Annotated in this window: 61 protein-coding genes, 1 tRNA gene and 2 pseudogenes (2 of these 64 cut by a window edge); 19 read left to right on the plus strand and 45 right to left on the minus strand. The window is 40.4% G+C overall.

Annotation, left to right across the window (positions count from 1 at the left end):
• From traD to HSM_RS08845, 10 genes are all read right to left on the minus strand, one after another.
• A protein-coding gene (traD, locus tag HSM_RS08800; RefSeq protein ID WP_012340833.1) for a type IV conjugative transfer system coupling protein TraD crosses the window boundary here: on the minus strand, nt 1-1,818 show its 5' portion. The gene continues 384 nt to the left of window position 1, outside the view; 1,818 of the gene's 2,202 nt are visible here — the first part of the coding sequence; its start codon is at nt 1,816-1,818; its stop codon lies beyond the left edge, outside the window.
• Nucleotides 1,818-2,324 (minus strand): integrating conjugative element protein, encoded by a 507-nt coding sequence (locus HSM_RS08805; RefSeq protein WP_012340834.1) that lies wholly within the window; start codon nt 2,322-2,324, stop codon nt 1,818-1,820. Before HSM_RS08805 ends, traD begins: the two co-directional genes overlap by 1 nt.
• A 2-nt stretch (nt 2,325-2,326) precedes the next feature.
• Nucleotides 2,327-3,097, minus strand: a complete 771-nt coding sequence (locus HSM_RS08810) for a lysozyme family protein (RefSeq protein WP_012340835.1) — start codon at nt 3,095-3,097, stop codon at nt 2,327-2,329.
• Nucleotides 3,076-3,849 carry a TIGR03759 family integrating conjugative element protein gene (locus tag HSM_RS08815; protein ID WP_006248885.1) on the minus strand — a complete coding sequence of 258 codons (774 nt, stop codon included), beginning with the start codon at nt 3,847-3,849 and terminating at the stop codon, nt 3,076-3,078. The genes HSM_RS08810 and HSM_RS08815 overlap by 22 nt, the downstream gene beginning before the upstream one ends.
• Nucleotides 3,849-4,478, minus strand: coding sequence for a PFGI-1 class ICE element type IV pilus protein PilL2 (gene pilL2 / locus HSM_RS08820; protein WP_006248884.1), 630 nt, complete (start codon nt 4,476-4,478; stop codon nt 3,849-3,851). Before pilL2 ends, HSM_RS08815 begins: the two co-directional genes overlap by 1 nt.
• 158 nt (nt 4,479-4,636) lie before the next feature.
• Nucleotides 4,637-4,897 carry a hypothetical protein gene (locus HSM_RS08825; protein ID WP_006248882.1) on the minus strand — a complete coding sequence of 87 codons (261 nt, stop codon included), beginning with the start codon at nt 4,895-4,897 and terminating at the stop codon, nt 4,637-4,639.
• A gap of 112 nt (nt 4,898-5,009) precedes the next feature.
• The gene (locus HSM_RS08830) at nt 5,010-5,372 is read right to left on the minus strand and encodes a hypothetical protein (protein WP_006248881.1); all 363 of its coding nucleotides are present in this window, start codon (nt 5,370-5,372) and stop codon (nt 5,010-5,012) included.
• 79 nt (nt 5,373-5,451) lie between these two features.
• Nucleotides 5,452-5,859 (minus strand): hypothetical protein, encoded by a 408-nt coding sequence (locus HSM_RS08835; protein ID WP_006248880.1) that lies wholly within the window; start codon nt 5,857-5,859, stop codon nt 5,452-5,454.
• Between the two features lie 25 nt (nt 5,860-5,884).
• On the minus strand, nt 5,885-6,565 hold the full coding sequence (locus HSM_RS08840; protein WP_012340836.1) for a hypothetical protein: 681 nt from the start codon (nt 6,563-6,565) through the stop codon (nt 5,885-5,887).
• Nucleotides 6,566-6,670: 105 nt separating this feature from the next.
• Entirely contained in the window at nt 6,671-7,102 is a 432-nt protein-coding gene (locus HSM_RS08845) for an STY4534 family ICE replication protein (protein ID WP_006248878.1), read from the minus strand.
• A gap of 619 nt (nt 7,103-7,721) precedes the next feature.
• Here HSM_RS08845 and HSM_RS10915 point away from each other — a divergent pair.
• Nucleotides 7,722-7,859, plus strand: coding sequence for a hypothetical protein (locus HSM_RS10915; RefSeq protein ID WP_155242642.1), 138 nt, complete (start codon nt 7,722-7,724; stop codon nt 7,857-7,859).
• Nucleotides 7,860-7,919: 60 nt separating this feature from the next.
• On the opposite strand, the gene HSM_RS08850 is transcribed toward HSM_RS10915, so the two are convergent.
• Nucleotides 7,920-9,971, minus strand: coding sequence for a DNA topoisomerase III (locus tag HSM_RS08850; protein ID WP_012340838.1), 2,052 nt, complete (start codon nt 9,969-9,971; stop codon nt 7,920-7,922).
• A gap of 159 nt (nt 9,972-10,130) precedes the next feature.
• Nucleotides 10,131-10,649: a hypothetical protein gene (locus HSM_RS08855; protein WP_006248876.1), complete on the minus strand. Its 519-nt coding sequence runs from the start codon at nt 10,647-10,649 to the stop codon at nt 10,131-10,133.
• Between the two features lie 476 nt (nt 10,650-11,125).
• Here HSM_RS08855 and HSM_RS08865 point away from each other — a divergent pair, with 476 nt between their 5' ends.
• Nucleotides 11,126-11,836 carry a hypothetical protein gene (locus tag HSM_RS08865; protein ID WP_006248874.1) on the plus strand — a complete coding sequence of 237 codons (711 nt, stop codon included), beginning with the start codon at nt 11,126-11,128 and terminating at the stop codon, nt 11,834-11,836.
• Between the two features lie 538 nt (nt 11,837-12,374).
• On the opposite strand, the gene HSM_RS08870 is transcribed toward HSM_RS08865, so the two are convergent.
• Nucleotides 12,375-13,142 (minus strand): aldo/keto reductase, encoded by a 768-nt coding sequence (locus tag HSM_RS08870; RefSeq protein ID WP_012340839.1) that lies wholly within the window; start codon nt 13,140-13,142, stop codon nt 12,375-12,377.
• On the opposite strand from HSM_RS08870, the gene HSM_RS08875 reads away from it, so the two are divergent.
• From HSM_RS08875 to HSM_RS08885, 3 genes are all read left to right on the plus strand, one after another.
• The gene (locus tag HSM_RS08875; protein ID WP_308700758.1) at nt 13,093-13,461 is read left to right on the plus strand and encodes a DUF6803 family protein; all 369 of its coding nucleotides are present in this window, start codon (nt 13,093-13,095) and stop codon (nt 13,459-13,461) included. The genes HSM_RS08870 and HSM_RS08875 overlap by 50 nt on opposite strands.
• A gap of 181 nt (nt 13,462-13,642) precedes the next feature.
• Nucleotides 13,643-14,098 (plus strand): DUF411 domain-containing protein, encoded by a 456-nt coding sequence (locus tag HSM_RS08880; RefSeq protein WP_005612095.1) that lies wholly within the window; start codon nt 13,643-13,645, stop codon nt 14,096-14,098.
• A gap of 14 nt (nt 14,099-14,112) precedes the next feature.
• On the plus strand, nt 14,113-15,660 hold the full coding sequence (locus tag HSM_RS08885) for a multicopper oxidase family protein (RefSeq protein WP_012340840.1): 1,548 nt from the start codon (nt 14,113-14,115) through the stop codon (nt 15,658-15,660).
• An 89-nt stretch (nt 15,661-15,749) separates the two neighbouring features.
• On the opposite strand, the gene HSM_RS08890 is transcribed toward HSM_RS08885, so the two are convergent.
• Nucleotides 15,750-15,884 (minus strand): alcohol dehydrogenase catalytic domain-containing protein, encoded by a 135-nt coding sequence (locus HSM_RS08890; RefSeq protein ID WP_015587091.1) that lies wholly within the window; start codon nt 15,882-15,884, stop codon nt 15,750-15,752.
• 109 nt (nt 15,885-15,993) lie between these two features.
• Here HSM_RS08890 and HSM_RS08895 point away from each other — a divergent pair, with 109 nt between their 5' ends.
• Nucleotides 15,994-16,173 (plus strand): hypothetical protein, encoded by a 180-nt coding sequence (locus HSM_RS08895; RefSeq protein ID WP_006248870.1) that lies wholly within the window; start codon nt 15,994-15,996, stop codon nt 16,171-16,173.
• 154 nt (nt 16,174-16,327) lie between these two features.
• On the plus strand, nt 16,328-16,732 hold the full coding sequence (gene cueR, locus HSM_RS08900) for a Cu(I)-responsive transcriptional regulator (RefSeq protein ID WP_012340842.1): 405 nt from the start codon (nt 16,328-16,330) through the stop codon (nt 16,730-16,732).
• A gap of 214 nt (nt 16,733-16,946) precedes the next feature.
• Here the strand turns inward: cueR and HSM_RS08905 are convergent, their stop codons facing one another.
• The 5 genes from HSM_RS08905 to copM form a co-directional block, all read right to left on the minus strand.
• Complete coding sequence (locus HSM_RS08905) at nt 16,947-17,429, minus strand: DUF411 domain-containing protein (protein WP_025235803.1); 483 nt, start codon at nt 17,427-17,429, stop codon at nt 16,947-16,949.
• Between the two features lie 87 nt (nt 17,430-17,516).
• A complete protein-coding gene (locus HSM_RS08910) occupies nt 17,517-19,121 on the minus strand; it encodes a multicopper oxidase family protein (RefSeq protein WP_012340844.1) in 1,605 nt (534 codons plus the stop codon).
• Entirely contained in the window at nt 19,121-19,357 is a 237-nt protein-coding gene (locus HSM_RS08915) for a DUF2933 domain-containing protein (RefSeq protein ID WP_025235801.1), read from the minus strand. The genes HSM_RS08910 and HSM_RS08915 overlap by 1 nt, the downstream gene beginning before the upstream one ends.
• A gap of 132 nt (nt 19,358-19,489) precedes the next feature.
• Complete coding sequence (locus tag HSM_RS08920; protein WP_012340845.1) at nt 19,490-21,682, minus strand: copper-transporting P-type ATPase; 2,193 nt, start codon at nt 21,680-21,682, stop codon at nt 19,490-19,492.
• A 307-nt stretch (nt 21,683-21,989) separates the two neighbouring features.
• Complete coding sequence (gene copM, locus HSM_RS08925; RefSeq protein ID WP_012340846.1) at nt 21,990-22,736, minus strand: CopM family metallochaperone; 747 nt, start codon at nt 22,734-22,736, stop codon at nt 21,990-21,992.
• A 59-nt stretch (nt 22,737-22,795) separates the two neighbouring features.
• Between copM and HSM_RS08930 the strand changes: the two genes are divergently transcribed.
• Nucleotides 22,796-22,975 (plus strand): hypothetical protein, encoded by a 180-nt coding sequence (locus HSM_RS08930; RefSeq protein WP_010787307.1) that lies wholly within the window; start codon nt 22,796-22,798, stop codon nt 22,973-22,975.
• Between the two features lie 48 nt (nt 22,976-23,023).
• A complete protein-coding gene (locus HSM_RS08935) occupies nt 23,024-23,542 on the plus strand; it encodes a diacylglycerol kinase catalytic domain-containing protein (protein WP_006248869.1) in 519 nt (172 codons plus the stop codon).
• 2 nt (nt 23,543-23,544) lie between these two features.
• Here the strand turns inward: HSM_RS08935 and tetR(H) are convergent, their stop codons facing one another.
• Nucleotides 23,545-24,168 (minus strand): tetracycline resistance transcriptional repressor TetR(H), encoded by a 624-nt coding sequence (gene tetR(H) / locus HSM_RS08940; protein WP_006248868.1) that lies wholly within the window; start codon nt 24,166-24,168, stop codon nt 23,545-23,547.
• Nucleotides 24,169-24,259: 91 nt separating this feature from the next.
• Here tetR(H) and tet(H) point away from each other — a divergent pair, with 91 nt between their 5' ends.
• Nucleotides 24,260-25,462: a tetracycline efflux MFS transporter Tet(H) gene (tet(H), locus tag HSM_RS08945; RefSeq protein ID WP_006248867.1), complete on the plus strand. Its 1,203-nt coding sequence runs from the start codon at nt 24,260-24,262 to the stop codon at nt 25,460-25,462.
• Nucleotides 25,463-25,562: 100 nt separating this feature from the next.
• Here tet(H) and HSM_RS08950 read toward each other — a convergent pair whose 3' ends face one another.
• The 5 genes from HSM_RS08950 to HSM_RS08970 all read right to left on the minus strand — a co-directional run bounded on the left by HSM_RS08950 (nt 25,563) and on the right by HSM_RS08970 (nt 28,882).
• Nucleotides 25,563-25,895 carry a DMT family transporter gene (locus HSM_RS08950; RefSeq protein ID WP_006248866.1) on the minus strand — a complete coding sequence of 111 codons (333 nt, stop codon included), beginning with the start codon at nt 25,893-25,895 and terminating at the stop codon, nt 25,563-25,565.
• Between the two features lie 38 nt (nt 25,896-25,933).
• Complete coding sequence (locus tag HSM_RS08955; RefSeq protein WP_006248865.1) at nt 25,934-26,383, minus strand: MarR family winged helix-turn-helix transcriptional regulator; 450 nt, start codon at nt 26,381-26,383, stop codon at nt 25,934-25,936.
• Between the two features lie 22 nt (nt 26,384-26,405).
• Nucleotides 26,406-26,777, minus strand: coding sequence for a DUF1304 domain-containing protein (locus tag HSM_RS08960; protein ID WP_012340847.1), 372 nt, complete (start codon nt 26,775-26,777; stop codon nt 26,406-26,408).
• Nucleotides 26,778-26,995: 218 nt separating this feature from the next.
• The gene (locus HSM_RS08965) at nt 26,996-28,096 is read right to left on the minus strand and encodes an MBL fold metallo-hydrolase (protein ID WP_012340848.1); all 1,101 of its coding nucleotides are present in this window, start codon (nt 28,094-28,096) and stop codon (nt 26,996-26,998) included.
• A gap of 171 nt (nt 28,097-28,267) precedes the next feature.
• The gene (locus tag HSM_RS08970; protein WP_012340850.1) at nt 28,268-28,882 is read right to left on the minus strand and encodes a cation diffusion facilitator family transporter; all 615 of its coding nucleotides are present in this window, start codon (nt 28,880-28,882) and stop codon (nt 28,268-28,270) included.
• 71 nt (nt 28,883-28,953) lie between these two features.
• Here HSM_RS08970 and HSM_RS08975 point away from each other — a divergent pair, with 71 nt between their 5' ends.
• Entirely contained in the window at nt 28,954-29,352 is a 399-nt protein-coding gene (locus tag HSM_RS08975; protein WP_012340851.1) for a Cd(II)/Pb(II)-responsive transcriptional regulator, read from the plus strand.
• 14 nt (nt 29,353-29,366) lie between these two features.
• A pseudogene (locus tag HSM_RS11205) lies at nt 29,367-29,726 on the plus strand (arsenic resistance protein); the annotation flags it as partial.
• A 52-nt stretch (nt 29,727-29,778) separates the two neighbouring features.
• Here the strand turns inward: HSM_RS11205 and HSM_RS08985 are convergent.
• The 12 genes and pseudogenes from HSM_RS08985 to lptF form a co-directional block, all read right to left on the minus strand.
• Nucleotides 29,779-30,405 (minus strand): annotated as a pseudogene (locus tag HSM_RS08985) (zinc-dependent alcohol dehydrogenase family protein); the annotation flags it as partial.
• A 574-nt stretch (nt 30,406-30,979) separates the two neighbouring features.
• The gene (gene ssb / locus HSM_RS08995; RefSeq protein WP_012340854.1) at nt 30,980-31,432 is read right to left on the minus strand and encodes a single-stranded DNA-binding protein; all 453 of its coding nucleotides are present in this window, start codon (nt 31,430-31,432) and stop codon (nt 30,980-30,982) included.
• Nucleotides 31,433-31,765: 333 nt separating this feature from the next.
• Nucleotides 31,766-32,251, minus strand: a complete 486-nt coding sequence (locus tag HSM_RS09000; RefSeq protein WP_012340855.1) for a DUF3158 family protein — start codon at nt 32,249-32,251, stop codon at nt 31,766-31,768.
• 8 nt (nt 32,252-32,259) lie between these two features.
• A complete protein-coding gene (locus HSM_RS09005) occupies nt 32,260-33,018 on the minus strand; it encodes a PFL_4669 family integrating conjugative element protein (protein ID WP_012340856.1) in 759 nt (252 codons plus the stop codon).
• 178 nt (nt 33,019-33,196) lie between these two features.
• Nucleotides 33,197-34,387 (minus strand): STY4528 family pathogenicity island replication protein, encoded by a 1,191-nt coding sequence (locus HSM_RS09010; RefSeq protein WP_012340857.1) that lies wholly within the window; start codon nt 34,385-34,387, stop codon nt 33,197-33,199.
• Between the two features lie 158 nt (nt 34,388-34,545).
• Nucleotides 34,546-35,103 (minus strand): DUF2857 domain-containing protein, encoded by a 558-nt coding sequence (locus HSM_RS09015; RefSeq protein ID WP_012340858.1) that lies wholly within the window; start codon nt 35,101-35,103, stop codon nt 34,546-34,548.
• Entirely contained in the window at nt 35,096-36,742 is a 1,647-nt protein-coding gene (locus HSM_RS09020; protein ID WP_012340859.1) for a ParB family protein, read from the minus strand. The genes HSM_RS09015 and HSM_RS09020 overlap by 8 nt, the downstream gene beginning before the upstream one ends.
• Before the next feature lie 8 nt (nt 36,743-36,750).
• Nucleotides 36,751-38,112: a replicative DNA helicase gene (gene dnaB / locus HSM_RS09025; protein ID WP_012340860.1), complete on the minus strand. Its 1,362-nt coding sequence runs from the start codon at nt 38,110-38,112 to the stop codon at nt 36,751-36,753.
• A gap of 11 nt (nt 38,113-38,123) precedes the next feature.
• Nucleotides 38,124-38,948, minus strand: coding sequence for a ParA family protein (locus HSM_RS09030; protein WP_012340861.1), 825 nt, complete (start codon nt 38,946-38,948; stop codon nt 38,124-38,126).
• 97 nt (nt 38,949-39,045) lie between these two features.
• Nucleotides 39,046-39,131 (minus strand) — tRNA-Leu (locus tag HSM_RS09035).
• Nucleotides 39,132-39,370: 239 nt separating this feature from the next.
• On the minus strand, nt 39,371-40,441 hold the full coding sequence (lptG, locus tag HSM_RS09040; RefSeq protein WP_012340862.1) for an LPS export ABC transporter permease LptG: 1,071 nt from the start codon (nt 40,439-40,441) through the stop codon (nt 39,371-39,373).
• A 12-nt stretch (nt 40,442-40,453) separates the two neighbouring features.
• Nucleotides 40,454-41,557, minus strand: a complete 1,104-nt coding sequence (lptF, locus tag HSM_RS09045) for an LPS export ABC transporter permease LptF (RefSeq protein WP_012340863.1) — start codon at nt 41,555-41,557, stop codon at nt 40,454-40,456.
• Nucleotides 41,558-41,675: 118 nt separating this feature from the next.
• Between lptF and HSM_RS09050 the strand changes: the two genes are divergently transcribed.
• Together HSM_RS09050 and HSM_RS09055 are read left to right on the plus strand one after the other, a co-directional pair.
• Nucleotides 41,676-43,163, plus strand: coding sequence for a leucyl aminopeptidase (locus HSM_RS09050; RefSeq protein ID WP_012340864.1), 1,488 nt, complete (start codon nt 41,676-41,678; stop codon nt 43,161-43,163).
• 272 nt (nt 43,164-43,435) lie between these two features.
• Nucleotides 43,436-44,194, plus strand: coding sequence for a DeoR/GlpR family transcriptional regulator (locus tag HSM_RS09055; protein ID WP_012340865.1), 759 nt, complete (start codon nt 43,436-43,438; stop codon nt 44,192-44,194).
• Between the two features lie 49 nt (nt 44,195-44,243).
• Here the strand turns inward: HSM_RS09055 and glpC are convergent, their stop codons facing one another.
• Genes glpC through glpA form a run of 3 tightly spaced genes read right to left on the minus strand, consistent with a single transcriptional unit; the run spans nt 44,244 to nt 48,502 of the window.
• Nucleotides 44,244-45,515 carry an anaerobic glycerol-3-phosphate dehydrogenase subunit GlpC gene (gene glpC / locus HSM_RS09060; RefSeq protein ID WP_011608671.1) on the minus strand — a complete coding sequence of 424 codons (1,272 nt, stop codon included), beginning with the start codon at nt 45,513-45,515 and terminating at the stop codon, nt 44,244-44,246.
• A gap of 10 nt (nt 45,516-45,525) precedes the next feature.
• Nucleotides 45,526-46,824 (minus strand): glycerol-3-phosphate dehydrogenase subunit GlpB, encoded by a 1,299-nt coding sequence (gene glpB / locus HSM_RS09065; protein WP_041605154.1) that lies wholly within the window; start codon nt 46,822-46,824, stop codon nt 45,526-45,528.
• Nucleotides 46,814-48,502: an anaerobic glycerol-3-phosphate dehydrogenase subunit A gene (gene glpA / locus HSM_RS09070; protein WP_011608669.1), complete on the minus strand. Its 1,689-nt coding sequence runs from the start codon at nt 48,500-48,502 to the stop codon at nt 46,814-46,816. The genes glpB and glpA overlap by 11 nt, the downstream gene beginning before the upstream one ends.
• A 325-nt stretch (nt 48,503-48,827) precedes the next feature.
• Between glpA and glpT the strand changes: the two genes are divergently transcribed.
• Both glpT and glpQ read left to right on the plus strand, forming a co-directional pair.
• On the plus strand, nt 48,828-50,273 hold the full coding sequence (gene glpT / locus HSM_RS09075) for a glycerol-3-phosphate transporter (RefSeq protein WP_011608668.1): 1,446 nt from the start codon (nt 48,828-48,830) through the stop codon (nt 50,271-50,273).
• Nucleotides 50,274-50,386: 113 nt separating this feature from the next.
• Nucleotides 50,387-51,472, plus strand: a complete 1,086-nt coding sequence (glpQ, locus tag HSM_RS09080) for a glycerophosphodiester phosphodiesterase (RefSeq protein WP_012340868.1) — start codon at nt 50,387-50,389, stop codon at nt 51,470-51,472.
• 79 nt (nt 51,473-51,551) lie between these two features.
• Here the strand turns inward: glpQ and ruvC are convergent, their stop codons facing one another.
• From ruvC to HSM_RS09105, 5 genes are all read right to left on the minus strand, one after another.
• Nucleotides 51,552-52,121 carry a crossover junction endodeoxyribonuclease RuvC gene (ruvC, locus tag HSM_RS09085; protein WP_041605156.1) on the minus strand — a complete coding sequence of 190 codons (570 nt, stop codon included), beginning with the start codon at nt 52,119-52,121 and terminating at the stop codon, nt 51,552-51,554.
• Between the two features lie 158 nt (nt 52,122-52,279).
• Nucleotides 52,280-53,020, minus strand: a complete 741-nt coding sequence (locus tag HSM_RS09090; RefSeq protein ID WP_012340870.1) for a YebC/PmpR family DNA-binding transcriptional regulator — start codon at nt 53,018-53,020, stop codon at nt 52,280-52,282.
• A gap of 1 nt (nt 53,021) precedes the next feature.
• Nucleotides 53,022-53,474 carry a dihydroneopterin triphosphate diphosphatase gene (gene nudB, locus HSM_RS09095; protein WP_011608664.1) on the minus strand — a complete coding sequence of 151 codons (453 nt, stop codon included), beginning with the start codon at nt 53,472-53,474 and terminating at the stop codon, nt 53,022-53,024.
• Between the two features lie 153 nt (nt 53,475-53,627).
• On the minus strand, nt 53,628-53,960 hold the full coding sequence (locus tag HSM_RS09100) for an RnfH family protein (protein ID WP_012340871.1): 333 nt from the start codon (nt 53,958-53,960) through the stop codon (nt 53,628-53,630).
• The gene (locus tag HSM_RS09105; RefSeq protein WP_041605337.1) at nt 53,953-54,387 is read right to left on the minus strand and encodes a type II toxin-antitoxin system RatA family toxin; all 435 of its coding nucleotides are present in this window, start codon (nt 54,385-54,387) and stop codon (nt 53,953-53,955) included. The genes HSM_RS09100 and HSM_RS09105 overlap by 8 nt, the downstream gene beginning before the upstream one ends.
• Before the next feature lie 177 nt (nt 54,388-54,564).
• On the opposite strand from HSM_RS09105, the gene pth reads away from it, so the two are divergent.
• The 3 genes from pth to gloA all read left to right on the plus strand — a co-directional run.
• A complete protein-coding gene (pth, locus tag HSM_RS09110) occupies nt 54,565-55,149 on the plus strand; it encodes an aminoacyl-tRNA hydrolase (protein ID WP_012340873.1) in 585 nt (194 codons plus the stop codon).
• A 66-nt stretch (nt 55,150-55,215) separates the two neighbouring features.
• Nucleotides 55,216-56,307, plus strand: coding sequence for a redox-regulated ATPase YchF (ychF, locus tag HSM_RS09115; protein WP_011608660.1), 1,092 nt, complete (start codon nt 55,216-55,218; stop codon nt 56,305-56,307).
• Between the two features lie 249 nt (nt 56,308-56,556).
• A protein-coding gene (gene gloA, locus HSM_RS09120) for a lactoylglutathione lyase (RefSeq protein ID WP_011608659.1) crosses the window boundary here: on the plus strand, nt 56,557-56,774 show its 5' portion. It continues 193 nt past the right edge of the window; 218 of the gene's 411 nt are visible here — the first part of the coding sequence; the start codon lies at nt 56,557-56,559; the stop codon falls past the right edge of the window.

Genomic DNA, 56,774 nt, shown 5'->3' on the forward strand with positions numbered 1-56,774 from the left:
AAACGCCTTATCATCGTCAGGATTACTGGAGTCAGTTGTACTGGACGTGACCGTGCTACGTTTAATCGTCACTTCGTGTAACTGTTTTGTGAGTAATTCTGCCGTAGCCGGTTCTTTTACCCTCAGCATATAGAGTGTATTGAAGTTACCTAAGGTTTGTCCCGCTTTCGGTTTACTGCCGATACGAGCTTCAATGTCGGAGAGTGTTTGTGTATAAGCAGTTACTTGTATTCCAGCACCACCGCCTTTGTTGATGAGAGGGATAAATTCATCACCCATCAATTCATTAAATTCATCACAATGAAGATTAATTTTCACTGGTTTGGATTTTTCTTTGAATGCTCCCGGTAATCCGTCATTTGTCCCAAATTTATATAAATGACCTGCCATTGAGACTAAGTCAGCAAACATACTGTTTCCTACAGCGGCCGCAACTGTCGCATCAGAGAGAGCATCTAAACCAATATAAACGATTCCTCGTTTACGAATAATGGATTCCCAGTCAAAAATCGGACGTTCATCCAAAATATCAGCATAATCCGGGGATAACAGCTCAGAAATTTTCCCTGTCGTTAATTTTTCCAATAACGGCAACAATGAGGCAACAATTTTATCGAAATAGGTACGGTCATAGCGTACAGCACTGGCAAGTCCTTGTAGAATTGGGTCAAAGACTGCACTTTCAGCAATGTACTTGTTGATCACAAAAATCAGCGGACGGTCTTTCATTCCGAAAGGAAGTGCTTTTTCATCCAGTCCAGCGGCGATGGTTGCTAAATTTTCCCAAATTTTTGGATCGGTTTTACGAATGAATTTTTCCGCATAATCAAGGAATAATGAATCAATATTTTGTACAAACTGGGAAATTTGAACATAGTTTGGGCGATTTCCCAATTCAACTAATGCACGTGCGACGATATTGACAAATCGCCAAGCGAACTCTTTAAATGCCGCCGAGTTACCCGCTCCACTTAGCTGTCCTGAAATACGCCCAGCGACTTCCGAAATACGATTAAAGCGTCCTACTGGGTTATAACGGGCAGAAATTTCGGGATAACCTAGATGGAAAACATAAAACTCATCTTCTCGCCCCGCTCGTTTTGCCTCCGCATACATTCGTTTGAGCATATCGGCATCGCCTTTCGGATCAAAGAAGACTACCACTTCACGCTCATCAGCAGTTTTACCTCGGTGGATATCCTGGGTAACAAAGACCTCAGCTAAACGAGTTTTACCGACACGTGTTGTACCGAATACTACCGTATGCCCAACCCGAGAGCTAACGGATTGAACGACATCAACCTCATCCGGCTCAATTCCATGGATAGCAGGAATACCCTCAACAGGTGGCAGAGGTCTAACCAGATTCCACCGGCTATCCTTTGAGGTAAGATGTGTTAGCCAATTTTCGTGTCGTTTTTCATACTCACGAGCCATTTTAAATAGCTTAGAAGGCTCCAGATATTTTGAACCGTTATCCGAAAAACAATCGTGTAACCGTTGAGTGTGAATAGGTTTCCATTCAAATCCCTTACCGACAAACAGATACTTATTACTGACCGGAATTTGCTTGCTTGTCATTGAATAATTAGGCAAACGTTTCAGGTTGCGATGGTAACGCACAATTTGCCAACCTTGTTTTGCCCGATAAAAGCTCAATGCTCCAAAACCAGCTGCAATACTGTAACCGATACTTGGATGGAGTGCCAAAGACCAAGGAGCTGCAGCACTGACAAAGGCACAAGAAGCGTGAACCGCTGCCGGAAAAAATTCAACAGGAGGTCGTAACCACGCCTCTAAGGTATGTTTAGCAGACATTATTGTGAAACTCCGCTTTCAGTGATTAAGACAGGGTAATGTGCAATACCAATTCGCTCTGCAAGGTCATCTCCGGGAGTTGGTAATATTCTCAGTTCCGGTACAATGTCTCGTAATTGATTAAGTTCGGAGAGTGTTTGTACATTCACTACAAGCCCTGTTGCATTCAACGTGATCAACTTCTCTCGATTTTGTTGTAACCACTGAGCTGAGGTATTATCTGCTCCAATTAAGAAAATGGCTTGCATTCCGGTTAAATCAAATGGTTTTTCTTTAATAGTCCCGGGAGATAGTTTATGGGAAACAATGGGTAAAATATCAGCCTCACTCACTGAGGCTGAAATGGAATTCGGATAGTTTGGTGCATTTTCATCGTGTTCCGGTTGCAAAGATTCATAAAAACGTACCGCACTTTCACCACCGAAATCAGCAATCACGGTTAAATCAGCCCAAGAGAAATGGGACACATATAAACTAAACAATAATACTTTTACCTTGTTTTGCATTTTTACCTCTGAAGAGTATTTTGGGGTTCTACCCAAACCATTGCATTTTTAGGTTCAACCCAAATCATTTTATTATCCGGCTCAACCCATTTGACCGATTTTCCCATTTGGCTTGTGGGATAAACGAAAGCTGCAACTCCGGTATGAATATGCCCTTGCTTGGAGACAGTCATAAAATTGGCTTCTTGCTTATGTGCTAAAAAACGTCCTTTTTGGTAATTGAGAAAGTCTCTTACCGTCATCCAACTTTTCATTCCATTACGACGCATATTTAAAATGTCTTCTTTAGTAGCTTTCCCCATCATTGCTCGATGCAGCCCATCTAAGCCGATATTATGAGCCATATATAAATTCTCATCAGTAATAGGGATATTACGGAGTTGAAATTGCTCAATATGCCAACGTGCCAATAATGCCGTTGCTAAGGTATTCGTATATTTATCTCGACGGGGATCGGCGTAAGAACCCCGATTTTTGGCTGTAATCAACTTCATACCAAGTTGCTTTCCCCTCTCTGTTTCAGATAGCCAGTTCCAGGTTCCCATAGTAAACTGCCCAACACCGGTTGCTCCTGTTGGTGAAATGTTGCCATACCAGCCATCTTCCATTTTGACAAAACCTCGTAGCATTGCTTCACTCACCTGATAACGTTGAGCAGCCATACGAATATAGCTGTCAATTTCAGAACCAAATCCATTGAAGGGCTTTGCCTGAGAAATGCTAATGTTGGAAAGAAAGACTGCAACAATGACTAATACACGAGTGATGTCCATTCACCATCCTGTTTGATTTGGTAAGCAGCGGGCATTTTTCCTAACGAATATCTCAGCCAATAGCCTTTATCGTGGTTAAGGGTAATCAATCTTTTACTGACTTTTATTGGGTCAATATTATTGTCGGCAGCCCATTTACGAATATCATTATCGGAGATGTTTTGCCCAACAATATAAATATCGAGAGGTGTTTGATTATTTGCGTAAGAGAGGATTTTCCCAAGATCACTTTTACAAGAATCGCAGTTATCAAAACGGGTAAAATAAACCACACGACCTACCGATTGAGAAATATGTGGTTCAACCTCAAAAGGTAGCTCATTCGGATAAAGTTTCTCAAACTCCTGACGATAAACTTTGTCAAAATCAAGTTCTTTTGACACTCGTTCATAATATTTTTTCGCCAACATACGAGCATATTTTTCCCTTTCCTCAGCAGTTCGTGCTTCGATACCTAAAGCAGTTAACGGATCTAGATTTGGCGACCACATACCTCGCTCACCTTTCATTAATTCGGTATAACGACTCCATTCTTCAACGGTCAATCCCCATTCTTTAGCCTGTTTTAGGCTATCACTTAATTGTGATTGTTGATGTTGGCTTTGTTTCTGCAAAGTCGATTGTGAGCTACTTACGGTCTCTGTTTGCATATTTTGAGCCAGAGTAGGTAATGCAAAGGACAATAAAAGAGGTAGTACTGCCAACGGTATAGCTTTACGGCATAAATTAAACTTCATTGATATTTCCCTCATTATTCCTCAATGACCTCGGTTTTAATTGTTGTCGTTGTAACGGCAACAGCAGGTTTATGAGGGTTTTGGAATGAACTTTCCCGAGCTTTAAAGCAAATCGTACGGGATATATCATTAAGAGTTAGTTCATAAGCGGGACCTGCAATCATTTGTAGAGCTTCATATAATTTCATCGGACCGAATTGGTAATGAACTTTTGGAAGAGGTCGGGTAAAAAGTGTTTGAACCGCATTACCTTGTTCTCCGATAGGTGGATAACACAAATCTAAACCCGTATTAGTTAATGTAGAACGCAAACCTTGCTGGACATTCGCAGTAAAACGATTTTTAGGATTGGAGACTTTGACTGATACGACTTGTTCAAGCAGATATTTTTGACCTTCCTCCGGAGCAATACTGATTAAGGTGTAGCGTCCGTCACGTACCACTTCGGTATTCGAGGTAGTCTGTTCTTGGTAAATATCTTTGGACACGATACGGTCTTGTGGAGGTAATTGTTGCATTTGAGGTGTTAGCAATGAATCAGGCATAGGTGTGATTTCATCACTATTTTGAGCTGTATCCTGTTGATGAACACAACCACTTAAGCCAAGCATAAAAACAGTCATTAAGGATATTTTTGTTTTCATTTAATCTCTCCAAGTATGAAAGGAATCTAGACCAACTATGGCGAAGTCATTGCTGATTTTGAATGATTTATTCTGTTGTTGATTGAGAGAATAAAAAAACGCCATCATTAGACGGCGTTTGAAAACACAATAATGTGCTGTGTTAATCGGATTTCTCCTTAGTATTCATAAGAAAATAAGATTGTTGTACAGCTACGATCAGCTTCTGTGATGATATAAAGACTTTCATCATCTACATCGTAGCGAGCTACAATTCTCCCTCCGTATTTCATTGCTTCCTGATTCGCTAATTTATCTTCCTCACACAAATTGCCCCAATCACCATAACAGTAACGATTAAGCAATTCAACCAAGGCATTTTGATTGAAACATTCAGCAACAGCACGAGTTGTACATACTCGACCAAGTTCAAACGTCATACATTTCTCCTAAATAAAATACGGGGAAATGTCACCCATTAGGGGAGTATTTCCCCAAGTGGGTGGACTAAGACTGCGGCAAGAGTCGTTTTTAGTAAAAATTTGCAAAAAATTAGGCAGCTAATTTAGCCGGCGTCATTTCTTTACGAATCTTGTCTAACATTTCATTCCAATCATCTATATCACAGATTCTTTGGCGATTAATGTAAAAATGCGTGTCTATTGCATTGATATAGTAGTCAAATTCAACTAAATCTGAATCTTGCTCAATATCTAATTCAGTACAGAATCGTTGAATTAAGCGAGAGATGACAAGCTCCTGATACAGATTACCGAAATGTGGTACAGTTTCAAATTCTTTGGCAACAAGCCAAAAGTCTTCAATACTGACAATATCGCTATATTCTTCTAAGATGGCTTCCCATTGTCCTAAATAGCAAGAGATATCATCAAAGTCAAAAAAGGAATCTTCCATTATGTTTCTCCAAGTTTTAAATAAAAAGTGGGGAAACATACCTACCGAGAATGTTTCCCGATAGGGTGTATAGTCAATATTAGCGATAAATATCACCGCTCACTGTGTTAATTTTACCTAAAATAGATTTACAATGAATGTCACCACTCACAGTTTTCACATTCGAGGTTACATTACCATCCACTGTGACATCACCACTGACAGTTGAAACAGATTTGGCATCGCCTGTTACACGAACATTTTCTGAACCTGCATTGAGGTTGGTTACATTGCCAAATACTTCAATGTTGATAGTCGGAGAGGGTTCTAATGCAATTGTTTGTCCATCAACAATTAATACATTATTGCCGGCAGCCATTGAGATATAACCTTTATTTATCCCAACAACTGTTTGCACTGTACTATTAATGATTTGAACGCTGTTGATCTCTTTGCCTTTAGAGTCAAAGACTTGTTTACCGTTGATATAAATACCTTGTCGATTCATATAATAATCCTCTTTGTATTAGATGTTAAAATGCTCGATAGAATACGATATTACCATTGGAAATTTCGTTGCGAGCAGCCTGTACAAACGTAGTTAATTTTGCTAAAGCAGGTGTATTAGTTTGCTCTAATCCTACTCGCTCTAACATATCTAGATCTTCTATGTTCAATACCACCGTAGCATCTTTCCAGAATGTCTCAATAGGTTGATAGTATTCCGGTTCCGATGAGGCTTTAATTTCTTTTTTGAAGAAATGAAAAGCCATCTCGTTGTGAACTAAGAAAATCCCTCTATCATCGGCTTCAGTCCAACGGAAAAACTCCTTGGAATGTTCAATTAACTGAATATCTGTACCATAAATGGGGTTATCCCAATCAGACACAATGTTATATTCACGCTCTAAGCCTAACGAATTAAAACGTTCAAGAGAGATTGAATACGCTCTAGCAAGCCAAGAACATTGAGCCCAAGATTTTTCAGGGATTACCTGTGCCGGATTTTTTCCGAACCAATAGCAATCCCAATCTAGGTAAATCCAATCCTTTTCCTCTATGCTTTTGTCAAAACCAATAATAGTAAAGCCTTGATCAAGCCATTTACCATAGCCGTTCTGAACAAAGACAACATCGCCAACAATACCATCAAAATGGCGACCATTAAGGACTGTTGGTGATAATGTTTTGACAAATTGTTGAAGTGAGTTCATCGTGTTTCTCCTAAAATTGTAAAATAAAGGAAAACACACCGCAGGGAGTGTTTCCCTACGGGACATAAAGTAAAGCCCAACATAAATTGTCGGGCTTGGGTAAAATTACTCAGATTGCTCATCTGCTTTTGGTTTTTCTTGATAGACGATTTCCCCATCAATTTTAATCATTTTGATGCGGATTAAGCGACCTTTAAGAGACACTCCAGTATCGCCTTTTTTGTGATATTTACTGTCACTTGAATAAGTGAAAGTATCGAACCACAAATCAGCCATTACAAATGATACAAGCACTTTTTTCTCTTCAGAGACCGCTTTTTGGCATTTTTTGATGAGTGTTTCGGTTTCTTTACCGACTACATTCATATCAAAATATCTGTACTCTGGTGAGTCAGATTCGCCAACAAGAGCTGCAACACGACAAGCATAAAAAGGATTTCCTTTTTTATGCTCTACTAAACGAATATCGTTTAAATAGCCAATGCCGGTAGTATGTAGATTGAAGTAATTTTTTTGAGTAGAAGTTTGAGTTGTCATAGTTTGTTTCTCCAAATGTAAAAAAGCGGAGAAACATCCTTACCCAACACGGGAAAAATGTTCCCCGCAAGGTGGAAGTAAAATGGAATCTCAATGAATATTCACTGAAATGATAGGGATTGAGTTGGCATTCCTGCAAATTTACAGAGTTCCCTTTCAGAATGCTGGGAGACATTTTGGCAATAACTCAACTACCTCTAAGGATAGCCGTCGCTTCTCAGGAGTTATGCGACTTATTAAGTGCTGTTATATACAGCGTCTTAAATTGAGGATAATTTAGCCATATTGAATCATAAAGTTAATTGAGAATTGAATTTTGATTTTAGAGAATTGGAAATGACAACACCGTTGATAAATCACTTACCAACGGTGTTGTACTTTTGAAGAATAAATGAAATTTAAGTTAGACCAATATAAGTTACTATATTGAAAATAGCAGCACCTTCGTGACAATGTTGATATTTTCGTTCGTAATTTACCCGATTACCTTGTGGTCTTTAATCGGCATATCTGTGGCATCATCGAGGACACAAACGGCACCCTTTATTCACCTGTGGGCTCAGGCTCAGAATAGTTAGCAGTAATTGCAACGTCATAATCCCCCCAATCGGGTAATATTATGACGTTGCAATCACGATTTAGACAATTACAACAGACTAATGTGGCTGGCATTATCCATTTAATGTTTAGTTGGCATTCCCACAAAGTGGAGTTCCCTCTCAGAATGCTGGGAGACATTTTGGCTGGTGTAGATTGATAACCGACAATCTACAAAACGGGTTCTTTGTTCCTTGATAATACCATAATCTACTTGAATTTATAACTGGCTTCTTAATTTATTCAGTTGATCGAGTACATTTAAATTACTACTTTTCTTAGCAGATTTATTTGAAGCTGATTTTACCTTTTTATCAGCCTCTTTATGTTGGCAATCTGGATAACCAGTACATCCCCAGAATGTTCCCTTAGCGTGATTGATTTTTCTCATTGGCTTACCACATTCTGAACATTTTCGGATTTCAATATTCCCAAGTGACATTCCCTGTTGCATACAACTGCCGATAAGTTGTTTTACAAATGCTTCTTGCTTTTGCATAAATGCATCAAGTGTCATACTACCTTCGGCAATCTGATTGAGGGCTTGTTCCCATAATGCCGTTAAACCGGGATTTTTCAGTAAGTCCGGCAAACTATCAATTAAGGCAACGGCTTCTGCTGAGGCAACCAGTGATTTTTTCTTCTTAAGGAGAAATCCTTTGTCAATTAGGCCTTGAATTAATCCGGCACGGGTTGCTTCTGTGCCTAAACCTTCCGTTTCACGTAAGCGTTGTTTGAGTCTTGGGTCAGTCACAAAGCGAGCGGCATTTTTCATTGCATCGAGTAATGTCCCCTCTGTATAGTGTGCGGGAGGTTTAGTTTGCAATGTTCGGACTTCAGAATGAGTGACATTGCATTGCTGATTTTTAGTCAATACAGGTAATCCTTGTTTCTCATCATCATTACCAGTTTCCTCATCCACATTTTTGCCAAACAAGATACGCCAGCCTTGAGCAACGATGACATTTCCCCGAGCAACCAGAGTGTGCCCACTAGATTGCAGAGTGGCAACGGTTTTATCCATTTCCAAGTGCGGTAAGAATTGAGCAAGATATCGGCGGCGAATGAGATCATAGACCTTCATTTCCTCCTCACTCAATTTACTTAAATCAGCTTTTTTAATGGTTGGGATAATACCGTGGTGAGCGGTAATTTTTTTATCGTCCCACGCCCGACTTTTTTGTCGCAAATTTAATTTAGGCAAGAGAGTTTGTAGCCCTGAATCAGAGGCAACTAATGAGCGGATTACGTTAGGAACATCAGAAAATTGTGATTCTGGCAGATAACCACAGTCTGTACGGGGATAAGTCGTGATTTTATGCTCTTCGTAAAGGGATTGTGCGATATCCAACACCTGCTGAGCCCCAAAGCCAAACAAGCGGTTACATTCGCCTTGTAAATCACTTAATGCGTAGAGTAACGGTGGAGATTTTTTCTCTCGTTTAGTTTCAACCGTCACCACTTTGGCTAAGCCTGTTTGTTTAATTTGAGCTTCGGCTTGTTGTATGACACGACTATCAAGGCAAAGTCCGGACTCATCCAAATACTGTTCAGGTACTGCAAGCCCGGCAACGAAAGTTTCACCAGAGGTTGTTGTCAGCTGAACCGCTAACGCATAATGAGATTTAGGCACGAAATTAGCAATTTCTCTATCTCGATTAACCACAAGAGTTAATGTTGGACTTTGTACTCGACCAACGCTCAATGGCTTACCGGAATAGCCTTTTGCTTGAGCCATTAAGGTAAATAAACGGGAGAAGTTCATTCCAATCAACCAGTCCGAGCGGCTACGTCCCATACCGGCGTAGTAAAGAGCCTCGGTTTCTTTACCTGATTTGAGTGTTTGAAGAGCCTTTCGAATACTGGCATCATCCAGAGCTGATAGCCAGCAACGTTGGATTTGACCTCGGTATCCAGCTAAATCTAACAGCTCACGAGCAATCATCTCACCTTCTCGATCAGCATCGGTCGCAATGACCACGGAGGTTGCTTTTTTGATAAGCCCTATTACAACAGAATATTGCTTCTTAGACTCTTTTTTCGGTGTCATTTTCCACTGAGCAGGAATAATGGGTAATGTTTCAAATGCCCAGCGTTTCCACGCTTCATCATAATCTTCCGGCTGATATTGCTCAACGAGATGCCCGAACCCCCAAGTGACAATAATAGATTTATCCGCAGTCGCCAGCAAGCCTTCACCTTTTGAAGTAGCACCCAATACGCCGGCAAGATCTCGAGCTTGAGATGGCTTTTCACAAATAAATAATTTCATATTATTTCCTAAAATGAATACAGATAGGCAAATAGTAATGTGCTGATTAAATAGCATTCAACGACTTATTGTCTCGTAGGATGTAATAATTTGAGAAATAAGGACATAAAAAATCCCAGTGTTTCCACTGGGAAGAGGTTCTAGGAGCAATATGAGTTATTATTTTAATGTATTAAGTAAACGCTGTTTTGCACTATCGAGCCATCTAGCACTACCAGTTGCTTTCCATTCAACATTCACCTGATTTTTACTGCCTTTTTCAATGATAACTTCCAAGTAGTTTTCACCTAAGTGTACCCCATCAGTATCTACATCAGATTCAAAATAGCCGGAAACATGGTAAAAAGTACCTTGTACCGTATGATAAACTTTACGGGAGTCACTATCAGCATTCGTTGGGCGGAAGCCAAATTCCCGACGAACTTTCAGGAATACATCATCAATATTCCGCTTCAACTGCAATGTGCCGGAATCTTGATAAACGTACTTACCATTTCGGGTTTTAGTATAAACTTGTCGCCCATTATGCTGTTCAACAGAGCCGTCTTTAGAGCCATAGAGCGTCTGATTCATTTGCCCGGCCCAATCCCCAACCTTATCGTTAATTGCTGAGAGTTCAGCACAGCCTGAAATTAGCATTGTAGAAACAAGAAATAAACTATATTTGATGTAACGCATAGAATTCTCCTTACAAGCGGGTTATCTGCGTTCATTTTTTGCAAAAGTGCGGTTAAAATCTACTTAAAACTCTTTTACTTACAAAGAGAAAAAATATTATAGCTTTCTGTCACACAGTAGACCATTTAGATCGGGTCTGCTTAGTTGTGAGATTGTTAATATCGCAGAGATAAGTTCTAGGCAATGTTCACAGCTATGGAAAATATGAGTTTGAGATGACATATGGGATATACGCACATTTTCCCAGTCATCTGGGTATACACATCCGTGAATTTCAGTCAAGTATTGCTTGATATGCTCTTCTGTGGCTTGTTCAACCCAGAGCTCTAGCTCAGTTTGATACTGGTGTAATATTTTCCATCGAGTTGGAGGGAAATTCATATATTTATCCTCTATCAAAGTTATTTTTGCAATTATTTCATCAATGAAGAGAGTTAAGAAGTATTTTTATTACTCACTATATGGAGAGATATGTTATGTGGAAAAAAATTAGGATTGATTTTACTGATACAGTGAAATGTCAATTTTGCAGTAGAATGATTACATCAGGCAAAGCTATTGTTGTTCAAAATGAACTTGGCAATATCTCTTTTTCAGGACCGTCTTGTGCTCAAAATAAGAACGGTCAGAATGTAGTCAATCCTAAAGAGAAAATAGTTGATATCACAAAGGGATGTTTACTTCATGAGCCAACAACAAATGATAAAACGGATAAGCAAGTAGATGTTGAGCAAGATAATTTCACATCCATACACGATGACGAAGTACATAATTATTTGGACAATAATGCTGTTAATGCATACCTGACCTTAAGATTTGAAAAACTATCGCATTTAACCTCGATTATAAAATCTCAAAAGTTAAATGAAATCTATCATAACTATGAACTTACAGGGCAAATATCTCAAAAAGATGAAAGTTACATAAGAGTGATTATGTATGGTGAGGCATATCCTTTGTATACATACCAAAACTTACAAGCTGTTTATGCTGCTGAATATTGGCTTCAATCATTTATTCAGCATAATCCAGAGAATGACTTAAATTTTATACAAGACACATTAAATCAGCTCAGAAGAAAGCTAACATTAACTGAAAAACAGATTATGGGCATAAATAATTGGTTTAAGAATTCTGATGGAAAAATGGTGAAATTAAAGACAAATGCTTTTGTAAGAGGGAAATAGTTAACATAATTGTGGTGGCCACTTATTTTGTTACGTAGGCCCGACGTAAGACTGGTTTTAAAAGACTCTTTCCTATTATTTGCTTGCTTATTTTGACAAATTCAAGTTATATGTAATTCAAAACGGTTGTTTCTATATCACTTAGGAATGTAAATTATAAAATTCTTTTAAATCAATTAATTAAATATTAAGTTTCCCAGATTGAAGTATGAGTACGTAAAAATAAAGTATAAAAAGACTAAATTTCAGATTTTATTTTTACACAATGTACTTACTATAAAATACCAAACAGATAATATTTGTCCATAAATTCATTGAGTTGATTATGCCATTTTTACACTTATTGACTATAGCGTTTTGCCTAATCATCTGTCTGATTCCAGTTTTACCCTTTTCCCAATATCTTTCAATTTCGATAAATCTTCCACTAATCTTGCTACATATTCAAGAAAAAGTGCGATCGTTTTTCAAAGGATTTTATGAAAACGACCGCTGTAAGAAAGAATTTTTATTTACGACTTTTTCAGGTATCTGAAAACTATTTCGCTTCTGAAAAATTCAAAATTGCTTCAGGCAAACGCAAGCCGACAATTTCAATGGCTTCTAATTCTTGGCGGAATTGCGCCAATTCTTCTTCGGTAAATTTCACATCGTCTGCGCCTAAATTATCCAACAAATGACGGGCTTTGCTCGTCCCAGGAATTGGCGCGATAAACGCTTTCTGTGCCATTAGCCAGGCCAAAGAAAGCTGTGCAGGCGTACAAAGTTTGCGTTTTGCCCATTTTTGCACAAGCTGGATTAACTTCACATTTTGTTGCATCGCTTCGGGTGTAAAGCGTGGGATAATACCACGCAAATCTTTGCTTGGATCAGCCTCAAAACGGCTGTTCTCGTCCACATAACCAGCCAATGCTCCCATTGCCAGCGGCGACCAAGGCACAAACCCAATCCCTAATTCTTCACAAACGAGAATGACATCTTTTTCACGACCACGGAAAAACAACGAGTATTCGCTTTGTACGGCGGTTAAAGGCTGAATAGCGTGTGCCTTGCGAATGGTTTTCTCGCCTGCTTCCGACAAGCCCCAATTCAAAACTTTGCCTTGTTTCATTAAATCTTTAATAGCGCCAGCCACCTCTTCAATCGGCACATTGGGATCAACACGGTGTTGATAGAGTAAGTCAATACGGTCGGTTTGTAAGCGTTTTATCGTACCGACTATTACTGAATGGCGTGGTTGGGTAGATATCGCATCAATTGCATCACTATTATTAGCTACCTTTCCTATTTTTATTATTTTACTCATGGAATTAAAAGTTATTCATAAAAATCTCGTGGATAGTGCAAAAATTAAATTACATGCGGTTTATCTTGTGATTTTCTTATTTGTGAGTCACTTTGCTATGATCTTTGGCATGGCAGATCCTATTTCAGCAGGCTATCAACCCACTACACCAGCAATGACTCATTCAATGCAAATGGATGCTAAACAAATAACAGAAATGCACAACCAAATGATGACGGGCGAAATAACGCCTGAAGAAATGATGAAGATGCATCAAGAAATGAACCCTAATATGAATATGCCGAATACTCAAGGTGGTCATTCAGAACATCATAAATAATAATTCTGATCACATTTTAAAAAATAATAGTGGATGGTACGTTGGCATATCTCTACTACAAGCAGTAGGATTTTGAGAAAAATTTTCAAATGATAGAATTTTTTCAGATTACTTGACCTTAACCCTAGGTTAAGCTTTAAAATGATGTCCATTCAATCTCAATAAAAAATAAGGACATCTTATGAAATTACATAAATTCACCCGCTCATTGTTGCTTTTAAGTTTAGGCATAACCGCTTTTGCTCAAGCACAAACACTTTCTATGGAAGTGTGGAAAAGCCCGACTTGTGGCTGTTGTAATGAATGGATCAGCTATATGCAGAAAAACGGTTTTGAGGTTAAAGTCAACGAAACAGGCAATTATGATGCTCATAAGCGCTTTAACATTAAATATGAACATGCTTCTTGCCACACAGCCGTGATTGATGGCTATGTGATTGAAGGACATGTACCTGCTGAGGATATCAAACGTTTACTCGCAGAAAAACCCGATGCAATAGGCTTGTCTGCACCGGGAATGCCAATTGGTTCACCAGGTATGGACGGTGAAGCATACGGCGGACGCAAAGATCCTTATGATGTTGTTTTGATTAAGAAAAACGGTGAAAGTGAAGTGTTTAAATCCTATAACCAATAGGGGGGGGGGAAAGAATGAAACGTCGAGATTTTTTACGTTATGGAATTGGAATTAGCTTAGCCAGTAGCTCGCTTTATAGCCTCGCGAATATGATGAACCACGCACAACATGGCAATATGGCGATGATGCATTCAGTACCTACTGGCCTAATGCCAACTGAGGCAATGCCTTCAGGTTTATCGCTTAATGGGATATTACCAAAACTTGCTAATCAATCGACTCAAGCTGGACTGTTCAAAGCCACTTTAAAAGCAGAGCCAATTAAAATTCGCCTCGCAGACAATAAAGAAACGGAATTTTGGGCTTATAACGGACAACTACCAGGGCCACAAATTGAAGTATTTGAAGGAGATACCGTAGAAATTGAATTTATCAATCACCTACCACAACCCTCAACAGTACATTGGCACGGCTTAGATGTACCAAATGAGGCGGATGGTAACCCGATGGATATGGTTGAACCGCAAGGGAAAAAAGTCTATCGCTTTACGCTACCTCAAGGCAGTGCTGGGACATATTGGTACCACCCTCATCCACATGACCATGTTTCCGAACAAGTCTATAAAGGCTTAGCAGGCACTTTCGTTGTTAAAGCGAAAAATGATCCGCTTGCACACCTTCCTGAACAACATTGGGTGATTTCCGATCTGCGTTTAAATGCCGATGGCACCATTCCAGCAAACACGATGTTAGATTGGATGAACGGTCGTGAGGGTGAATTTGTGTTAATCAACGGTCAATATCAGCCCCAGATTCAAGTGAAAACGAATGAACGAATCCGTCTTTGGAATGCCACTAGCGCTCGTTATTTTCGTTTAAACATTCCAGGGGTGAAATGGATTGTGGTGGGTACCGAAGGTGGTTTACTTGAAAAACCTCGCTCGCCTGTTGATGAACTGCTACTTACACCAGCCGAACGCGTTGAAGTGATTATGGTGGGTGAAACGCAAGGAACAGCCAATTTACAAAGCGGTTATTATGATCGCCGTAAGATGATGGTTCAAGAACAGCCTAAAGATCTCACTTTAGCCACAATTCAGGTGAAATCAGAACCTGTTCAGTTACCTGAAAGCTTAAGGTCCTTGCCTAACTGGGATGAGCCAAAGCAGGTTCGCCAAATTCGCTTTAGTGAAAAAATGATGAACCATACGAATATGCCAATGATGAATCACGGTACACATCACGCTACTACAACACTAACGGACAACCCTATTCCACCAATGATGAATGGTATGTTCTTAATCAACGGTCAAACCTTTGATATGAACCGTATTGATTTTGTTACCAAATTGAATGAAGTGGAACAGTGGGAAATCTTCAATGAAAGCCATATGGATCATCCATTCCATTTACACGGCACTCAATTTGAAGTAATTCAACATACGTTAAACGGTAAAACCTTTAAGCCAGAAGGCAGAGCGTTAAAAGATGTGGTTAATTTACGCCCTTATGAAAAAGTGATTATTCGCTTTAAGCAAGGACATACTGGGTTGAAAATGTACCATTGCCATATTTTAGAACATGAAAATCTCGGTATGATGGGGATGTTTAAAGTGGAATAGTGGTATCTAACTATAAAAATAGAGGGATTTCGTCATAAAAAATCTGCACCTTAATCAGTTGGTTTTTAGTCCAACTTTTGGGGTGCAGATCAGACGCTCACTTTGTCGCCGATTTGAAATTCGCCAGCGTCATCGCCCACTGCCACGACCACGCCTGCCCCTGCATAACCCAAAGTCGCAGGGAACACAGGGTCAATCACATACGCCCCTTCCCGATACATCATCTCGGCACGGTTTAGTCCCAATGCACGGCACGGTTTTTAAACATTTTCATTATAGTTTTCCTTATCAAAATGGGATTTGGCAAACATTGGGCAAACCTAAGCCCGCCCAATGTTTTTAGTTAATCAATTACTTGCAATCACAATCGCCACAAGTGCAGTTTTGACAAATGCACAGCTCGCCATTTTGGCAGTTGCATTTTGGATTGCAATTTTGCCCTGTGCAAGATTGGCAACCGCAGTGGGCGTTTGGGTTTTTGATGATGTCGTTCATAACAATTCTCCAAATTAAAGGTTGATTATCAAAACAAAAACCGTTTTTAAGCCACTAAAAACATTGCTTTTTTGTTTTGATGAGCGTATCATAAAACCTAACCTTGCGTTAGGGTCAAGGATTATTTTTGCGGATTGACAATTTTTTACAAACGCCAAAACAAGGAGCAACAATGAACATCGGTCAAGCGTCCAAAGCCACAGGGCTGTCCATCAAGCAAATCCGTGATTATGAAAAAGTCGGTTTGTTATCAAACACTTCACGCAGTGCATCAGGCTATCGTATTTATGGCAATGATACGCTTGACCGCCTAAAATTCATCGCCAAAGCAAGGGGCGTGGGCTTTTCGCTTGCCCAAATTGGCGAGCTTTTGGCACTGCAAGACAATCCACACCGCAAAAGCTGTGAAGTCAAAGCGTTGGCAAATATGCACATTGAATTTTTGACCCAGAAAATCGAAGAACTGACACAGATGAAAGCCACCTTGCAGGCGTGGAGCGACGCCTGCACCGGCGACAACGCCCCCGACTGCCCGATTTTAAAAGGCTTGGCGGAGAGCGGTGAGGATAAGGGCTGACAAAGTTTTTTGGCGGTTTTTTCAGGCAGGGTTAATTCAGGCAGGTTTAATTTAAGAAGGCCGTCTTAAAAAACACAATTTGCCGTTTTACCGCTGTTTTTTACCGCAAGAAGCACTTATCGGTGGTAAAAAACAGCGGTTTTTGACGCTTTGATGAGAAAAATTCAGCCTGAAAACTGATGAGCGTTTTCAGGCTGGTTTTTTTGCCGAGCGTTCAAGGATAACTTTGGTACACGCTGTGCGTGCCGTTTTTGCCCAGCAGCAGCACATCGTAGGGGTCTTTTCGGCCGCCGTACGCTTCACCGTCCATTCCCGGCGAGCCAATGGGCATTGCGGGCACGGCGATGCCGACGGCGTCGGGGCGTTCGGCAAGCAGGCGTTTGACTTCTGATGCGGGCGTGTGCCCTTCGACGGCGTAGCCGTCAATCACGGCGGTGTGGCAGGAGCCGTATTTGGGCGATATGCCCATTTGTGTGCGGATTTGGCTGTTGCCGGTGTCGTGGATTTTCACGCTAAAACCGTTGTCCTGCATATGCTTGACCCATTCGCCGCAGCAGCCGCAACTTGGGCTTTTGTACACTTCCAGTACGGGTTTGGCCTCTGCGGGGGCGGGGTTGGCGAGCATCCAGCCTACGCCTGCCACGCTTGCCAAGACGGCTGATAGGGCCAAGGTTTTGCCAAAAAAGGATTTGTTCATTGTTTTGCCTCGTCGTGGGTTAAGTGGTTTGGGGATTTTTCAGGCAGGCTTAATCAAGCAAGGCCGTCTGAAAAAGCGGTTCGGGGTTTATTTCACTTGCAACATTGCCATCATTCCCAGATTTTCGTGTTCCAAGATATGGCAGTGGAACATTTTGAGACCCTTGTTTCCTTGGATAAAGCGGATGACGGCGGTTTCGCCCGGGCGCAGGTTGACCGTGTCTTTGCGGGCGCGGTAAGGCGCGGGGGCGGTGTTGCCGTTCAGGCTGGTTTGCAGCACTTCAAACTGCGTGCCGTGCAGGTGGAAGGGGTGATCCATATGGCTTTGGTTGGCCAGCGTCCATTCTTCGACATCGCCTTCGTTGCCGACAAAGTCCACGCGCTTCATATCGAAGGTTTTGCCGTTGACCAAAAACACGCCTACCATATCTTGGGGAATGGTGTTTTGCATCGCGCCCGCCATTTCACCCGCCATTGCGCCGTGATCCATTCCCTGCATACCGCCTTGGCTTTGCGTGTTTTGCATCGGCTTCATTTGTTCGCTGAACACCACTTCACGCTTGACCACAGGCGCAGGCAGCGCAGGCAGTGTGCGCAAGGCGGCAGGCAGGGCGGCATCGGCGGGGGTGAATTGCACTTCGCCCAGGTTCAGGTCGGCGGCTTTTTCCTGCACCATCATTTTGCGGCGGTCGTAGTACAGGCTGGTGAGTTCGGCCGTGGTCTGCGCCTGACCGACGGCGAACACTTCCACCCGCTCGGCGGGGGCTAAAAACAGCTCGTCGGCGGGGGCAAGCGGTTTTTCCAAGAGGCCGCCGTCGGTGCCGACCACAATCCACTGCACACCTTTGATTTTCAGGCGCAGGTAGCGGGCGCTGGTGGCGTTCCAGATACGCAGGCGCTCGTTGCCGGAGAGCTTGATTTTCGGGCGGTATTGCCCGTTAATCAGCACGAATTCGCCTTCACGCCCGTTCATCCAGTCGAGCATTGTGTTGGGCGGAATGCTGCCGTCTTCATTCAGGCGCAAGTTGGAAATCAGCCAGTACTGTTCGCTGTGGGCGAGCACATCGTTTTTGGCTTTGACGATGAGCGTACCGGCCAGCCCTTTGTAGACCTGCTCGGAAACATAATTGTGCGGGTGCGGGTGATACCAGTAAGTGCCGGCGCTGCCCTCGGGCAGGATGAAGCGGTAGGTTTTGCTCTGCCCCGGCTCTATCGGGTCTTGTGGGTTACCGTCGGCGTCGTTGGGCACATCCAGCCCGTGCCAGTGCACGGTGGTGGGCTGCGGCAGGCGGTTGGTTACGGTGATTTCCACCGTATCGCCCTCGTACACTTCAATCTGCGGCCCGGGCAGCTGCCCGTTATACGCCCAAAACTCGGTTTCTTTGCCGCCCGCCATTGTGATTTTCACCGGCGCGGCCGTAATGGCTGCCTGAAACACGCCCGCCTGCGATGAAGCGTTGGCAAGCCTAGGCAAATCTTTAAGCGGCTGGCCCGAAGGCATCATTTCAGACGGCATCAGTTTTCCCGTTCCCTGCATATTGCCCATACCGCCCATCGTGCCGGACGCCATTTGGTGCCCTTGGCCGCCCATATCCATAGGCTGCCCGTTCATTCCGAAGCGCGACAAGGCATACCAAGACGCGCCTGCCGCACCGATGCCGATGCCGTAGAGTAAAAATTTTCTGCGATCCATTATTTGTCTCCTGTGTCAAGATTGGGGCGGTGTGTTATCTTCACCGCTTCGGTTTTGGCATTGTGCGTGCCGTGGCTGCCGTGTCCGCCGTGCATAAACAGGTGCATCAGGGGGCAGAGCATCAACAGGGCGAAGGGCAAAAGTGCGGGCTTGGCAAAGGCGATGACGGCGAAGGCGGCAGCCGCCAATACCAACAGGGCTTTTTTGTTTTTTGCCAGTTTGCTTAGGGTGTTCATCGTCGGTCTCCTTAAAGGTTTGGGTGAAACGGTTTTTTGAAAACTTGGGCTCAGTGTAAGCCCTTACCCTACGTTAGGGTCAAGGGCTTTTTTGTGGGCGCCGGGTAAAGTTTTCTTGCCGTTTCTTTACGCTCATAGCCTGCTGTTGTTCAGCCGCAGAGCGTTGCCGACCACGGATGCCGAGCTTAGGCTCATCGCCAGTGCGGCAATCATCGGCGAGAGCAGCCAGCCGGTAAAGGGGTACAGCACGCCGGCGGCAACGGGAACCCCCAGGCCGTTGTATAAGAAGGCAAATAACAGGTTTTCCTTCATATTGCGCACGGTGGCCTCAGACAATTTGCGTGCGGTGGCAATACCCCGCAAATCGCCTTTGACCAGCGTGATTTGCGCACTGCTCATTGCCACATCGGTGCCGGTACCCATTGCGATGCCGACATCGGCTTTGGCCAGTGCGGGGGCATCGTTGATGCCGTCGCCTGCCATTGCGACCACCCGCCCTTCGTTCTGAAGCCGCTCGATCAGTGCCAGTTTGTCGGCGGGCTTGACTTCACCGTGCACTTCGTTGATGCCCAGTTTTGCGCCCACGGCGTTTGCCGTGGTCAATCCGTCGCCGGTTGCCATAATGATGCGCAGGCCGGCTGCTTTGAGCGAGGCCAATGCTTCGGGGGTGCTGTCTTTTACAGGATCGGAGACGGCAAGCAGTCCCGCAAGATGTCCGTCCGCAGCCAGATATATCACGCTGGCACCTTCACTGCGCAGGGATTCGGCCTGCTCGAACAGTGGTTCGACGCTAAGCCCGTTCTGCTGCATAAACGCCGTGTTGCCCAGTGCCAGCGCACGCCCTTCAACCACGCCGCTCACGCCGATGCCGCTGCCTGAATCAAACTGTTCGGGTTTGCTCAGCTTCAGCTGTTGTGCCCGTGCGGCCTGCACAATGGCGTCGGCCAGCGGGTGTTCGCTGCCCTGATCCAAGCTGGCGGCCAAACGCAGCACTTCCTCGGCGGAAAAGCCTGCTGCCGCAACGGCACGGTCAAAGGCGGGTCGGCCTTCGGTGAGTGTGCCGGTTTTATCAATCACCAAAGTGTCTACTCGCCGCAAGTTTTCGATAGCGGCGGCATCACGGAACAATATGCCCCTGCCTGCCCCGCGTCCTGTGGCGACCATCACCGACATCGGCGTGGCCAGTCCCAGTGCACAGGGGCAGGCGATAATCAAGACCGCAACGGCGTTGATCAACCCGAACACCCAAGACGGTTGCGGGCCGAACACGCCCCAGACAAAGAAAGTGGCAACGGCGACGGCGACAACCGCCAGTACGAAATAGCCTGCCACCCCGTCGGCCATACGCTGCATCGGTGCTTTGGAGCGCTGCGCCTGGGCCACCATCTGGACAATCTGCGAAAGCACGGTTTCCGAACCGATGCGCTCGGAGCGGATGACGAGCGCACCGCCGGTGTTGAGCGTGGCGCCGATGACTTTGTCGCCGGTGGCTTTGCGCACCGGCAGCGGCTCGCCGGTCAGCATCGATTCATCTACCGAGCTTGCGCCCTCAACCACCACGCCATCGACAGGCACTTTTTCGCCGGGGCGCACACGCAGAAGGTCGCCGATGTGGATGTGGCTGAGCGGCACATCTTCTTCAGCACCGCCCGGGTCGATACGCCGTGCGGTTTTGGGCGCCAGTCCGAGCAGGGTCTTGATTGCCGCCGAAGTCTGCGACCGGGCTTTGAGTTCGAGCATCTGGCCGAGCAAGGTCAGCGAGATGATGACGGCCGCCGCCTCAAAATACACGCCGACCCGCCCCATCGATACAAACGATGCCGGAAAGATGCCGGGTGCAGCGGTGGCAACAACGCTGTAAACGAAGGCTGCACCCGTTCCCAGTGCAATCAGCGTCCACATATTGGGACTACGGTTTGCCAGCGACTGCCAACCCCGTGAGAAAAACGGCAGCCCCGCCCACAGCACGATCGGCAGCGACAGCACCAGCTCTACCCAGCTTTGTGCGGCCATATCCATCAGGTTCAGACGCTCGCCGAACATCGCCAGCACCAGCACTGCCGCCGTCAGGGGCAGCGTGTACCAAAAGCGTCGGGAAAAATCACGCAGCTCCGGATTGTCGTCGTCCAATTCAGGCATCAGCGGCTCCAATGCCATACCGCAAAGAGGGCAGTTGCCGGGGCGGTCTTGCCGGATTTCCGGATGCATCGGGCAGGTGTAGCCCGAAGCAGCCGCTGCATCGGACGGTGTCTGCACAGGGCGGTGCTGTCCGTGTCCGTGTCGGCACTCGTGGTGTTTGGGTGGTTTGTGTGTTTCTTGCTTCATCACAATTTCTCCTGTTGGGTTCATAGGGTCATCACCGGTCGTTTACCGAAAAAGCAGGTACGGATTGGGCCGGTCAGAATGACGGTTTTTTTCAGGCTGCCTGCAAATACCGATGCCGTCTGAAAAAGCAGAAGGTTCAGAACATCGCTTGCCGATGTGTCCGACAAGTCGGCATCATCATTTCCTTGGGGCTTGTTTTAAAGGTTGCCTGAAAACCCCAAATGCCGTCTGAAAAAGCCTTAAACCTGTTTTCAGACGACCTCAAAAGCACCGCTTTATCAAAAGCGGTGTTTTTGCCTTATTGCCCCTACTGTTTTAACCAGTCTTGCATCAGCTTGATTTCAGGTTCTTGGGCTTTGATGATGTCTTGAGCGAGCTTTTTCATTTTTTCGTCTTTGCCGAACTGTAATTGCACTTTTGCCATCTCGACCGCCCCTTGATGATGCGGAATCATTGCTTTGGCAAAGGCAACATCAGGGTTTGGCTCATTGATTGCCGCCATCATCGCCTCGTGGTGCGCCTTGCCTGCGGCATAGGCCTTGGCGTGCGGGGCTTGCGGGTTTTGGGTTGCGGTATCTTTACCCGCCAGCCAAGCGTTCATCAGGTCGATTTCACTTTGTTGTCCATCAATAATCGCTTGGGCAAGTTTTCTCATTGTTTCGTCTTTGCCAAATTCAAGCTGTACTTTTGCCATCTCAACTGCTCCGATATGGTGCGGAATCATACCTTTGGCAAAAGCGGTATCAGCATCAGCAAGATTGCCCGCTTTGCTCATCTCATCGCCCATCTTGTTCATCATTGCAAGATAGGCTTGGGTATGGGGCGGAGCATTTTGAGTGTCCATCGCCATAGCAGAGTGGTTCATATGGGCGTGGTTCATCTCTGCGTGCCCGTTTTGGTTATTTGGGCTGTCGTGGGTGGTTTGGGTGTGGTTATTGTCGCCTACCATCGAGTGCGTCGGCACTTCGTTTTTGCCGTCGGCACAAGCGGTTAAAGTCGCCAAAATAAGGGCAAGGGCAGATAATTGTACGGCACGGTTTTTAAACATTTTCATTACAGTTTTCCTTATCAAAATGGGATTTGGCAAACATTGGGCAAACATAAGTCCGCCCAATGTTTTTAGCTAATCAATTACTTGCAATCACAATCGCCACAAGTGCAGTTTTGACAAATGCACGGCTCGCCATTTTGGCAGTTGCATTTTGGATTGCAATTTTGCCCTGTGCAAGATTGGCAACCGCAGTGGGCGTTTGGGTTTTTGATGATGTCGTTCATAACAATTCTCCAAATTAAAGGTTGATTATCAAAACAAAAACCGTTTTTAAACCCATTAATAAAAAAATGCCATTTAAAACGGTCACTTTTGCACAAGCAACAACCAATGATGGTCAATCCTTATTAGCGGTTAATGACTTATTTATTGGCCCTAAAAGCCACACTTCCGCACAGTATATTTTGCAATGGAATGGCGCTGAAGAAGTGCAATCTTCATCAGGCATTATTGTATCAACAGGATTGGGATCAACGGGGTGGTTTCAATCTATTCTTGCTGGTGCGATGGCAATTACAGGAGAAGCTTCGCACCCTCTATTACAAGGCTTTAGCTGGAGTGATCGAAAGCTACAATTTAGTGTAAGAGAGCCATTTCCAAGTAGAACAACAGGTGTTGCACTGACTTTTGGCACTATTGAGCCTGACTCACCACTGCAATTAGGATCTTTGATGCCAGAGAATGGCGTAATTTTCTCTGATGGCATCGAAGATGACTATTTACAATTTAATGCAGGTTGTATTGCTCACATTGGTATCGCTGACATACAAGGGCAACTAATTAGCCAAAAAGGGCGTCAGCGAATTTAGATTTATTTAGCGCTCTTTAATACTGTTTCAAGTCCAGAGATCATCACATCAAGGACAAACAAAAATGCAGCATCACCATTATCACTATCCATAATTGCAACGGCTTGGGTTAATAATGGCGGATAGGCAACAGTATCCGTCTCTACTTTTTCACGCTCTTTTTGGCTTTCTTGATGCTCTTGAGTTTCCAGTACGGAGCCTAATGTAAAATGCGCAATAGAGCTTAATGCATACACGGCTTGAGATAGACTAAACCCAGCATCACACAAAAACTGTAGTTGCTGTTCTGATGTCTCAAATTGACTTTCAGAGGGGCGTGTTCCCGCATGAATTTTGCCACCATCACGATACATTAATAAGGCTTGGCGGAAGCTTTTCGCGTTATTTCGCAAAAAGTCCTGCCATGTTTCATTCGGCAATGGCAAAACATGATGATGGTGCTTTTGCAAAATAGTTTCTGCTAATGCATCTAACAAAGCGCGTTTATTTTTTACATGCCAATACAATGTGGGTTGTTCCACACCTATTTTTTGCGCCAGCTTACGCGTTGTTAATCCTTCAATACCAACTTCATTAAGTAAAATCAACGCATTATCAATAACTTGTTCTTTATCTAGCTTTGCCATTACCTACCTCAAAATAAAATAGCCTTGACAATCTATCACTGATAGAGATATATTACACCCACTCTATCACTGATAGATTTTTAGGATCTCAATGAATAAATCAATTATTATTATACTGCTGATCACCGTATTAGATGCCATTGGTATCGGGCTTATCATGCCAGTACTCCCTACTCTATTAAATGAATTTGTCAGTGAAAATTCACTGGCAACCCATTACGGTGTGCTATTAGCGCTCTATGCTACCATGCAGGTTATTTTTGCTCCTATTCTAGGACGACTGTCTGATAAATACGGCAGAAAACCCATCTTGCTGTTTTCCCTTTTAGGCGCGGCACTCGACTATCTTTTAATGGCATTCTCAACCACACTTTGGATGCTCTATATTGGGCGCATCATTGCGGGGATCACAGGCGCAACAGGTGCCGTATGTGCATCAGCGATGAGTGATGTGACTCCCGCTAAAAATCGAACTCGCTATTTTGGTTTCTTAGGTGGTGCTTTTGGTGTTGGCCTTATTATCGGCCCAATGCTAGGGGGATTATTAGGTGATATCAGTGCTCATATGCCATTTATTTTTGCCGCTATTTCACACTCGATATTATTAATACTCTCTTTGCTCTTTTTCCGAGAAACACAAAAAAGAGAAGCGCTTGTTGCCAATAGGACACCTGAAAACCAAACTGCCTCAAATACAGTCACTGTTTTTTTTAAGAAAAGCCTCTACTTTTGGTTAGCAACCTATTTTATTATCCAGCTTATCGGGCAAATTCCTGCCACCATCTGGGTGCTGTTTACACAATATCGTTTTGATTGGAACACAACTTCTATCGGTATGTCTTTGGCGGTTCTGGGTGTATTACATATTTTCTTTCAGGCGATTGTCGCTGGGAAATTGGCACAAAAATGGGGCGAAAAAACCACCATTATGATCAGTATGTCTATTGATATGATGGGCTGTTTATTATTAGCGTGGATAGGCCACGTTTGGGTCATCTTACCAGCATTAATTTGCTTAGCGGCAGGAGGTATGGGGCAACCCGCATTACAAGGTTATTTATCAAAATCTGTCGATGATAATGCGCAAGGGAAATTACAAGGTACTCTGGTGAGCCTAACCAATATTACCGGGATCATTGGTCCCCTTTTATTTGCCTTTATTTATAGTTATAGCGTCGCTTATTGGGATGGTCTGTTATGGCTGATGGGGGCAATACTTTATGCTATGTTGCTTATTACCGCTTATTTTCACCAAAGAAAAACCACACCTAAAGCTGTTATTTCAACCCCTTAATACTAGAAATTATAAAGATCATAAAAGTCCTGTCCGCTCTTAATAACGTTGATAGGACTTTATTTTTATCGCTTGAATTTTCCCCCAAGCGGTGTTTTTTTTAATGCCCACCCATTTTGGACAGCGTATTCATCATTATCACACCTGCCAAAATCAAGCCAATGCTCGCAATTCCCCAAAAATCGACCTTTTCGCCAAACACCACCACGCCCACAATCGCCGTCAAAACCAAGCCCACGCCAGACCAAATCGCATACGCCATTCCCAAAGGAATGCTTTTTAACGCCAATGACAGCAAATAGAACGCCAAGCCAAAACCCAGCACAAAACCAATAGATGGCAAAGGCTTGGTAAAGCCTTGCGATAGTTTTAACATCGTTGAGCCAAACACTTCGCTAACAATGGCAATGCCCAATAATACAGACCAATGCATCATAAGCTCCCAATTTTTATCAACGCCATTTGGCGTAGTTACTGATTTATACGATTGATGAAAGTGTTCATTTGCTCATTAAATAACCGCTCCAAAATGGCAAATTCATCAATTAACTTTTCTAGTTGCTCAATACCAAAACTTTGGGCGGTGTTATTTTCTATTCCCAATAATGGAGCGATGATACTTTTGGCATAATTTTCGCCTGTGTCGGTTAGGCTTAATAATTTGGCTCGTTTGTCGCTGGGATTATCCTGCATTTCTACAAAAGATTGATTGATAAGATTTTTGCAAATGGTATGTACCGTTTGTTTGGGCAATGCCCATTCATCACAAATGTCTTTTTGGGTTAAGGATTTTTTGTGATAAAAACTGTATAAAATAAACATTTCGCTTAATAGCACGGTTTGGGTTTTGGCATAGCTTTCAAAGGTGCTATCAAGGCTTGCGGTGAGTTCGGCAAGGCGGGCGAGTTGGGTTTGGTTCATTATTATCTACCTACAAAAATCATTATTGACTTAAACATAAAATAAGGATTGCCAATAATGCAGGCAAGCCTTGTTTTATTAAAATGGCTTTATTGGAAGTATAAGCACCCCAAAGCCCTGCAATAAGCACAAAACTTAAAAATAAAATACTCGCTTGAAATTGTACTATTTGCGGAGCAATAAAATACGCCCACAATAATCCAGTTGCCAAAAAACCATTATAAAGCCCTTGATTGCTAAATAAAGTTTGTACCTGTTTTTGTGCCATAAAATCATAAGATAAACCAAAACTTTTTTTGGCAAGTCGGCTTGGTATCATAAACATTTCTAAAATCATAATAAAAAAATGTTCCAATATGACCACCAAAACCAAAAATGTTGCAAGAAATTTCATAATTGACCTTATCATAGACATTGCAAAAATATTTACGAGCCAATCATCAATATCAGTGCAAATGAATTAAATTGGGAAAATTAAAATTAGTCCTAAAAATTACTAATTTCACATATTATAGTCGATTTTAGGACTAATAGCAAGGTTTTTGACAGTTTTTTGGGGCTTAAAACAAAAAACACCGCTTTTATTTCTGCAAGCGGTGTTTTTATTATCCACTATTCCACCCCTTCCCACCATTTTTCAAACTTGGGATTGTCATCAAGGTAGAATACTTCGCCTATTTTAGGAGTAAAAAGCGGTAAATTTTCTTGTTGGGCGGATTGGCTTAATAATACCATCGGTTCATTCCAAGCGTGTTTGGCAAGGATAAATTTACTATTATGCACCGCCAATAATTTTTTGGGATTTAAATCTTTGACCGCTTGAATGAAATCGTTAGGCAAAAAATGAATATTCGCCCAGTCTTTATCATATTGCCCATTTTCCATAATCGCCACATCAATATTAGGAAATTGCTTGGCAATGTCTTTAAAAAACACATCATAACCGCTATCGCCACCGATATAAATGGTTTTATTGCCCGCTTGTAACATAAATGATGCCCACAGCGTTTGATTTTGTTTTAAAGCACGCCCTGATGAATGGCGAGTGGGCAAGGCGGTAATGTTTAATTCGCCCAATTTAATCGCCTGATACCAATCCAATTCAACAAGCTGATTGGGCGAAAATCCCCAGCGTTCAAAATGTTCGCCGTTGCCAAGCCCTGTAATTACTTGCCCAATCCTATCTTTCATTGGTTTAATCGTGTCATAATCCAAATGGTCATAATGGTCGTGGGTAATAATCAGATAATCCACTTTTGGCATATCATCGGGCGTATAAATATCCGCCCCTTTAAATGGTTTTCCCCCAAAAGGCAGGGGCGTTGCCGATACCAAAACAGGGTCAATCAAATAAGTTTTTTGATTTAAATGTAGCAAATAAGACGAATGTCCAAGCCAAACAAAATAATCTTTATTTTTGGGTAAAGTATTTAAATCGGTTTTAATGGACGGTATGGGCGATTTTGGGGCGACATTTTTATCTTTTTCAAATAAAAAACGGTATAAACCTTTGATAATAGAACTCTCGCCTGTCCAAGTGGGCGTGTCGGATAAATTATGAAATTGACCGTTTTTATAATGTGGTGAAGTTTGAATTTTGGCAAGGCGTTCGCCTGTTGGGTTTGCCCCAAATAAGGGTAATTGCAAATACGCCACGACAACAAGCACCAAAACGGTGATGATGATTAAAAAACCGATAAACATTTTTTTCATTAAATTTTCTCAAAAATTGACTGGCTATTCTAGCATTTTGGGCGGTGTGTTTCTTGCCTAATTGGATTAAAAATTTGTCTAATTGGATAATTTTTCAGGCAGCCTGAAAATATTTTGCAAAATTTAAAAATAAAAACACCGCTTGAACATCAATCCAAACGGTGTTTTAAATTAACTGACTTTTAATTCCGCCCAAGCCCTTTTGATGATTTCTTGACTGGCTTGTAATGCCAAAAATGCCAAAACAAACGCCACAATTAAATCAGGATATTTTGATTGAAAAAAATAAACTGCCATACCCGCCAAAATTACCGCCACATTACCAATCGCATCGTTTCGGGAACACACCCACACACTGCGGACATTGCTGTCGCCATCACGAAATTTTAATAATATCAACACTGCCGACACATTGACCAATAACGCCAAAAATCCGACAATGCTCATTTCAGAATAACTGGGCATTTCCCCATAAAACACACGATAAATGGTCGTCATTAAAATAAATAAACCAAAACCGCCCATCGTTAGCCCCTTAACCATAGATGCTTTGGCTCGGTAACTTAACGCCATTGGCAAAACAATCAAACTTATCAAATAATTGGCACTGTCGCCCAAGAAATCCAAACTGTCCGACAACAGCGAAGTTGAACCCGATTTAACCCCCATCACAATTTCCACAAAAAACATTGATAAATTTAATATCAAGACAATCCACAAGGCTTTTTTGTACTTGGGCGATTGATGAATGGGCTGATTTGAACCACAACAATTTTGGCACGCCATTTTTTTGCTCCTGTTTTAAGATGAAATTTGCTATACTATAAACTCCGTAGTCATTACAGGGTCAAGCCAAAATGTCAAAATTTTTTAAAATAAAACAAGCCAGTGAACAAACAGGCGTACATTTGGAAACCATTCGTTATTATGAAAAACAAGGCTTAATCGCCCCCACACATCAACAAAATGGCTATCGTGTGTTTGATGAAAATCAGTTAGAACAATTACGCTTTATTAAAACTTGCCGTAATATCGGTTTTTCTTTAAGTAACATCAAAACGCTGTTGCAATTACAACAAACGCCCAACAAACAATGCAATGAAATCAATGCACTTGCCGAGCAACATTTGGCATATTTGGACGAACAAATCACAGAACTACAACAAGTTAAAACTTTTTTAATGCAATTTGTGGGTTGTGAAAATAAAACGGTTGATAAGTGTCAGATTATTCAAGGTATTAAAGAAAAAGAATAGCGGAATATTTTTCAGGCAGCCTGAAACCTTTTTCCATTATGGGTTTGATTTTGACGGTGGTGTTGCTGTTTGCCTTTCAAGCCCAAACCATTATTGCCAATCCCTTGATTATTTTGCTGATTGCCATTCCCTTGCTGGCACAGACTTACGGCATTTTTGTCTTGGCTCACGTTTTGGCAAAATAGCTCAAATTACCACACGAAATTTCCGCCCCTGAGTGCTTGATTGGCACGAGTAATTTTTTTGAATTGGCGGTGGCGATTTCTTTGTTCGGTTTGCACTCGGGGGTGGCATTGGCAACGGAGGTCGGTGTGCTGGTGGAAGTGCCTGTGATGCTCTCGCTAGTGTGGTGGCTTAATCGGCAGGTAAAATAACGATGTGCCGTCTGAAACTTATTTTTCAGACGGCATATTTACCTTAAAACAATCAAACCTTTACCAAAATCTTCCCAATCTGTGCATTGCTTTCCATATAACGGTGAGCTTCCGCCATTTCATCAAAAGCAAAAACTTTGTCAATTTCTGGTTTTAATTGACCGCTTGCTAAGCCGTCAAACACGAATTTTTTCGCTTGAGCGAGTTTTTCTGGTACGGTAGTGATTTCAAACAATTCATAGCCTCGCACGGTTAAGTGTTTGCCTAAAATTGGGAACACAGGCACGGCGATATCATCGTGGCTTAATGCACCGTAGATGATGTATTTGCCGTCTTGTGTCATTGCGTTGATAATTTTTGCTGCTTCTTTGCCACCCACAGGGTCGAACACTAAATTCACGCCTTTGCCGTTTGTAATTTCTAGTAATTTAGCCGTAACGTCATCTTCTTTGGTGGCAATCACAAAATCCGCCCCTTTCTGTAAAAGCACATCGCCTTTGGCGTGCGTGCGAGACAGAGCAATCACGTTTGCCCCTTGCATTTTGGCGATTTGAATGGCGGCAATGCCTACCGAGCTGGTCGCTCCGCCCAATACAACAAAATCGCCTTTTTGCACCTTGCCAAATTCAATCAAACCGCCGTATGCGGTTACAAACATCATCCAACTTGCCGCAGCTTGATAGAAATAATATGTATTCTGAAAGCGTTGTTAGTCTATTATATTGATGACTAAGAGATACGGCAGAATAAATATCAATAAATTGAGTCCTACCTTTCATTAACACACTTTTTTTGTATTGATTACATTCTTTTGCTTTTTTACATTTATTCTCATATGCCGAATAAGAGATTCTAATTGGTTTTCTGTTAAGAGTACTTTGTTATGAATTAGATCACTAATAACAAGATTATTCTGTTTTTCCCAATTCATTATCCACTGTATAGTTCCCAGCTTATTTCTAATTGTGTTTACTGCGGATTGATTACGTAGTTCCACAGTTACCCATAAGGTTGAATAAAAATCAGGAATACCAGTTTTAACATTAACCAATATAGGAAAACGTTCTCCATTTGAAAAAAAGGACTGTTTCTAATCTATACATATTCATTTAATTTACAAAAATATCATATATAAATACTATCAAATTAAAGATGTTGTGTCGAAATTAATGTAAAAAAAGAGAACCCTTTTAAAATAAAGGGTTCTCTATATTTATATGGGTTTTATTTTACAGTTTTAAATTATATGTAACTCAGAACGGAATATCATCATCAAAGTTATCCATTGGTAAATCTTGTGGATGTGTTGCTTTTGGAGATTGGCTCATAGCTTGATAGTTAGATTGTTGTCCATCTACGCTATTTGTAGCATTACGGCTATCTAACATTTGTAATAGTTCACCTTGGATTTCGGTTGTATAACGCTCTTGCCCGTTTTGGTCTTGCCACTTACGTGTCCGTAATTTTCCTTCGATATAAATTTTAGAGCCTTTACGTAGGTACTGACCACAAATTTCAGCATAACGGCGATAAAAAACGATACGATGCCATTCAGTGACTTCTCGACGTTCTCCGGTATTTTTATCCGTCCAACTTTCAGAAGTTGCCACACTAATATTAGCAACTGCTTCACCATTAGGCATAGTCCGCATTTCAGGATCGTTGCCAAGATTACCGACAATAATCACTTTATTGATTCCTGCCATCGTATTTACTCCTTCAATAAATTAAGTTAGTTCTATTAAACTTGATTCAGCCTAAGAAAAAAGTATTTAATTAAAATTTGGTTAGAGTGAATTTTTCATTTTTACGTGTGCAATCACTTATTCCTCCGTTGTAAAGGCTTTTTCTTCGTGAAGGTAAGGGGCTTGTACCCTTACCTTTAAAAGGCCTTTTAATGCAGGATTTACAAACTGCACTTTTTCAGGTATTACAAACTTGAATATGTCCTAATTAACGGACTGTTTGTTTTACCACGTCAGCCCACCGTGGTTGGCGTTTACACACAACCAATATAGGAGTTATTATATATAAATTTACTACGAATTTAAGTCTGATTTCGCAACGGCATTATCTACCTCTTTCAACTTTTCAGCACAATCTGCCAACTGTCGCAAAATATGATTAAACACCGAAATCTGCATATTAATCAAAATCCTGTCTTTTTCTACTGCGACAACTTTTTTCCTCACCTCCACTGGGACAGACTTATCATCTACAATCGGCTGCCAAACTGTGCCACCGGTTCTGGCATTTTGCATACTACGCCAGCGTAAAAATGTACCGCCTGAGGATGAGGCCTTATCCTTAATCATATAAACAGCCAAAGGTGAAAGATCCTGCCGCACAGACTGCACCATACTATCCTGTGCAGCCATAAAATAAGCCCGAGCTTGAGTGAACTGTTCTTGCAAAAGTTCATAGTCTGAGCCAGTGTCAAAATGGCTAAATAGCTGTTTCAGAGAAGTATTCAGCCCAGAATCTTTGACTAATTGCCGATAAATTTCATCAGAGATGAGGTTCATATCACTCCTTATTTTTGAGATTCATTTGTCTGTGCCGTGATATGGGTTTCTACGGATTGCTCTTCTTCAACAGTAGTGTTTTGCTTGATGAAGGGAGCAAACTCAGCACGATGCTCACCGGTAAGTACAGCATCTGAGAGTGTATAGCCCATTCGTTTTATCGCAGCTTGATAGCGAGCATTCTTTTCTTGATAGTCCCGACGAGTGATTCCTGAACTCTTATAACGCTCAACGATCCCAAAACATTTCCGGATTAACCTTGCACCAGCTTCAATCCAATCTTGAGCTTCTGCACGATTGATAATCGCAATATGAGCTGCCGTCATTACTGAACGGCAAAGGCTATCAAAATCACCAAGTAAGTAGAGTAATTGATACCCTAGCTGTGAATTAACATAAATCGGGTAAGAAATCGGGGAAATATTGGCACAGCGTTCAATAGAAATTCCCTCCGGCAACATTTTGGCGTAGAGCGTGACAATGTCGTTGGTGAGCTTTTGGATTTCCTTCCGATAATTGATCACACTTTCTTCAAATTGAATCAGATAATCGTCAGCATAAGGATCATCTTCTGATGCAGCCCGTTGAATTTGGGTTAGCATTGCAAAGCAATTTGGTACGCTGATAATGGAGGATTGAGTTACTTTGCCTTCCTCATTACGAATCATTGGTCGCCCCACCCATAATTTATGGGCATATTGGGTATGTAACGTAAAAGTGATCTCACTACGAAGTGGACCAAGTTGAGGATCTAATTGAGTGGTCATATATGCTCCTTGTTTATTTGATTATTTTTTAGTCTTTGGAAAGGGGCTTTCCATTGTCTGTTTTTTAATCTTTGCAGACACTGCCTACGCTGTTTATTTTTTATCCATTGTGTACCTGGTACACACTGATTATTTTTCACTCACTATTAAGCCCCTTAACAGTGATTGTTTTTTAATCTTATTGTAAAAGTAATTCAGCTCTAAACTTCTGCATACGACTAGCCATTTGCTCTCTGTCTGCTGAAGTTAAGACCGGTTTCTCAGTAGGCTGCTCAGTCAGTTTTTGTATAGAATGAGCAGAATTATTGTTAGCCTGATTCTGTGAGGGAAGATTTTTTCCTAATTCAAAATAGTAGGGTTTAAATTCACCCTGCTTCGCCCGCTGGATAAGCGTATAGAGATAACCTTTCGGTTTTTTCACATCCTGCTTTTGAATAATGCGTTGTTGTGCTTCCAACAAAATAGCTTGGCATAAACCGAGGTCTAATCCCTTCATTGCCTGTGCAGTAAGTTTTTGTTCAAGTGAAGTTAATGGGATTTCTTGTGGCCAAGTAATTTCGCTCGGTTCCCCAGTACAGTACTTATTAATATATAAAGTACGGTACTGTACATCTGACTTCCCTAATGGAAGTAAGTCTAAAATCAATGACTTATCTTCATTTTTAGCCCTAACTCCCTTATTGGAAGTCTGGTTTTTAGAGGATTTTTTCCTGACTTCCTCATCAAAATCCCTAACTTCCATAGTGGAAGTTAGGATGTTTTGTTGAATTTTGCTTAATTCTTGTTCTGTTTGCGATGGCTGTTTATCTTTCACCAGCTGCTGTTGCTGGTATATCTGATAACGACTTTGTAAACAGTCTAAATGAGAGACATAGTGCCATTTGGTTTTGTCTGTTATTAGACTTTCAACAATATGATTTGCCACACCATTAATAAGGCTATCTTTATGTTTGGTGCATTTATCTAAAAAAGAGAGATAGTCGCTATTTAATTGAATTGCATCTAAAATTGGCACAGGTTCATCATGTAGGATATAAACATTACCTTGTACATAACCTCGCTCATCACGCACTGTTTCACATAAAGTAAGCCAGCGAGTAAGACGGAGTAAATAGAGTGTTTGAGTCACGACTTTTTCCGATAATTTAGCCTCCGCATAAGGTCTATCGGATAACATTTTGCTGAGCGTCTCATAAGAGGGAAATAATCCTCCTTGAAAGGCTTGAACATTGCACTTAATGAGCTGCCAAGCAAACTTTGCTCTTGGTGTAAGGCAGGGATCTTGTAATAATCGAGTAGGGACTGTTTCGTGTTGGTTGCCAAAAAATAGCAATCCATGCTCTGTTGGCTTATTCGTGCTGCTAAACATTGTTTCTCTCCACCAGGATAAAAGAGTTTTTCTCTTGCTATTCTCTCTCCTATGGCTATAATGCACGGGACTTCTGCAAAGTCCTTGTAATTCATAAGATAGAGATACAAGACTCAATATCGAATGCCCCAAAGCTCCAACTTCGGGGCATTTATTTTTTACTTATGTTTTGAATACCATTCGGAAACCAGTTTCCAAACAACCGTTAGATTCATATTGCCTTCCTCAGCAATCAGACACAGAAGCTCTAATCCTTCTTGTGAATCTAGGATTTCCATTCGTTGTTTGTATCTTTGCCAAATTTCCCAAATATGGGTAGATTCTTCATCACTTGCTGCCGCTTTTCGTCCCATTTTTTCTTCGATACCGAGTAATTGACGGCGAGCCGAGACTTCAGAGGTTGATAAACCAAAATACTGGTGCAACATTTCAATAGAGGCTCCGAGCAATAATGCTCGGTCAATAATTTGTCGCTGTTGAGTATTGGCTTGTGCAATAGCCAGTAATTTCCAAAAGGTTTCGTGATTAATCTCCACCTTAGCAAAAGAGACAACGGAGTTGCTAATATCCATAATTTCATCAATACTGAGATTATTGATCGCTTTTAGTTGCTCCTCAGAAAATCCCATTTTTAGACAAGGATGGATATTTCCCTCTTTAATATTGAGCAGGGCGTTACCAATCAATGCTTCATTTACGGTAATCGGCTTAATCATTTTCTCCTCCTTGTTGGCGAATATGGCGACTGACCCGAATGAGACGGAAAATTTTGACTAAGGTAAGATCATCAAGCTCAAACAGGAATTTGGAATCTAAGACACAGCTATTTTCATCTTTATGTTCAGCAGTCTGTAACATTGAGAGGAATGAGTAGAGTGTTAAAGCAGACGGTGAAAGTTCAGTATCTGCCGGTTTCATTGCATAAGTGTAATCCACTGGTTGTTTCACAATATGTTCAACCAGATGGTCAATGCCCATACTTTCGGCAATATCTAAGGCCAGTGAGTAGGCCTCTGAGCGATATTGACGTGCGGGGTGAATCAACCAAATATCTTCAACCGGTTGGCGACCTTCACAAGCAAAAGTCAGTCCATTCGCTTCAGCTCGTTGCTCTCGCTGTTCTTGAATACTCATTCCCGGAGTGAGTCCAAAGTTATGGGCAATTTGGGATAGATAATCTTCTTGATTATCTTGGTTATCGAGCAATGAAGAGCCAAGCTGAGATAAATCAGTAATAGCGTTATTCTGCTCATCATCACTTTCGTTATCATCAATTACCTCATCAATAATATGTTGAGCTTTTTGGGGAGTAACGGCTTTATTTTCATTTTTGATGAGAGGTTCAGATTTTGCAGTTTGTTGTTCCTGTCTGGTATTGATTTGATCGACTGTTTTTTCAACTAAATTATCAATTTCTTGTTGTTTAGCCGCTATTTTTTTGAATTTTTGTTCATCTAAGTCAATATCCAGATAAAGTGTTTCAAAACTCACTTTACCCTCTAAAGCTTCAACCATTGCCGTAATCAATTCACTTTGGAATTCTTTTGCTTGAAATGGTGTAGCCTCATTAAATTTGGATAAATTTTCTGACCAGAGCGATTCAAAAGTAACATCAGTATCAAATTGATGGGCTGCCCATACCTCTTCAGCATTATTACGAATAGCTAATAGTTTATCGATCTGTGTATGACCAAGACCACTAAAAAGAACTTCTGGTATATGTGGATATAAGTAATTAACACAACGTTCCATTTTAAGAATGAGAGCATGAGAGATAATATATCCATCATTTTCTAACTCAGAAGATAACTCTCTCGAAGAAAGAGACTTACCTAATTTTTTCTCGTAATACTCCTTCGCCTGCAAAATCCCCAATGCTTTTTCAATAAATGACAAATCCGCACGGGTATCATTTTCAATCAAATGCCCGATAAGTAAATTGAGTTCAGCTTCGACACTGTCGGCAGTATCACCTTGCCAAGGTTTATATTGACAACTGATGGACCAAAATTTTGGATCTTTGGTCTCGGTAAAGAGCTCCTTGAGTGCCTGAATACGAGTATTACCACCGTCAGCGATAATATAGAAATCTTCTCCCGGACGACGGGTGATATTCGGCTTATGATCTAACCCTCGACGACGAATAGACTCTTTGATCATCTCAAAGTTAGGGTTACGGGTTTTCCGAGGGTTATGCTCATACGGACGCAACTTATCCAGTGTTACTGTAATATATTCAACATCGCTACTGTAATGCGTTGGTGTGGCTGTTTGGTAGGATGGAGCCGTATTTGAAATAGGTGAAACATTTAATCCTTTTGCTATCGCTGCCAGTCTTTTTTCATCTTTTGTCATAATCTATCCTAATGCGTTGTGTTTGTTCTGTTTTCAAATAGGGCAAATTCACTTCTGAAATTCGTCATTACGGAAGTAAGTGGTCCGTTTCTTTGCTTGCCGATAATGATTTCAGCAGTGCCTTTAAACGGAGAATCCGCATCATAAACTTCATCTCGGTAGATGAATAAAATGACATCGGCATCTTGCTCAAGTGAGCCGGATTCCCGTAAATCAGAGTTGATCGGGCGTTTATTGGCACGTTGTTCCACAGACCGGTTCAGCTGAGAGAGGGCATAAACCGGACAATCCATCTCTTTTGCCAGTAATTTGAGTGAACGAGAGATGTTGGCAATTTCTAAATTGCGATTTTCATAACGTTGCGAGGTTTGCATTAACTGAATGTAATCAATGAAAATAGCTGCCGGTTTGCCATATTTACGAGCATTTTGTCGAACTTTAGTGCGTAATTTTTGAGGCGTGAGACTACCTTCATCATCAATAACTAAACGATTTTTCCAATGTTCTAGGATATAGCCCATTGCTGAGGTTAGTTTTGACCATTCCTCATCATCCAAACTGTCTGCCTGTCTAATATTTTGCAATCCCACTCTGGCACGCATAGCTAGAAAACGTTGTAAAATCTGATCTGCCGGCATTTCCATGCTGTGATAGAACACAGGAGCCGACTCGAATTTTTTAAGTGTATGGTAAGCGATAGTTTGAGAAAATGCGGTTTTTCCCATAGAAGGGCGGGCACCAATCACGATTAAATCGCCTGGCTGTCCACCTGTTGTCGCTTCGTCAATACCTTGAATACCAGTTGGAGTACCTGTCACAGGATCTCCATTTTTAGCCGAGAGTTCCATACGAGAGAGCATATTGGCAAAAATATCACTTAAATCTGCTGCAGATTTTGTATTATCTGATAGGCTAAACTCAGTAATTTTTTTCTCAATGTCATCAACAACAGCTTCAAACTTATCTGGCGTTTTCGCACTCTGTGTCTGATCAACAATAAACTGCCCCAGTTTTAAAAGCTGTCGCTGTTTACTATATAAGAGAACGATATCCGTATAAGCGTGGATATTAGCTGTAGATGGAGTGTTTTTGACTATTTCTGCAAGATAAGCAAATCCGCCCAAATCCTCGATCACTTTTTTCTGGGTAAGGTATTGATCCAATGTCAATATATCTGCTGGTTTACCGGCTTCAATCAATTCGGAAATATGCTTAAACAGTAGACGGTGAGTAAAATTATAAAAATCCCCCTCATTGATTTTGCTACTCACTTCATCAAAGAGTTCATTATCCAAGAGTAATCCACCGATTACTGAAAATTCAGCCTCTATAGAATGCGGCTGTACAAGTGATTTATTTAAGCTAGACATACATTCTCCCTCTATGCTGAGAAGTGAGAGTTTGCAAACTGTGGCATCAGTAACGCACAAAGCTGACTGATCGTTTCATATTCAGCTTGGCTCTGACGATAGACCGGTTTTGAAAAAGTTGCCGCTTCACGATATGCCACGCGGTCAGGTACCGAAAATTCCAGCAATGTTTTGTTTTCATCAAACTCATTTTGGAAGAGAGTATGAAGGTAGTCGGAAACCAATTTGACATCTTTAGTGTGATCAACACAGTTAATCATCGCTTTCAGCGGTGGTAGGGTAAAGCCAAATGCCGTAAAGGTTTCGAGGTCTTGATACATTCCAATCGTGCCACGAATAAACTCCTTAGCAGATAAAATGTGGGGAAGAATAGGACAGAATAAAACATCTGCTGCCAATACAGACATATCGACAGTAATATCTCTGGTACCACGAGTGTCAATAATGATGACATCATAACCTTCAATTTTCTGGAGCAGTAAACTAAAACGTAATGCACCGTCAGGTGAATCTCTCAGCATTGGGCTGATTTTATTTGACGGGTCATTAGACTGGATCAAGTCAAGATTTGGGATAGTCGTTCTAGAAATAATGTGGGTAGGATCTACATCTTTAAAATGCAGAAATTCGTAAGTTCCACCGGGAGCTTGATATTCCAACTCATAATAAGAGCTTAATGTGGGTTGGGTATCGGTATCAATAAGAAGGGTTCTTAGACCGTGTTCTGCACAGAATGCACCAATGTTAGCAGCATTCGTACTCTTGGCAGAGCCACCTTTAGTTGAAGCAATAGTAATGGTAAAAGGTTTGTTTGTACCGTTTTGTAATGGTTTCATAATTTACTCTCTTAACAAGGGTTAAGGAGTATTGGCCATTAATACGGTGTATTTGAATTGATTATTTGAAAGAGAGAAACTACAAGTGTGATTCAAATGGTGCCTGAGGTCGGACTCGAACCGACACGGTTATTCACCAACGGATTTTGAATCCGTCATGTCTACCAATTTCATCACTCAGGCTAAGAGTGCTTTTTATTCAATCGCCTGTATGTCCTATCAGTTTACGCATAAGATTTTGAATCCGCTACGTCTACCAATTTCGTCACACTGGCTGTGTGCTTTATTGCTCGACATTATACGTTTATAAACTTACCTTGCAAGTGGTAATTTAATATTTTGGTTTATTTGTTTTAATTTTCAACAAAGTTACCTCAACCGCACTTTACAAAAATATTTTATAGTAAAGTGCGGTTGTTTTTTTACTCTCTTTTTCTATTAAGAAGCCACCAAATGAGAATCATAAAAAGTAAACTTGGAATGAGGGCTGCAAGTACAATTGGTATATCATACAGAAGGCTTAATCGCCCTAAAATTTCGTTGATAACATAAAATAGAAACCCAAAAAAAATACCTGTTACAATCCTTGCTCCTGCAGTAACACTGCGTAAAGATCCGAAAATAAAAGAAAGTGCCAACAACATCATCACCGCAACAGAGACCGGTTGAAAGACTTTTTGCCAAAAAGTAAGTTCAAAACGTTTAGCATCTTGTCCCGTTTCTTTCATGAATTTAATATAGTTGTATAATCCGGTCATAGACAACGACGTTGGACGCAAAGAAGCTATCCCCAGCTTATCGGGTGTTAACGTTGTACTCCAATTATCTTTCAAGCGATTAATCGTTTTAATTTCATCAGCAAAAATTTGTGATTGATTAATTCCGCTTAATTTCCATTTACCATGTTCAAAACTTGCTTGGTTCGCATGTGTAACTTGTTTCAATTGACGCTTATCATCAAAACTATAAATATAGATATCATTCAAGCTAATATCATTAGTAATACGACCAACATAGATAAAATCATTACCATCTTTTGCCCAAATACTATTTTTTACTGAAAGCATGGAGCCTCCGGAAATTGCTTTTGCACGCATATCTCTGGCAAAGTGTTCCGTCTGTGGAATACCCCATTCGCCAATAATCATTGTGATAAGCATCAATGGCAATGCGGTTTTCATCACGGCTAAACCGATTCTAAAGCGAGAAAATCCAGCAGATTGAATCACAATAAGTTCACTACGACTTGCAAGGTTACCAAGTGCAATAAGTGATCCTAATAATGCAGCCATAGGAAAAAATGTTTCTATATCTTTTGGCATAGTTAATAAAGTAAACAGTGTTGCCTGAATAACATCGTAAGTTCCTTTTCCAATACTACGAAATTGTTCAACAAATTTAATAATCGCTGATAAACCCACCAACATCAGCAATGTCGCCAAAATAGTACCTAAAATATTTTTTCCAATATAGCGGTCTAAGGTATTCATCATCATTATTCCTGATTACCTTTTACTTGAATTAAAGTTAAATAAATAACGTATTTTATACATAAAAACACTATTCCAACTGTTCAATAAAACAGCTAAAAATAAAAAGAAAATACTGACTAACGGCATAAAAATATGTGCTTCAATTTTACCGGAAGCCCCCGCTGATTTTAATGAACTTTGTAACAAGAAATAAATTAAATACAATAAAAGTGCGGGCAAAATCTTAGCAAACCGCCCTTGTCTCGGATTGACTCGGCTGAGCGGTACTGCAATAAGTGCCATAATCGGAACAGCAAAAATTAAGGTCAAACGCCAATGCAATTCCGCCTTAGCTGCAGGTGATTTAGAATTAATTAATTCCTTTAGGCTTAAAATTTCCGTTTCAGATGTATCCTTATCTGTTGTCTTATAATCTAAATAGGCTTGATACTGGTCAAAATGCGTGATACGAAAGTCAGGTAAAAGTGCGCTTCCTTCAACTCGCTGACTATTTTCTAGACTAAGAACTTGATCGCCATTGGGTAACGCCTTCAACTGACCGGTTTCAGCTACCGTTACGGAAGGCTTCTGATTTTTTTTATTTTCCATTTGGAAAACATAAATATCTTGAATTTGATTGTTTTTTATTTCATTGATAAATAGCACAACATCAGTATTTCCGACATTAACAAATTGTCCCGACGCTAAAGCCCCCATTGTTGGATTTGCTTTTGCATCATCAATAAGTTGAATTTGTTTTTGCATTGCCCAAGGGGATAGATAAAACACATTATAGGTTGCCAATCCTGCTGTCAATAAAGATAAAATTAACGCAACACCAACAAGAATACGCTGACCAACACCACAAGCCCGCATGACGGTAATTTCGCTTTCTGCATATAAACGTCCAAATGTCAGCAATATAGCAATAAATAAGCAAAGGGGAAATATAAGTTGTGCCATCGTCGGCATACCCAAGCTAAGCAAAGCAAAAACCAAATCAGCCGGAATTTTACCAACAGATGCAGAACCTAATACACGCACAAGTTGTTGACTAAAAAAAAGCAGTAAAAGAATAGATAAGATTGCAATTTGGCTTCTAAAAACTTCTTTGGTTAAATATCGAATTAATATCACTGAATTACCTATATTTCTCTTGCAATTTTAAAAAAAAGCAGTAATTTACGAAATCACATACATGGCGATGTATGATAACGTATTTTTTTATTGAAAACAGTAAATTCGTGAGGATTACATGAAATATAGTGCAAAAAATACCGCACTTTCTCAAATTGACAGCAACATTATTTTAGCCGTATTTGAGGACGGAGAACTTTCTCCGACAGCAATGCAATTTGACCAACTCAGTCAAGGCTACCTAACTCGCTTAATTCAAGTAGGTGAAGTTAGCGGAAAACAGGGACAAGTTCTTATTTTACGGGATATACCGAATTGCCAAGCACAACGTATTTTTATCGTAGGGTGCGGTAAAAAAGATAAAATAACAGAACGTCAATATAAACAGATTATTCAAAAAACAATTCAAACGATTCTTGAGACTCAAGCAAGTGAAGTTGTGAGCTTTCTAAATGAAATTGAACTCAAAAATCGTGATATTCATTGGAATATTCGTTTTGCAATTGAAACCATTGAAGCAAGTCATTATCAATTTGATACTTTCAAAAGTAAAAAAACTGATGCAAGTTTAGTATTGGATAGATTTATTTTTAATGTGCCAACCGAATTACAACAAAATGCACTACAAGCAATTAGTTACGCACAAGCTATTGCATTAGGAGTCAAATATGCAAAAGATATTGCCAATTGCCCGCCTAATGTTTGCAACCCAACTTATCTTGCCGAACAAGCACAATCCCTCGCTAAACACTCAAACTTGATTAACGTGCAAGTTTTGGGTGAAAAAGAAATGGCAGAATTGAACATGTTCTCGTATTTAGCTGTTTCGCAAGGAAGTGCTAACGAAGCAAAAATGTCGGTGATTGAATATCGTAATCACCCCGATAAAAATGCCAAACCTATTGTTTTAGTTGGAAAAGGTTTAACCTTTGATGCCGGCGGTATTTCATTAAAACCCGCTGATAGCATGGACGAGATGAAATATGATATGTGCGGTGCGGCTTCTGTATTTGGTGTTATGTACGCTCTTGCAACATTACAATTACCCTTAAATGTAATTGGTGTATTGGCTGGTTGTGAAAATTTGCCGGACGGAAATTCATATCGACCGGGAGATATTTTAACCACTATGTCAGGATTAACCGTCGAAGTTTTAAATACTGATGCGGAAGGACGTTTAGTTTTATGTGACGCACTCACTTATGTTGAGCGATTTAACCCTGAGTTGGTCATTGATGTAGCAACACTAACAGGTGCTTGTGTAGTGGCATTAGGTCAACATAACAGTGGCTTAATCGCAACAGATGGAAAACTTGCTGAAAAATTATTAAATGCGGCAGAAGAAACGACCGATAAAGCTTGGCGTTTACCTTTAAGCGAAGAGTATCAGGAACAGTTAAAATCTAATTTTGCTGATTTAGCTAATATTGGTGGACGTTGGGGTGGAGCCATTACCGCCGGTGCATTTTTAGCTAACTTTACGAAAAATTATCCTTGGGCTCATTTAGATATTGCAGGAACTGCCTGGTTACAAGGTACAAACAAAGGTGCAACGGGACGACCGGTAAGTTTACTAACGCAATTCTTAATTAATCAATCTAAATAACTGCAAAAGTGAGAGTTTCTCTTTTAGAATATGAGTATCAAAATTCAATCTAAACAAAAGGAGACTCTCATTTTTTATTCCACTGATCCATTTGGCTGAGATTTCCACCGCACTTACCTTCTATCTATCGCCATCATTACTTAACTAATACAACTAATCCAGAATTTTATTAAACTTTGATCTATAAAATTTCAGTATAAAAGATGATTTTATGAATGAAATGAGCTAAAGTAGCCGAGTTTTTTAGCAAGGATGATTTTTAAGGATACCTCATGAAACAATCTCTGCGTCATAAAAAGATAATTGAATTAATAAAACAGAAAGGCTATTTGAGTACGGAGGAATTGGTTAACATTCTTAACGTTAGCCCTCAAACTATTAGGAGAGATTTAAATGAACTGGCGGAAAATAATCTGATTACACGTCATCACGGTGGAGCTACTTCACTTTCAACATCAGAGAACAGTGATTATAGTGAACGTCAACATTTCTTCTCGTCTGAAAAACGGCGTATTGGTCAAGAGGTGGCAAAAATTATTCCTAACGGTTCATCTTTATTCATTGATATTGGTACAACACCGGAAGCTGTTGCTAAAGCATTATTGGATCATCAAAACTTAAGAATTGTTACAAATAATCTTAACGCAGCCTATATTTTGATGCAAAACAAAACATTTGATATTACGATGGCTAGCGGATCTTTGCGTCAAGATGGAGGTATTATTGGTGAAGCGACAATTGCATTTATCGGACAATTCCGTTTGGATTTCGGAATATTAGGTATCAGCAGTATTGATTTGGACGGTTCTTTATTGGATTACGATTATCATGAAGTGCAAGTGAAACGTGCAATTATGGAAGGCTCAAGAAATACTATTTTAGTAACAGATCATTCCAAATTTACTCGCCGAGCAATGGTATATTTAGGTTCGTTAACAGAAGTAGACTATTTGTTTACAGACACCACACCACCTGACTCCATGCTTAGCCTTATTCATTCAAGCAATGTAAAACTGCATATTTGTCAATAGAATTTTTATCAATAGAGATGTGTAGAAGATTTTATCTTCTACACAATAATCAATTTAATGCCCTCGCCAATAAACTGACAGGGTGTAAACAAGAAGCACTTGTTGACATATCAATTTGCCATTTGCAAGTTTCACATTCAGTGATGACATAATCGAAACAACCTTGTTCAATAACCTCAAATAAACTTTTTCCGATGGCCTGTGAAGTCTGATAGTTTTCAGATTTAAAGCCATATGTTCCAGCAATACCGCAACATTGAGACGGTAAAATAGTAACATCAAGATCCGGTATTTGTTTAAGCAATGCCAACGTATAAGGTGCCCACCCCGCTTTTTCTACATGGCAGGCGGTATGATAGGCAACTTTAAGAGGTGTAGACTTAAAGTGCGGTATTTTTCCATCAAGATATAGTCGGTAAAGATATTTGGTTGCAATATTGACATGAGGACGAATTCTCGCATTATCCATCCCCAAAATATGATGATATTCATCACGTAAGTTCATTGTACAACTTGAAGATGTACCAATAATATCCAATGCTTTTTCTTGAATCACCCGTTCAATTTGTTTAATGTTAAACTCTGCTTGTTTTTTAGCCTTTTCAGGAAAACCGTTCACCATGAGCGGCAAACCGCAACATTTTTCTTTTTCAAGCAAAATCACGCCAATATCAATCGAATTAAGTACTTTAATGAGATCTTTACCAAGTTGAGGATAATTATAATTTACATAACAACCGTGATAATACACTATCTTATCCCGAAAATAGATCTGACGGTCAAGAGCATATTTTTTATACCATTGACGGAACGAACCGAATGAATATTTTGGTAAAGTGCGGTGCTTACTGACCTTAAGGGTTTTATCTAAAACATATCGGGTTGCTTTTAATCCAGTAATCGCATTTACAATCGGAGCAAAAGGTGTATTCATTTTACCCATGATATCCGTATTACTTAATACAGCATCACGTAATTTATGTATTGGTGATTTATGTTGTTGGTCAAGATATTTATTTCTAGCACGAATGATAATATCACCAATTTTAACGTCTGACGGACAAGCAACCTCACAACGTTTACAATTGATACAATATTTTAATGCTTCATCATAAAGTGCCGCACTTTTTAAGCGTAACCGTTCACCGTCCGGTCCCGCCTGTTTAGGTCCGGGATAGAAAGGATTTTGACGAGAAACAGGGCAAACCACAGTACAAGCAGTACATTTTATACAGCTCTCAAAACTTTCATCGGTATGGTGCTGAGTAATAGGAAAAGCAGCATGCTGTTTTGCATTTTCAATGAGTTGTTGAATATTCATATTTTGCCCCTTATACTCGATTTTGTGCTTCGATAATGTTATCGGCAGCTGTTAGTGCAGTAACAACTGCCACTCCGGAACCACACCCTAGTTCCAATGCATTGTATCCGCCAATAACATTTCCAGCAGCATATAAATTTTTAATAATCTGACCGCTCTTTTTTAATTGGCAACGGCTGTTAATTGCAACGCCCGCAGACTGATAAGGCTGAGGTGAAGAAAAACGCCGAGCAGTCCAAGTGAGTCTGTTTTGTATATCAATCATTGAATTGCCAATCATGTCCACGTCAAATATAGGTTCAAGTAAACGATCAAAAACACTCACCAAACCATTACTGAAAAAACTGCCGGAAGCAAGAACAAAATGTTCTGCAAAAATACCATGTTCTTGATGTAATTGAGTGTAAATTTGTTTAACCTGTTGATCCTCAATAACGGCACGCAATGCTTTATCACCATTTAAAATAAAACCGCCCAGTTTTTCAAAATACGTTTTTAATTTTTTATGTTGACGCAATCCCACTAATGAAGGCGGTAATGTAGGCAATTCGTATAAATTTAATCCAGTTTCCAACGTTAATTTATTGAAAAAATCTTGATTATCCAAACCAAAACAAGCCGGTAAAAAAATTGCTTCCCCATCTCCGGAGGCTTGTTTTATTTCCTGTACCAATTCTCGAAACGCCAAACGATGTTCAAGTAATTGGGAAATATTGACACTGCGAAACTCACGAGAAGTTAAACGCAATTGATCCAACTCGGGAAGATGTAAAAGTGCGGTCGTTATCGAACAATGTGTAAATTGCGGATGCTGTATTAAATTTTCAGCCAGTAAGTGCGGTTGAAAATCATGATAACCTTCAATGCCCAACACAGTAATTTTTTGGTATCCGAAATGTTCATCATGAAGATCCATTGTTGGAATACAATCAGCGGACAGCCAAGTGCGGTGCAATCCGCCCAACGGCGTAACACGAAAATGATTTTGCTTATAGCTTCCCGTCACATTGAGATTAATTTTTTCTATTAATTGTTCAAATTGCTTGGCTTTTTGTAAAACATGTTGTTTACCAAACAAACAATACGGATGATTTGGAAGTTGTTCTTCAAGGCTGTCATAACCTTGTTCAAAAGAATTTATCTTTTCACCGTTTGGTAATTGGCTTAAAAGATCCATTGAACCTGATGAAAAATTCATGGCTGATTGACCATTATTAATAATCGCACAACATTTCCCTTTTTGTTGAAGCATAATTCCGCAAGTTAACCCCGCAAGCCCGCCTCCGATAATCACTACATCAAATTTCATTGCCATCTGTTCCTTGCTGTGCTTGTTCAGTTAAAGATTGAACACTATTTAAGCCTAATAAACTGTAATATATCCAACTGGAAAATTCCGCTTCACGGATTGCTTCGCCCCAAGCAATCGGTTCAATACCTCGCCAACGTTCTTCCATAAAAGATGATAATTGCAGTGTAGATTGTCTAGGTGTTGCCATATGAAAACGTGCCATTAATCCTGCCGCACGGCAAGCACAAAGTTCAGCCTGGCAAGTTCCCATGCCCACACGTGTACGACGACGTAAATCAACAAGATTATTGACTTTCAATTCTTCTACAGCATAACGTACTTCACCGGCAGTCACCGCTTCACATTCACAAACAAGTGTACAATCTGACCGCTCTTTTCCAATCAAACGAGAAGCCCGTTGCCCATGACGATAACGTGCGGAAATTTGAAGAGGTGTTGGTAACGATATGATTTTATTAATATGAGGAACGTTTTGATCAGATTCAGAACCTGGAAGTAATTCTTGGGCAGTTGTACAAACAGTTTGTTTGCCGAGTTTTTTACTAACTAAATCAGTTGCCCATTCCGCCATCAAACGATAAGTCATTAACTTACCTCCCGTAATAGTGACAAAACCTTCAAGACCATCACGGCTTGCATGGTCAAGCAATACAATACCACGACTAACATTACGTCCTGATGGATCATCATCACTCGCTACCAGAGGACGAACACCTGCATAGGCACGAAGTACTCTAGTATGACGTAAACTCGGTGCAAGTTTTTCGCCTTCTCTAAATAAAATATCCACCTCTTCGGGAGTAACAATCATGTTATCAATTTGATCATAAGGGATACGATCTGATGTGGTGCCGATAACACAGATAGTATCGCCGGGAACTAAAATATCCGCATCAGCTGGTTTGCGACATCGATTAATTACCAAATTATTAATGCGGTGCCCCATGACAAGTAATGCACCTTTAGCAGGAAACATCTTGACTTTGAGATCGGCATATTCAGCAATCCCCTGTCCCCAAATTCCTCCCGCATTAACAATAACCTGAGCAAAAAAACGGCGATTTATTTTATTTTTGTGATCATATACTTCTGTACCAATCACTCTTCCGCCTTCACGAATCAGTTGAGTAACTGCACAATAGGTAAAAATTTTAGCTCCATGCTCACGTGCATCCAACATATTGGCAGAGGTTAAACGAAACGGATCAATTGAACCATCGGGAACAACAACCGCACCTATAAGCTCCGGGTTTACTGAAGGCTCCATTATTCTGGCAAGGTCAGGCTCAATCGGTACTGCTTCAATACCTGCTTTTGTACAGGATTGAATAAATATCTTTTGATAATTAAGATCGTCTTCAGGTAACGTAATGAAAAGCCCTTTGGTATCTTCAACACAATGACGTGCAATACGTTTTAAGATCTTATTTTCTAAGATACATTCCTCTGCCGATTCATGATCATTAACAGCGTATCTTGCACCGCTATGCAATAAACCATGATTACGTCCTGTTGCACCTGTGGCAATGTCATAACGCTCTAATAATATGCAGTCAATCCCACGTAGTGCACAGTCTCGTGCAATACCGGCTCCTGTTGCCCCACCGCCGATAATAATGACATCAGCACTGAGCGGTGGAAAATCTTTAGAAAATTTTTGAGACGACATTGACATAATCATCCCCCACATTGAATGTAAAAAATTACTATTAGAAAGTGATTATATAATACGTCAAATGTTCGTTTTAGAAAATAAAATGAGTGATTTCTTATCAAATAATGTGATTAAGATCACTTTATTAGTTTCGATTTGAATTTTTTTTGTGTTTTTTTGTGATTTACATCACAACATAAATTAAATTAGCTTTTTAGATTTCACTTTTTGGTTATTATATGAGTGAACGTTCAAAAAAGTGCATTTATCGCTCCTAATTTTTTATACATAAGATTGGTTTGATAATTGCTATATTTTAATCTAACTAAACTACTGGAGATTTATTATGTTTGGTCCATTTAAGCCCGCACCGTATATTGAGGAGCTATCAAAAGATAGAATCGATCCAACTTATAGACGGTTGCGTTGGCAAGTATTCATGGGAATATTTTTCGGTTATGCGGCTTATTATTTCGTTCGTGCTAACTTTGACCTAGCTCAAAAAGGGTTAATTGAAGCCGGTTTATACAATAAAGCGGAGTTGGGAATTATCGGTACGGGAGCAGGTTTGGCATATGGATTGTCAAAATTTGTGATGGCAGGTATATCTGATCGCTCAAATCCGAAAGTTTTCTTGCCTTTCGGTTTATTATTGTCAGGGTTATGTATGACAATGATGGGCTTAATGCCTTGGGCAACCTCCGGTATTGCTGTTATGTTTGTGATGATATTCTTAAATGGCTGGTTTCAGGGAATGGGATGGCCTCCATGTGGTCGTACAATGGTTCACTGGTGGTCTAAATCCGAACGTGGAACAATCGTTTCTATTTGGAACTGTGCACATAATATCGGAGGTATGGTACCGGGATTAATGGTATTGTTGGCAAGTGCGATTTATTTCAGCGAGTTTGGAGTACAGGCAACTGCAAAAGATATTTGGCAACAAGCGTTATATTATCCGGGTATTGCCGCTATGATTTGTGCAATTCCGGTCTATTTTGTGATGAAAGATACACCACAGTCTTGCGGATTACCTGCAATTGAAAAATGGCGTAATGATTATCCTGATGACTATAATGAAAAAACCTATGAAAACAATTTAACAACAAAAGAGATCTTTGTTACTTATGTTCTAAAAAACAAATTGTTGTGGTATATCGCTATTGCAAACGTATTTGTGTACCTCATTCGTTATGGAGTGTTGAAATGGTCCCCTGTATATTTAGGAGAAGTAAAACATTTTAATATTAAGGGTACTGCTTGGGCATACACTATTTATGAATTAGCTGCGGTACCGGGTACATTATTATGTGGTTGGGTTTCCGACAAAGTATTTAAGGGTAAACGTGGTTTAACCGGTTTCATTTTCATGATTTTGACTACTATTGCAGTGGTAGCATTATGGATGAACCCAGCAACACCAGAACATGAATTAGCACAGTATGCAGGAAAAGCGTGGTATCAAAATCCATATCAATTAACTGACTTCATTTTAATGACAACAGTTGGGTTCTTAATTTACGGACCGGTAATGTTGATCGGATTACATGCACTTGAACTTGCACCGAAAAAAGCAGCAGGCACATCAGCAGGTTTCACAGGGTTATTCGGTTATCTCGGTGGTACAGTATCCGCTTCAGCCGTTGTAGGTTGGGCTGCAGAATACTACGGCTGGGACGGTGGCTTCTACGTCATGATAACCGGTGGTATTTTAGCCATCCTGTTAATGTTTATCACCATGATAGAAGAAGGTAAACATAAAGCAAAACTAGACGATCATTACGGTAAATAATCGTTAAAAAGGAAAGACAGGAAACTGTCCTTCCTTTTTCTTTATTAGGTTTATGTATTCAAATTTTAACCACATTTTTATCACAGATTTTACTTCTACTTAAGGAAAATACAATGAAATTAGCTACCCCTCTTTGTGCAATTGCTTTAGTAGCTGCAACACTATCAGGTTGTTCTGCACAATTTGAAAACAACGTTAACCAAAAAGATAAAATTATCATTGCTCACCGTGGAGCAAGCGGTTATTTACCTGAGCATACGTTAGAAAGTAAAGCACTTGCTTTTGGCCAACACGCTGATTATCTAGAACAAGATCTTGCAATGACCAAAGATAATCATCTCATCGTCATTCATGATCATTTTTTAGATGGTTTAACAGATGTGGCGAAAAAGTTTCCACATCGTCATAGAAAAGATGGGCGTTATTATGTAGTAGATTTTACGCTGAAAGAAATTCAATCATTAGAAATGACGGAAAATTTTAGTCTGAAAGACGGAAAACAGGTTCAGGTTTACCCAAATAGATTCCCGCTTTGGCAATCTCATTTCCGTATTCATACTTTTGAAGATGAATTAGAATTTATTCAAGGTCTTGAAAAATCAACTGGTCAAAAAATCGGTATCTATCCCGAAATTAAAGCACCTTGGCTACATCACCAAGAAGGCAAAGATATTGCTTTAGCAACATTAAAAGTTTTGAAAAAATACGGTTATACGCAAAAAGATGACTTAGTCTATTTACAAACTTTTGATTTTAATGAGCTAAAACGAATTAAAACAGAATTGTTGCCTAAACTAGGTATGGATGTAAAACTTGTTCAATTAGTGGCTTATTCTGATTGGGGTGAAACACAAGAAAAAAATGCTCAAGGCAAGTGGGTTAATTACGATTATGATTGGATGTTTAAACCGGGTGCGGTAGAAAAAATTGCAAAATATGCTGATGGTATAGGCCCTGGCTGGTACATGATGATCGATCAAGAAAAATCTAAACCGAATGCCGTCGCTTATACTCCATTAGCAGAAGAATTGGCAAAATATAAATTAGAGGTACATCCTTATACCGTTCGCAAAGATGCTTTACCTGACTTTTTTGATAATGTAGATCAAATGTATGATGCTCTATTTAAAGGCGGTGCAACGGGAGTATTTACTGATTTCCCTGATACAGGTGTAAATTACTTAAAAACCCATAAATAATTCGACATTAATATCTGTCATTCTTTTAAACGAATGACAGATTTTTGTTCTTGTTGTAAATAGCCATTTCTCCATTATCCTAGCCTTTCAACCTCAACCTTCCCCTACGATATTTCGTGCGTAAAAGTGCGGTTATTTTATCCGGTGTTTTTATTGCAATAGAATTAGCAATCTGTAATGAGTTATGAATAGAATTTGCATGGGTAATGGCAATTGCCAACGCATCTGCTGCATCAACCTGCGGTTTATCGGAAAGTTGTAATAACCGAACCACCATTTCCTGTACTTGTGATTTTTCAGCCGCACCTGTTCCAACGACCGTTTGTTTAATTGTTCTAGCGGAATATTCAAATACGGGTAAATTTTGATTGACTGCGGCAACTATTGCAGTTCCTCTTGCTTGCCCCAATTTTAGAGCAGAATCAGGATTTTTCGCCATAAAAACCTGTTCAATAGCAAATTCATTGGGATTGAATTGCGTAATAATTTCTGTTATTCCGGCATAAATTCGTTTTAATCTAGTTGGCAAATCATCTATTGAGGTACGAATAACACCACTTCCCAAATATTCTAGCTTATGCCCAACTTGACGAACAACACCATATCCGGTTACTCGAGATCCCGGATCTATTCCTAAAATAATAGACATCCTATTTTCCAAAAAATAAATGAACCTCATTTGAGATCCATTTAATATAGACTAAAAATTATTTTCCAAGTTTAAGAGATTGAGCTGATGAAACGTTTTTCATCATGCCTCTCAACTAATTTCATAAATGTTCCTGATAGAAAAAATGAAGCTAACTTTTAAAGTAAAGCGGCAACCTCATCACTTATCTCGCCATTATGATAAACGTTTTGTACATCATCACAATCTTCCAGCATATCGATCAGTCTTAACAATTTAGGTGCGGTTTCTGCATCCAAATCAACCATTGTGGAAGGTATCATTGTTACTTCAGCATTCACAACTTTAAATCCGGCTACTTCAATACCGTCTTTCACTAAGCCTAAATCTTCCCATGCTGTATAAATTTCAACACTACCGTCTTCTTGTACTTGAATATCATCAGCACCCGCTTCAATGGCTGCCTCTGTCAAGGCATCCTCGTCAGCAGACTCAACTAAAATTAGCCCTTTTTTACTAAATAAATACCCTACTGAGCCTTCTGTTCCCAAATTACCACCGCACTTTGTAAAACTTGGTCGTACTTGAGAAATGGTGCGGTTAGCATTATCGCTGAGACACTCAACCATCACCGCAGTCCCGCCCGGACCATAGCCCTCATAAATTCTAGTTTCCATATTGGTGCCATCACCACCGCCTACACCACGCTCAATAGCACGGTTGATAGTATCTCGTGTCATATTGTTAGATAAAGCTTTATCTACTGCGGCACGTAAACGAGGGTTAGCACCAACATCTCCGCCACCTAATTTTGCCGCTGTTACTAATTCACGAATTAATTTAGTAAAAATTTTACCACGTTGTGCATCTTGTGCTGCTTTACGATGTTTAATATTGGCCCACTTACTATGTCCTGCCATTTTATATTCCTTTTATGATTGTACTTTTATATTCATTAATCGCCTCTGCATTGTTGGGCGATTTAGTCAATTTAATTGCGTCCTGTACCGAACACCATTGATAAGCTGAATGTTCACTTAAATTTATTACTCTTTCATCAGCTAACGGCAACAAAAACCAATGCTCAATGCAGTGAGTTATATCAGGCGCATATTTATACCTAAAATGCGGAAAAATTTCAAACTCTATCTGTTTATGGCAATTAAAGAGCGGTAAGTTTTCCGCAAGAATATCTATGCCGGTTTCTTCCCTCACTTCTCGGATTGCCGTTTGAACAGGTGTTTCACCTATTTCCATCGTACCGGTTACGGATTGCCAAAATTCCGAATCGTCTTGACGTTGCAACATTAAAACACGGTTGGTTTTCTTGGCATAAATAACGACCAAAATACTGTTGGGATTTTTATAGTTCATTTGGATTACCTTCTTAAAGTCATCATCACTCACATTAACCAAAATAATGTTAAATGAAAAAACAACAATTGATCTGCCCCAAAATCTCTTAATAAATCAAAATATTAAAACATCATTAATAATTAAGATAGCATTTCAAATTTCGTATCATTGCTACATAGTACCGACTTTTTTAGCAAATTTTTCTACCTTTTTCTTTTCTTCTAATTCTTTTTGTTGTTGCTCTGCACGTTTACGACGAATTTCTTTCGGATCCGCCAATAATGGGCGATAAATTTCAATACGATCACCTTCATTCACTATATCCGTTAATTTTGCCGGGCGACTGAAAATGCCGACTTTATTTTCACGTAAATCAATTTCCGTAAATTCCTGCAAAATACCAGATTGGAAAATGGCCGCTTGAATGATTGTCCCCTTCTCAACTTGAAGTTTTTTCAAATAATATTTATGCGGTAACGCATAAGTAATTTCTATATTAATCAAGATAAACGTCCTTTGCTCGTTGTTTAAACGCTTCGATCATTTTCGTTGTCAATTGTGAAAAAATCCGCCCGAAAGCAAAAGCAATAACAGGGTTGGAAAATTCAAACTCCAATTGCAACGCAATTTCACAACTTTGCTCATCAATTTCACGAAAAACCCATTTACCCTGCAGATATTTGAAAGGTCCGGAAGCTAACTGCATCGTAATCTCTTGGTTGGGAATTAATTGATTTTTAGTCGCAAAAACCTGTTTGATACCGGCTGTGCTAATGGTTAATTCTCCGATCGTTTCATTGTCTATCGACTGCAATGCTCTTGCCGCAATGCAATGGGGTAAAAATTGTGGATAACTTTCGTAATCATTAACAATATCGTACATTTGTTTAGCACTATAAGACACTAAAGCTCGCTGATTTATACTTGGCATAAAATAAGATGTTGAACAAAAAATGTTGCAATTATAGCGGAAAAGTGCGGTAGAAATAAGAGACAAAATAGAAAAGAATGATTCATACAACAAGCTGTTAATGTCGTTGCTTTCTAATTGAGCATACATCAATTTTCCGCTACAATAGCCCACTATTTTTAGCGAACAAAAATACCAATGTCAGAAATTAAATTAATTGTAGGTTTAGGCAATCCGGGCGATAAATACGCCGATACTCGTCATAATGCAGGAGAATGGTTAATTGAACGTTTGGCAAGACGCTTTAACTTCAATCTCTCTGTTGAATCCAAATTTTCAGGAAAAACGGCAAGAGCGGTCATTAGTGGTCAAGAAATGCGTTTTCTTGTTCCTACCACTTTTATGAATTTAAGTGGCAAAGCAGTAAGTGCTTTAGCTAATTTTTATCGTATTCCGCCGGAACAAATTTTAGTGCTTCATGATGAATTAGATTTACCTCCAGGCATCGCTAAACTTAAGCAAGGCGGTGGACATGGCGGGCATAACGGTTTGAAAGATATTATTGCTCAACTGGCAAATAATAAAAATTTCTATCGATTGCGTATAGGAATTGGTCATCCGGGCGATAAAAATTTAGTTGCATCTTATGTGCTTAATAAACCGTCTCCAACAGATTGGCAATTAATTGACCGCACTTTAGATGAGGCAACGGATTGTATTGAAATCCTCATGAAAGAGGGAATAACTAAAGCAACAAATAGACTGAATGCTTTTAAAGCATAAACAAAATTCACCAATCTTTGGGCTGAAATAACTCTTCTACTCTACTAATAAAAAATAGGAAAATTTATGGGATTTAAATGTGGTATTGTCGGTTTACCTAATGTAGGAAAATCCACTCTTTTCAATGCGTTAACTAAAGCAGGTATCGAAGCGGCAAACTATCCGTTTTGTACTATTGAACCGAATACGGGCGTTGTACCGATGCCCGATCCTCGTCTTGATGCACTGGCAGACATTGTTAAGCCTGAGCGTATACTACCGACCACAATGGAATTTGTGGACATTGCGGGATTAGTTGCCGGTGCCAGTAAAGGTGAAGGTTTAGGGAATAAATTCTTGGCAAATATTCGGGAAACGGATGCTATTGGTCATGTTGTGCGTTGTTTTGAGAACGATGATATTGTTCATGTTGCCGGTAAAATTGATCCGTTAGATGATATTGAAACAATTAATACTGAATTAGCTTTAGCAGACTTAGATAGCTGTGAACGAGCTATTCAACGCTTGCAAAAGCGTGCAAAAGGTGGCGATAAAGAGGCAAAATTTGAGTTGTCGGTCATGGAAAAAATTCTACCTGTACTGGAAAATGCAGGTATGATTCGTTCTTTGGATTTAGATAAAGACGAATTACATGCCATTAAAAGCTACAACTTCTTAACTTTAAAGCCAACTATGTATATTGCTAATGTGAATGAAGATGGCTTTGAAAATAATCCATATCTCGACAAAGTGCGTGAGTTTGCTACAAAAGAAGGTTCTGTTGTGGTACCAGTTTGTGCTGCAATTGAAGCGGAAATTGCTGAATTGGATGATGATGAAAAAACTGATTTTTTACAAGATCTCGGTATTGAAGAACCCGGTTTAAATCGTGTTATTCGTGCAGGCTATGCGTTATTAAATTTACAAACCTACTTCACCGCCGGTGTAAAAGAAGTGCGAGCTTGGACAGTTTCCGTCGGTGCAACGGCACCCAAAGCGGCAGCCGTTATTCATACAGATTTTGAAAAAGGCTTTATTCGAGCAGAAGTCATCGCTTATGATGATTTTATTCAATATAAGGGCGAGGCAGGTGCAAAAGAAGCCGGTAAATGGCGTTTGGAAGGTAAAGATTATATTGTGCAAGATGGCGACGTAATGCACTTCCGTTTTAATGTTTAATATTCACAACTAATTTTATACCGCATTTTTCGATTTGAATAATAAAAGTGCGGTATTTTTTATAGAGAAAGATGAAATATCACTTTATTTCCCTGTGTTCCATTAAAGTTTTTAACTGGGAGACGTTTGTTGATGTTGAAGATTTAGCAGATGATCCTGCGAGAAGACAATAACCGAATGAATGATCTTTAGTGTGGCTTGTGTCATAATAGGCATCGTTTTTTCAGCGACTTAGAGGAGAATGATTACATGAGAATTTTACATACTATGTTACGTGTGGGCGATATGGATCGCTCGATCCACTTTTATCAACAGGTATTAGGCATGCGTTTATTGCGTACAAGCGAAAACACTGAATATAAATATTCTTTAGCTTTTTTAGGCTATGATGATGAAGAAAACTCATCTGTTATTGAGCTAACTTATAACTGGGGTGTAAGTAAATATGAAATGGGGACTGCTTATGG

Origin of the sequence: Histophilus somni 2336 (assembly GCF_000019405.1) — a bacterium.
GTDB lineage: Bacteria > Pseudomonadota > Gammaproteobacteria > Enterobacterales > Pasteurellaceae > Histophilus > Histophilus somni.

What these genes read in the sequence shown, in the direction of transcription:
- HSM_RS09090 (WP_012340870.1), bottom strand. Translation starts at nt 53,020, where the DNA reads ATGGCAGGACATAGTAAGTGGGCCAATATTAAACATCGTAAAGCAGCA.
- HSM_RS08950 (WP_006248866.1), bottom strand. Translation starts at nt 25,895, where the DNA reads ATGCATTGGTCTGTATTATTGGGCATTGCCATTGTTAGCGAAGTGTTT.
- HSM_RS08930 (WP_010787307.1), top strand. Translation starts at nt 22,796, where the DNA reads ATGTTTTTAGCTAATCAATTACTTGCAATCACAATCGCCACAAGTGCA.
- cueR (WP_012340842.1), top strand. Translation starts at nt 16,328, where the DNA reads ATGAACATCGGTCAAGCGTCCAAAGCCACAGGGCTGTCCATCAAGCAA.
- ssb (WP_012340854.1), bottom strand. Translation starts at nt 31,432, where the DNA reads ATGGCAGGAATCAATAAAGTGATTATTGTCGGTAATCTTGGCAACGAT.
- ychF (WP_011608660.1), top strand. Translation starts at nt 55,216, where the DNA reads ATGGGATTTAAATGTGGTATTGTCGGTTTACCTAATGTAGGAAAATCC.
- HSM_RS08910 (WP_012340844.1), bottom strand. Translation starts at nt 19,121, where the DNA reads ATGGATCGCAGAAAATTTTTACTCTACGGCATCGGCATCGGTGCGGCA.
- HSM_RS08915 (WP_025235801.1), bottom strand. Translation starts at nt 19,357, where the DNA reads ATGAACACCCTAAGCAAACTGGCAAAAAACAAAAAAGCCCTGTTGGTA.
- HSM_RS08815 (WP_006248885.1), bottom strand. Translation starts at nt 3,849, where the DNA reads ATGAGGGAAATATCAATGAAGTTTAATTTATGCCGTAAAGCTATACCG.
- HSM_RS08805 (WP_012340834.1), bottom strand. Translation starts at nt 2,324, where the DNA reads ATGCAAAACAAGGTAAAAGTATTATTGTTTAGTTTATATGTGTCCCAT.
- HSM_RS08835 (WP_006248880.1), bottom strand. Translation starts at nt 5,859, where the DNA reads ATGAATCGACAAGGTATTTATATCAACGGTAAACAAGTCTTTGACTCT.
- HSM_RS09055 (WP_012340865.1), top strand. Translation starts at nt 43,436, where the DNA reads ATGAAACAATCTCTGCGTCATAAAAAGATAATTGAATTAATAAAACAG.
- HSM_RS08880 (WP_005612095.1), top strand. Translation starts at nt 13,643, where the DNA reads ATGAAATTACATAAATTCACCCGCTCATTGTTGCTTTTAAGTTTAGGC.
- HSM_RS08855 (WP_006248876.1), bottom strand. Translation starts at nt 10,649, where the DNA reads ATGCGTTACATCAAATATAGTTTATTTCTTGTTTCTACAATGCTAATT.
- pth (WP_012340873.1), top strand. Translation starts at nt 54,565, where the DNA reads ATGTCAGAAATTAAATTAATTGTAGGTTTAGGCAATCCGGGCGATAAA.
- HSM_RS09050 (WP_012340864.1), top strand. Translation starts at nt 41,676, where the DNA reads ATGAAATATAGTGCAAAAAATACCGCACTTTCTCAAATTGACAGCAAC.
- HSM_RS09030 (WP_012340861.1), bottom strand. Translation starts at nt 38,948, where the DNA reads ATGAAACCATTACAAAACGGTACAAACAAACCTTTTACCATTACTATT.
- glpB (WP_041605154.1), bottom strand. Translation starts at nt 46,824, where the DNA reads ATGAAATTTGATGTAGTGATTATCGGAGGCGGGCTTGCGGGGTTAACT.
- HSM_RS08870 (WP_012340839.1), bottom strand. Translation starts at nt 13,142, where the DNA reads ATGAGTAAAATAATAAAAATAGGAAAGGTAGCTAATAATAGTGATGCA.
- glpA (WP_011608669.1), bottom strand. Translation starts at nt 48,502, where the DNA reads ATGTCAATGTCGTCTCAAAAATTTTCTAAAGATTTTCCACCGCTCAGT.
- HSM_RS08845 (WP_006248878.1), bottom strand. Translation starts at nt 7,102, where the DNA reads ATGACAACTCAAACTTCTACTCAAAAAAATTACTTCAATCTACATACT.
- HSM_RS08895 (WP_006248870.1), top strand. Translation starts at nt 15,994, where the DNA reads ATGTTTTTAGTTAATCAATTACTTGCAATCACAATCGCCACAAGTGCA.
- HSM_RS08920 (WP_012340845.1), bottom strand. Translation starts at nt 21,682, where the DNA reads ATGAAGCAAGAAACACACAAACCACCCAAACACCACGAGTGCCGACAC.
- HSM_RS09105 (WP_041605337.1), bottom strand. Translation starts at nt 54,387, where the DNA reads ATGCCAAGTATAAATCAGCGAGCTTTAGTGTCTTATAGTGCTAAACAA.
- HSM_RS08960 (WP_012340847.1), bottom strand. Translation starts at nt 26,777, where the DNA reads ATGAAATTTCTTGCAACATTTTTGGTTTTGGTGGTCATATTGGAACAT.
- HSM_RS08885 (WP_012340840.1), top strand. Translation starts at nt 14,113, where the DNA reads ATGAAACGTCGAGATTTTTTACGTTATGGAATTGGAATTAGCTTAGCC.
- HSM_RS08865 (WP_006248874.1), top strand. Translation starts at nt 11,126, where the DNA reads ATGTGGAAAAAAATTAGGATTGATTTTACTGATACAGTGAAATGTCAA.
- ruvC (WP_041605156.1), bottom strand. Translation starts at nt 52,121, where the DNA reads ATGTCTATTATTTTAGGAATAGATCCGGGATCTCGAGTAACCGGATAT.
- HSM_RS09000 (WP_012340855.1), bottom strand. Translation starts at nt 32,251, where the DNA reads ATGAACCTCATCTCTGATGAAATTTATCGGCAATTAGTCAAAGATTCT.
- HSM_RS08810 (WP_012340835.1), bottom strand. Translation starts at nt 3,097, where the DNA reads ATGGACATCACTCGTGTATTAGTCATTGTTGCAGTCTTTCTTTCCAAC.
- nudB (WP_011608664.1), bottom strand. Translation starts at nt 53,474, where the DNA reads ATGAACTATAAAAATCCCAACAGTATTTTGGTCGTTATTTATGCCAAG.
- HSM_RS09010 (WP_012340857.1), bottom strand. Translation starts at nt 34,387, where the DNA reads ATGTTTAGCAGCACGAATAAGCCAACAGAGCATGGATTGCTATTTTTT.
- HSM_RS08890 (WP_015587091.1), bottom strand. Translation starts at nt 15,884, where the DNA reads ATGATGTATCGGGAAGGGGCGTATGTGATTGACCCTGTGTTCCCTGCG.
- glpT (WP_011608668.1), top strand. Translation starts at nt 48,828, where the DNA reads ATGTTTGGTCCATTTAAGCCCGCACCGTATATTGAGGAGCTATCAAAA.
- HSM_RS08830 (WP_006248881.1), bottom strand. Translation starts at nt 5,372, where the DNA reads ATGGAAGATTCCTTTTTTGACTTTGATGATATCTCTTGCTATTTAGGA.
- dnaB (WP_012340860.1), bottom strand. Translation starts at nt 38,112, where the DNA reads ATGTCTAGCTTAAATAAATCACTTGTACAGCCGCATTCTATAGAGGCT.
- glpQ (WP_012340868.1), top strand. Translation starts at nt 50,387, where the DNA reads ATGAAATTAGCTACCCCTCTTTGTGCAATTGCTTTAGTAGCTGCAACA.
- lptG (WP_012340862.1), bottom strand. Translation starts at nt 40,441, where the DNA reads ATGATGAATACCTTAGACCGCTATATTGGAAAAAATATTTTAGGTACT.
- HSM_RS08825 (WP_006248882.1), bottom strand. Translation starts at nt 4,897, where the DNA reads ATGACGTTTGAACTTGGTCGAGTATGTACAACTCGTGCTGTTGCTGAA.
- glpC (WP_011608671.1), bottom strand. Translation starts at nt 45,515, where the DNA reads ATGAATATTCAACAACTCATTGAAAATGCAAAACAGCATGCTGCTTTT.
- HSM_RS08840 (WP_012340836.1), bottom strand. Translation starts at nt 6,565, where the DNA reads ATGAACTCACTTCAACAATTTGTCAAAACATTATCACCAACAGTCCTT.
- HSM_RS08935 (WP_006248869.1), top strand. Translation starts at nt 23,024, where the DNA reads ATGCCATTTAAAACGGTCACTTTTGCACAAGCAACAACCAATGATGGT.
- HSM_RS08955 (WP_006248865.1), bottom strand. Translation starts at nt 26,383, where the DNA reads ATGAACCAAACCCAACTCGCCCGCCTTGCCGAACTCACCGCAAGCCTT.
- pilL2 (WP_006248884.1), bottom strand. Translation starts at nt 4,478, where the DNA reads ATGAAAACAAAAATATCCTTAATGACTGTTTTTATGCTTGGCTTAAGT.
- HSM_RS09005 (WP_012340856.1), bottom strand. Translation starts at nt 33,018, where the DNA reads ATGACCACTCAATTAGATCCTCAACTTGGTCCACTTCGTAGTGAGATC.
- HSM_RS09015 (WP_012340858.1), bottom strand. Translation starts at nt 35,103, where the DNA reads ATGATTAAGCCGATTACCGTAAATGAAGCATTGATTGGTAACGCCCTG.
- HSM_RS08965 (WP_012340848.1), bottom strand. Translation starts at nt 28,096, where the DNA reads ATGAAAAAAATGTTTATCGGTTTTTTAATCATCATCACCGTTTTGGTG.
- HSM_RS08850 (WP_012340838.1), bottom strand. Translation starts at nt 9,971, where the DNA reads ATGAAATTATTTATTTGTGAAAAGCCATCTCAAGCTCGAGATCTTGCC.
- HSM_RS08970 (WP_012340850.1), bottom strand. Translation starts at nt 28,882, where the DNA reads ATGGCGTGCCAAAATTGTTGTGGTTCAAATCAGCCCATTCATCAATCG.
- HSM_RS09020 (WP_012340859.1), bottom strand. Translation starts at nt 36,742, where the DNA reads ATGACAAAAGATGAAAAAAGACTGGCAGCGATAGCAAAAGGATTAAAT.
- HSM_RS08905 (WP_025235803.1), bottom strand. Translation starts at nt 17,429, where the DNA reads ATGAACAAATCCTTTTTTGGCAAAACCTTGGCCCTATCAGCCGTCTTG.
- copM (WP_012340846.1), bottom strand. Translation starts at nt 22,736, where the DNA reads ATGAAAATGTTTAAAAACCGTGCCGTACAATTATCTGCCCTTGCCCTT.
- HSM_RS10915 (WP_155242642.1), top strand. Translation starts at nt 7,722, where the DNA reads ATGACGTTGCAATCACGATTTAGACAATTACAACAGACTAATGTGGCT.
- HSM_RS08975 (WP_012340851.1), top strand. Translation starts at nt 28,954, where the DNA reads ATGTCAAAATTTTTTAAAATAAAACAAGCCAGTGAACAAACAGGCGTA.